The 56,357-nt window shown below is 73.3% G+C and carries 52 protein-coding genes (2 of these 52 running past the window's edge); 15 read left to right on the plus strand and 37 right to left on the minus strand.

The window, feature by feature from the left end; translation table 11 throughout:
• Positions 1 to 269, plus strand: the end of a protein-coding gene (locus ACIRQY_RS08800; RefSeq protein WP_403923138.1) for a CoA-transferase subunit beta. The gene continues 445 nt to the left of window position 1, outside the view; 269 of the gene's 714 nt are visible here — the last part of the coding sequence; its start codon lies beyond the left edge, outside the window; the stop codon is at positions 267 to 269.
• The gene (locus ACIRQY_RS08805; protein WP_403923140.1) at positions 266 to 1,333 is read left to right on the plus strand and encodes an NAD(P)H-dependent flavin oxidoreductase; all 1,068 of its coding nucleotides are present in this window, start codon (positions 266 to 268) and stop codon (positions 1,331 to 1,333) included. The genes ACIRQY_RS08800 and ACIRQY_RS08805 overlap by 4 nt, the downstream gene beginning before the upstream one ends.
• A 167-nt stretch (positions 1,334 to 1,500) precedes the next feature.
• Here the strand turns inward: ACIRQY_RS08805 and ACIRQY_RS08810 are convergent, their stop codons facing one another.
• From ACIRQY_RS08810 to ACIRQY_RS08830, 5 genes are all read right to left on the minus strand, one after another.
• Entirely contained in the window at positions 1,501 to 3,159 is a 1,659-nt protein-coding gene (locus ACIRQY_RS08810) for a DEAD/DEAH box helicase (RefSeq protein ID WP_403923142.1), read from the minus strand.
• A 319-nt stretch (positions 3,160 to 3,478) separates the two neighbouring features.
• Positions 3,479 to 4,636, minus strand: coding sequence for an acetyl-CoA C-acetyltransferase (locus tag ACIRQY_RS08815; RefSeq protein ID WP_403923143.1), 1,158 nt, complete (start codon positions 4,634 to 4,636; stop codon positions 3,479 to 3,481).
• Between the two features lie 50 nt (positions 4,637 to 4,686).
• The gene (locus tag ACIRQY_RS08820; RefSeq protein ID WP_403923858.1) at positions 4,687 to 5,289 is read right to left on the minus strand and encodes a TetR/AcrR family transcriptional regulator; all 603 of its coding nucleotides are present in this window, start codon (positions 5,287 to 5,289) and stop codon (positions 4,687 to 4,689) included.
• A gap of 168 nt (positions 5,290 to 5,457) precedes the next feature.
• Positions 5,458 to 6,252 (minus strand): SDR family oxidoreductase, encoded by a 795-nt coding sequence (locus tag ACIRQY_RS08825; protein ID WP_403923145.1) that lies wholly within the window; start codon positions 6,250 to 6,252, stop codon positions 5,458 to 5,460.
• A complete protein-coding gene (locus ACIRQY_RS08830; RefSeq protein WP_403923147.1) occupies positions 6,249 to 7,385 on the minus strand; it encodes an acyl-CoA dehydrogenase family protein in 1,137 nt (378 codons plus the stop codon). The genes ACIRQY_RS08825 and ACIRQY_RS08830 overlap by 4 nt, the downstream gene beginning before the upstream one ends.
• 57 nt (positions 7,386 to 7,442) lie before the next feature.
• Between ACIRQY_RS08830 and ACIRQY_RS08835 the strand changes: the two genes are divergently transcribed.
• On the plus strand, positions 7,443 to 8,585 hold the full coding sequence (locus ACIRQY_RS08835) for an acyl-CoA dehydrogenase family protein (RefSeq protein ID WP_403923149.1): 1,143 nt from the start codon (positions 7,443 to 7,445) through the stop codon (positions 8,583 to 8,585).
• Positions 8,585 to 9,679, plus strand: a complete 1,095-nt coding sequence (locus ACIRQY_RS08840; protein ID WP_403923151.1) for an acyl-CoA dehydrogenase family protein — start codon at positions 8,585 to 8,587, stop codon at positions 9,677 to 9,679. Before ACIRQY_RS08835 ends, ACIRQY_RS08840 begins: the two co-directional genes overlap by 1 nt.
• A gap of 34 nt (positions 9,680 to 9,713) precedes the next feature.
• Here ACIRQY_RS08840 and ACIRQY_RS08845 read toward each other — a convergent pair whose 3' ends face one another.
• The 6 genes from ACIRQY_RS08845 to ACIRQY_RS08870 all read right to left on the minus strand — a co-directional run bounded on the left by ACIRQY_RS08845 (position 9,714) and on the right by ACIRQY_RS08870 (position 18,559).
• Complete coding sequence (locus ACIRQY_RS08845) at positions 9,714 to 10,229, minus strand: pyridoxamine 5'-phosphate oxidase family protein (protein ID WP_403923153.1); 516 nt, start codon at positions 10,227 to 10,229, stop codon at positions 9,714 to 9,716.
• Positions 10,230 to 10,300: 71 nt separating this feature from the next.
• On the minus strand, positions 10,301 to 10,681 hold the full coding sequence (locus tag ACIRQY_RS08850) for a VOC family protein (RefSeq protein ID WP_403923155.1): 381 nt from the start codon (positions 10,679 to 10,681) through the stop codon (positions 10,301 to 10,303).
• Between the two features lie 105 nt (positions 10,682 to 10,786).
• A complete protein-coding gene (locus ACIRQY_RS08855; protein ID WP_403923157.1) occupies positions 10,787 to 10,990 on the minus strand; it encodes a DUF397 domain-containing protein in 204 nt (67 codons plus the stop codon).
• 292 nt (positions 10,991 to 11,282) lie between these two features.
• On the minus strand, positions 11,283 to 12,743 hold the full coding sequence (locus ACIRQY_RS08860) for a glutamate synthase subunit beta (RefSeq protein WP_351779182.1): 1,461 nt from the start codon (positions 12,741 to 12,743) through the stop codon (positions 11,283 to 11,285).
• Complete coding sequence (gltB, locus tag ACIRQY_RS08865; protein ID WP_403923159.1) at positions 12,736 to 17,301, minus strand: glutamate synthase large subunit; 4,566 nt, start codon at positions 17,299 to 17,301, stop codon at positions 12,736 to 12,738. The genes ACIRQY_RS08860 and gltB overlap by 8 nt, the downstream gene beginning before the upstream one ends.
• 529 nt (positions 17,302 to 17,830) lie before the next feature.
• Positions 17,831 to 18,559, minus strand: coding sequence for a VIT1/CCC1 transporter family protein (locus tag ACIRQY_RS08870; RefSeq protein WP_351779188.1), 729 nt, complete (start codon positions 18,557 to 18,559; stop codon positions 17,831 to 17,833).
• A 425-nt stretch (positions 18,560 to 18,984) separates the two neighbouring features.
• Between ACIRQY_RS08870 and rbsK the strand changes: the two genes are divergently transcribed.
• Positions 18,985 to 19,905 carry a ribokinase gene (gene rbsK, locus ACIRQY_RS08875; protein ID WP_403923162.1) on the plus strand — a complete coding sequence of 307 codons (921 nt, stop codon included), beginning with the start codon at positions 18,985 to 18,987 and terminating at the stop codon, positions 19,903 to 19,905.
• Between the two features lie 103 nt (positions 19,906 to 20,008).
• On the opposite strand, the gene lgt is transcribed toward rbsK, so the two are convergent.
• The 11 genes from lgt to hisI all read right to left on the minus strand — a co-directional run bounded on the left by lgt (position 20,009) and on the right by hisI (position 29,381).
• Positions 20,009 to 21,091 carry a prolipoprotein diacylglyceryl transferase gene (gene lgt, locus ACIRQY_RS08880; protein WP_403923164.1) on the minus strand — a complete coding sequence of 361 codons (1,083 nt, stop codon included), beginning with the start codon at positions 21,089 to 21,091 and terminating at the stop codon, positions 20,009 to 20,011.
• A gap of 85 nt (positions 21,092 to 21,176) precedes the next feature.
• Complete coding sequence (locus ACIRQY_RS08885; protein ID WP_403923166.1) at positions 21,177 to 22,001, minus strand: DsbA family protein; 825 nt, start codon at positions 21,999 to 22,001, stop codon at positions 21,177 to 21,179.
• Between the two features lie 63 nt (positions 22,002 to 22,064).
• Positions 22,065 to 22,898, minus strand: coding sequence for a tryptophan synthase subunit alpha (gene trpA, locus ACIRQY_RS08890; protein ID WP_403923168.1), 834 nt, complete (start codon positions 22,896 to 22,898; stop codon positions 22,065 to 22,067).
• Positions 22,895 to 24,133: a tryptophan synthase subunit beta gene (gene trpB, locus ACIRQY_RS08895; protein ID WP_351779202.1), complete on the minus strand. Its 1,239-nt coding sequence runs from the start codon at positions 24,131 to 24,133 to the stop codon at positions 22,895 to 22,897. Before trpB ends, trpA begins: the two co-directional genes overlap by 4 nt.
• A gap of 184 nt (positions 24,134 to 24,317) precedes the next feature.
• Complete coding sequence (gene trpM, locus ACIRQY_RS08900; protein WP_403923170.1) at positions 24,318 to 24,590, minus strand: tryptophan biosynthesis modulator TrpM; 273 nt, start codon at positions 24,588 to 24,590, stop codon at positions 24,318 to 24,320.
• 7 nt (positions 24,591 to 24,597) lie between these two features.
• Positions 24,598 to 25,407 (minus strand): indole-3-glycerol phosphate synthase TrpC, encoded by an 810-nt coding sequence (gene trpC / locus ACIRQY_RS08905; protein WP_351779208.1) that lies wholly within the window; start codon positions 25,405 to 25,407, stop codon positions 24,598 to 24,600.
• Between the two features lie 154 nt (positions 25,408 to 25,561).
• A complete protein-coding gene (locus ACIRQY_RS08910) occupies positions 25,562 to 26,086 on the minus strand; it encodes a DUF2752 domain-containing protein (protein ID WP_403923861.1) in 525 nt (174 codons plus the stop codon).
• A gap of 377 nt (positions 26,087 to 26,463) precedes the next feature.
• Positions 26,464 to 26,718, minus strand: coding sequence for an HGxxPAAW family protein (locus tag ACIRQY_RS08915; RefSeq protein WP_351779210.1), 255 nt, complete (start codon positions 26,716 to 26,718; stop codon positions 26,464 to 26,466).
• 148 nt (positions 26,719 to 26,866) lie between these two features.
• Complete coding sequence (locus tag ACIRQY_RS08920; protein WP_351779213.1) at positions 26,867 to 27,514, minus strand: TIGR02234 family membrane protein; 648 nt, start codon at positions 27,512 to 27,514, stop codon at positions 26,867 to 26,869.
• A 14-nt stretch (positions 27,515 to 27,528) separates the two neighbouring features.
• Positions 27,529 to 29,019 carry an anthranilate synthase component I gene (locus tag ACIRQY_RS08925; RefSeq protein WP_403923173.1) on the minus strand — a complete coding sequence of 497 codons (1,491 nt, stop codon included), beginning with the start codon at positions 29,017 to 29,019 and terminating at the stop codon, positions 27,529 to 27,531.
• 11 nt (positions 29,020 to 29,030) lie between these two features.
• Positions 29,031 to 29,381 carry a phosphoribosyl-AMP cyclohydrolase gene (gene hisI / locus ACIRQY_RS08930; protein ID WP_351779219.1) on the minus strand — a complete coding sequence of 117 codons (351 nt, stop codon included), beginning with the start codon at positions 29,379 to 29,381 and terminating at the stop codon, positions 29,031 to 29,033.
• Between the two features lie 84 nt (positions 29,382 to 29,465).
• On the opposite strand from hisI, the gene ACIRQY_RS08935 reads away from it, so the two are divergent.
• The gene (locus ACIRQY_RS08935; RefSeq protein ID WP_351779222.1) at positions 29,466 to 30,101 is read left to right on the plus strand and encodes a TIGR03085 family metal-binding protein; all 636 of its coding nucleotides are present in this window, start codon (positions 29,466 to 29,468) and stop codon (positions 30,099 to 30,101) included.
• A gap of 68 nt (positions 30,102 to 30,169) precedes the next feature.
• Here the strand turns inward: ACIRQY_RS08935 and hisF are convergent, their stop codons facing one another.
• The 8 genes from hisF to hisD are packed head-to-tail and all read right to left on the minus strand — an operon-like array spanning position 30,170 to position 35,895.
• Entirely contained in the window at positions 30,170 to 30,925 is a 756-nt protein-coding gene (gene hisF / locus ACIRQY_RS08940) for an imidazole glycerol phosphate synthase subunit HisF (RefSeq protein ID WP_403923176.1), read from the minus strand.
• Positions 30,922 to 31,320 (minus strand): RidA family protein, encoded by a 399-nt coding sequence (locus ACIRQY_RS08945; protein ID WP_403923178.1) that lies wholly within the window; start codon positions 31,318 to 31,320, stop codon positions 30,922 to 30,924. Before ACIRQY_RS08945 ends, hisF begins: the two co-directional genes overlap by 4 nt.
• Positions 31,317 to 32,048 (minus strand): bifunctional 1-(5-phosphoribosyl)-5-((5-phosphoribosylamino)methylideneamino)imidazole-4-carboxamide isomerase/phosphoribosylanthranilate isomerase PriA, encoded by a 732-nt coding sequence (gene priA / locus ACIRQY_RS08950; protein ID WP_351779230.1) that lies wholly within the window; start codon positions 32,046 to 32,048, stop codon positions 31,317 to 31,319. Before priA ends, ACIRQY_RS08945 begins: the two co-directional genes overlap by 4 nt.
• Positions 32,049 to 32,050: 2 nt before the next feature.
• Positions 32,051 to 32,692: an imidazole glycerol phosphate synthase subunit HisH gene (gene hisH / locus ACIRQY_RS08955; protein WP_351779232.1), complete on the minus strand. Its 642-nt coding sequence runs from the start codon at positions 32,690 to 32,692 to the stop codon at positions 32,051 to 32,053.
• Entirely contained in the window at positions 32,689 to 32,853 is a 165-nt protein-coding gene (locus ACIRQY_RS08960) for a hypothetical protein (RefSeq protein WP_351779235.1), read from the minus strand. Before ACIRQY_RS08960 ends, hisH begins: the two co-directional genes overlap by 4 nt.
• Positions 32,854 to 32,855: 2 nt before the next feature.
• Positions 32,856 to 33,449 carry an imidazoleglycerol-phosphate dehydratase HisB gene (hisB, locus tag ACIRQY_RS08965; protein ID WP_403923181.1) on the minus strand — a complete coding sequence of 198 codons (594 nt, stop codon included), beginning with the start codon at positions 33,447 to 33,449 and terminating at the stop codon, positions 32,856 to 32,858.
• Entirely contained in the window at positions 33,446 to 34,552 is a 1,107-nt protein-coding gene (locus ACIRQY_RS08970; protein ID WP_403923183.1) for a histidinol-phosphate transaminase, read from the minus strand. The genes hisB and ACIRQY_RS08970 overlap by 4 nt, the downstream gene beginning before the upstream one ends.
• Positions 34,549 to 35,895, minus strand: coding sequence for a histidinol dehydrogenase (gene hisD, locus ACIRQY_RS08975; RefSeq protein WP_403923185.1), 1,347 nt, complete (start codon positions 35,893 to 35,895; stop codon positions 34,549 to 34,551). The genes ACIRQY_RS08970 and hisD overlap by 4 nt, the downstream gene beginning before the upstream one ends.
• A 202-nt stretch (positions 35,896 to 36,097) precedes the next feature.
• Between hisD and ACIRQY_RS08980 the strand changes: the two genes are divergently transcribed.
• From ACIRQY_RS08980 to ybaK, 4 genes are all read left to right on the plus strand, one after another.
• Positions 36,098 to 37,705 (plus strand): oxidoreductase, encoded by a 1,608-nt coding sequence (locus ACIRQY_RS08980; protein WP_351779246.1) that lies wholly within the window; start codon positions 36,098 to 36,100, stop codon positions 37,703 to 37,705.
• A gap of 424 nt (positions 37,706 to 38,129) precedes the next feature.
• Positions 38,130 to 39,158 carry a hypothetical protein gene (locus ACIRQY_RS08985; protein WP_403923187.1) on the plus strand — a complete coding sequence of 343 codons (1,029 nt, stop codon included), beginning with the start codon at positions 38,130 to 38,132 and terminating at the stop codon, positions 39,156 to 39,158.
• 11 nt (positions 39,159 to 39,169) lie between these two features.
• Entirely contained in the window at positions 39,170 to 39,907 is a 738-nt protein-coding gene (locus tag ACIRQY_RS08990; protein ID WP_351779251.1) for an LON peptidase substrate-binding domain-containing protein, read from the plus strand.
• A gap of 44 nt (positions 39,908 to 39,951) precedes the next feature.
• On the plus strand, positions 39,952 to 40,449 hold the full coding sequence (gene ybaK, locus ACIRQY_RS08995) for a Cys-tRNA(Pro) deacylase (protein ID WP_351779254.1): 498 nt from the start codon (positions 39,952 to 39,954) through the stop codon (positions 40,447 to 40,449).
• A 93-nt stretch (positions 40,450 to 40,542) separates the two neighbouring features.
• Here the strand turns inward: ybaK and ACIRQY_RS09000 are convergent, their stop codons facing one another.
• The 4 genes from ACIRQY_RS09000 to ACIRQY_RS09015 all read right to left on the minus strand — a co-directional run bounded on the left by ACIRQY_RS09000 (position 40,543) and on the right by ACIRQY_RS09015 (position 44,476).
• Positions 40,543 to 41,169: a DUF2567 domain-containing protein gene (locus tag ACIRQY_RS09000; RefSeq protein WP_403923189.1), complete on the minus strand. Its 627-nt coding sequence runs from the start codon at positions 41,167 to 41,169 to the stop codon at positions 40,543 to 40,545.
• Positions 41,170 to 41,203: 34 nt separating this feature from the next.
• On the minus strand, positions 41,204 to 42,022 hold the full coding sequence (locus ACIRQY_RS09005; RefSeq protein WP_403923864.1) for an ABC transporter permease: 819 nt from the start codon (positions 42,020 to 42,022) through the stop codon (positions 41,204 to 41,206).
• Between the two features lie 151 nt (positions 42,023 to 42,173).
• Entirely contained in the window at positions 42,174 to 43,154 is a 981-nt protein-coding gene (locus ACIRQY_RS09010; RefSeq protein WP_403923191.1) for an ABC transporter ATP-binding protein, read from the minus strand.
• Positions 43,155 to 43,165: 11 nt separating this feature from the next.
• Entirely contained in the window at positions 43,166 to 44,476 is a 1,311-nt protein-coding gene (locus ACIRQY_RS09015; protein WP_403923193.1) for an NYN domain-containing protein, read from the minus strand.
• Positions 44,477 to 44,690: 214 nt separating this feature from the next.
• Between ACIRQY_RS09015 and ACIRQY_RS09020 the strand changes: the two genes are divergently transcribed.
• Entirely contained in the window at positions 44,691 to 44,861 is a 171-nt protein-coding gene (locus tag ACIRQY_RS09020) for a hypothetical protein (protein ID WP_351779264.1), read from the plus strand.
• 139 nt (positions 44,862 to 45,000) lie between these two features.
• On the opposite strand, the gene dnaE is transcribed toward ACIRQY_RS09020, so the two are convergent.
• Entirely contained in the window at positions 45,001 to 48,543 is a 3,543-nt protein-coding gene (gene dnaE, locus ACIRQY_RS09025) for a DNA polymerase III subunit alpha (protein ID WP_403923195.1), read from the minus strand.
• A 190-nt stretch (positions 48,544 to 48,733) separates the two neighbouring features.
• Here dnaE and ACIRQY_RS09030 point away from each other — a divergent pair, with 190 nt between their 5' ends.
• The 4 genes from ACIRQY_RS09030 to ACIRQY_RS09045 all read left to right on the plus strand — a co-directional run bounded on the left by ACIRQY_RS09030 (position 48,734) and on the right by ACIRQY_RS09045 (position 53,719).
• Positions 48,734 to 50,056 (plus strand): DUF2252 domain-containing protein, encoded by a 1,323-nt coding sequence (locus tag ACIRQY_RS09030; RefSeq protein ID WP_403923197.1) that lies wholly within the window; start codon positions 48,734 to 48,736, stop codon positions 50,054 to 50,056.
• A gap of 82 nt (positions 50,057 to 50,138) precedes the next feature.
• Positions 50,139 to 50,825, plus strand: a complete 687-nt coding sequence (locus ACIRQY_RS09035; protein ID WP_403923199.1) for a hypothetical protein — start codon at positions 50,139 to 50,141, stop codon at positions 50,823 to 50,825.
• A gap of 59 nt (positions 50,826 to 50,884) precedes the next feature.
• Positions 50,885 to 51,700 carry a thioredoxin domain-containing protein gene (locus tag ACIRQY_RS09040; RefSeq protein ID WP_403923201.1) on the plus strand — a complete coding sequence of 272 codons (816 nt, stop codon included), beginning with the start codon at positions 50,885 to 50,887 and terminating at the stop codon, positions 51,698 to 51,700.
• Positions 51,701 to 52,060: 360 nt separating this feature from the next.
• Positions 52,061 to 53,719, plus strand: a complete 1,659-nt coding sequence (locus ACIRQY_RS09045; protein ID WP_403923203.1) for an alkaline phosphatase D family protein — start codon at positions 52,061 to 52,063, stop codon at positions 53,717 to 53,719.
• A 370-nt stretch (positions 53,720 to 54,089) separates the two neighbouring features.
• Here ACIRQY_RS09045 and ACIRQY_RS09050 read toward each other — a convergent pair whose 3' ends face one another.
• Together ACIRQY_RS09050 and ACIRQY_RS09055 are read right to left on the minus strand one after the other, a co-directional pair.
• The gene (locus ACIRQY_RS09050) at positions 54,090 to 54,671 is read right to left on the minus strand and encodes a dienelactone hydrolase family protein (protein WP_351779281.1); all 582 of its coding nucleotides are present in this window, start codon (positions 54,669 to 54,671) and stop codon (positions 54,090 to 54,092) included.
• Between the two features lie 149 nt (positions 54,672 to 54,820).
• A protein-coding gene (locus ACIRQY_RS09055; protein ID WP_403923205.1) for a Na+/H+ antiporter crosses the window boundary here: on the minus strand, positions 54,821 to 56,357 show its 3' portion. Its footprint extends 50 nt past the window's final position; the window shows 1,537 of its 1,587 coding nt (coding positions 51–1,587); its start codon lies off the right edge, out of view; its stop codon occupies positions 54,821 to 54,823.

The raw sequence follows: 56,357 nt of genomic DNA on the forward strand, positions 1-56,357 counted from the left end.
ACGACCACGCCGTCGGCCCGTACCACCGGCTCCCCCGGGTCGTCACCGACCTCGCGGTCCTCGATTTCGGGACCCCCGACCGCTCCATGCGGCTCGTCTCCGTCCACCCCGGCAGCACCGTGGCCGAGGTCCGGGCGGCCACCGGTTTCGCGCTCGCGGCCGACGACGACGTCCCGTACACCCGCGAACCCACCGACGAGGAGCTGCGGCTGATCCGGGAGGTCATCGACCCGCGCGGGCTGCGGGACCGGGAGGTCGCGCCCCGATGAGGACCGCGCTCACCGAACTCACCGGCGTCCGCCGTCCGATCGTGCAGACCGGCATGGGGTGGGTCGCGGGCCCCCGGCTGGTCTCCGCCACCGCGAACGCGGGCGCCCTCGGCGTCCTCGCCTCCGCCACCATGACCACGGACCAGCTGCGCGCCGCCGTCCGCGAGGTGCGCTCCCGCACCGACCGGCCCTTCGGGGTCAATCTGCGCGCGGACGCGGGCGACGCCCGCGAGCGGGTCCGGATCATCGTGGACGAGGGCGTACGGGTGGCCTCCTTCGCCCTCGCGCCGACCCGGGACCTGATCGCCGAGCTGAAGGACGCGGGGGTCGTCGTGATCCCCTCGGTCGGCGCCCGGCGGCACGCCGAGAAGGTCGCGGGCTGGGGCGCGGACGCGGTCCTCGTCCAGGGCGGGGAGGGCGGCGGTCACACCGGAGAGGTCGCCACCGGGGTGCTGCTGCCGCAGGTGGTCGACGCCGTCGGCATCCCGGTGATCGCGGCGGGCGGCTTCCGCGACGGACGCGGGCTGGTCGCCGCGCTCGCCCACGGGGCGGCGGGCATCGCCATGGGCACCCGGTTCCTGCTGACCTCCGACTCGACCGTGCCGGACGCCGTCAAGGCCCGCTATCTGGCCGCCACCGTCCAGGACGTCACCGTCACCACCGCCGTGGACGGGCTGCCGCACCGGATGCTCCGCACCGAGCTCGTGGCGTCCCTGGAGAACGCCGGACGGGCCCGGTCCCTGGTCCGCGCGGTACGGCGGGCGGCGGGCTTCCGCCGTCTCTCCGGGCTCTCCTGGCCCGCGATGGTCCGCGACGGGCTCGCCCTGCGGCACGGCAAGGACCTGACCTGGAGCCAGGTGCTGCTCGCCGCGAACACCCCGATGCTGCTGCGGGCGTCGATGGTCGAGGGCCGTACGGACCTGGGGGTGATGGCCGCCGGGCAGGTCGCGGGCCTGATCGACGACCTGCCGAGCTGCGCGGAGCTGGTCGACCGGATCATGGCCGAGGCGGACGAGGTGCTGCGGGCGCTGCCGCGCCCGGCCCCCGCCCCGGACCGGGCCTGAACCGTCCCTCTCCGACCCCGGGGCCGGGGAGAGGCCGTCCCGGCGCGTACGGAACGCGTGAGGGCCCGGCGCGCCACATGCGCGCCGGGCCCTCACCGGTGGGTCGTGCCTACGGCCGTCCCTACGAGCGGGTCGTGTCCACGGCCGTCCCCACGAGCGGGTCGTGCCTACGAGTCGGACTGCCTCGGCCGGGAGGGCCGGGAGCCGCCGCCCGCGCCGCGCGAGCGGCCCGTGCCGGTGGCCGGGCGTCCGCCGCGTCCGGTACCGGCCGACGCGGACGCGCCGCGCCCGCCGCCCGTACCGGAGCCCCGGCCGCCGCCCGTACCCCGTCCCGTGCTCCCGGTGGAACCGGAGGTGCGGCCGGTGGCCGCGCCGGAACCGCCGGTGCCACCGGTGGCGGGGCGACGGCGACGGCGGTTGCCGGAGGCGGCACCGCCCGCGCCGCCGGAGCCCGCGGGCCTGCGCGGCGGGGTCGGCTGCGGGGTCTCGATGACGATCGGGACGCCCGAGGGCTCCCGCGCGCCGGTCAGCTCGGCGAGCTGCTCGTCGCTGGACTTGATCTGCGCGGTCCGGGGGCTGATGCCCGCGTTCGACATCAGACGGCCCATGTCGCGCTTCTGCTCGGGCAGCACCAGGGTGAAGACGCTGCCGGACTCACCGGCACGGGCCGTACGGCCGCCCCGGTGCAGATAGTCCTTGTGGTCCATCGGCGGGTCCACGTTGACGACCATGTCGAGGTCGTCGACGTGGATGCCGCGCGCCGCCACGTTCGTCGCGACGAGCGCGGTGACCTGCCCGTTCTTGAACTGGTCCAGGGTCCGGTTGCGCTGCGGCTGCGAACGGCCGCCGTGCAGTCCGGAGGCCCGTACGCCGTTGGCGAGGAGCCGCTTGACCAGCCGGTCCACCGACCGCTTGGTGTCCAGGAAGAGGATCGTCCGGCCGTCGCGGGCCGCGATCCGCAGCGTGACGGCCTTCTTGTCGGTCTCGTCCATCACGTACAGGACGTGGTGCTCCATGGTGGTGACCGCACCGGCCGACGGGTCGACGGAGTGCACGACCGGGTCGTCGAGGAACATCTTGACCAGCCGGTCGATGTTCCGGTCGAGGGTGGCCGAGAACAGCAGTCGCTGCCCGCCCGGCTCGACCTGCTTCAGGAGCTTCGTGACCTGCGGCAGGAAGCCCATGTCGGCCATCTGGTCGGCCTCGTCGAGGACGGTCACGGCGACCTGGTCGAGACGGCAGTCGCCGCGCTCGATCAGGTCGTGGAGACGCCCGGGGGTGGCGATGAGGACCTCGACGCCGCGCCGCAGCGCGGAGGACTGGCGGGTGATCGACATGCCGCCGACGACCGTGGCGATCCGCAGCCGCAGCGGGTTGGCGTACGGGGTGAGCGCGTCGGTCACCTGCTGGGCCAGCTCGCGGGTGGGCACCAGGACCAGGGCGAGCGGCGCGGTCGGCTCGGCGCGGCGGCCCGCCGTCCGGCCGAGGAGCGCGAGCCCGAAGGCGAGGGTCTTGCCGGAGCCGGTACGGCCCCGGCCCAGCACGTCACGGCCCGCCAGCGAGTTCGGCAGGGTCGCGGCCTGGATCGGGAACGGCTCCGTGACTCCCTGCTCGCCCAGGGTCCTCAGCAGCGCCTCGGGCATGTCGAGGTCGGCGAAGGCGGCCACCGGCGGGAGCGCGGGCGTCACCGTCTCCGGCGGCGTGAACTCGCTGGGCGGCGGGGGCGCCGTGGGACGGCGCCCGCCGCGGGAGGCCTTCGGCTGGGACGTGGAATTCGCCCGGTCGGGGCGGGGGCTGCGCTTGCGGGGGCGCTCGGAGCGGGTCATGCGTGCCTTTCTGGCCGGTGCTCGCGGCACAGCCGGGGCCCGCACCCTGCAGGTGCGGGCCCCGGCTGTGTCACCCGGAACACGCGACACGAGCCCCGGACGTCTCTACCGGAACAATAGTGCGCCTCGGGACCTTCCCGCCCCGCCCGCCCGATGCCTGGACGGATCACACCTGACCAGGACGGTGCGACGTGGGCGAGGTCACACGCCGGGGCCGATCACACACCGTCGGCGTACCGTCACGGGTGGCCGGTACCAGGTGGCCGCGGCCTGTCACGGGATCCGTGCCACGGGCCCTTCGCGGGCGGTCCGGCCGTCCTCAGAGCCGTTCGACGATCGTCACGTTCGCCTGGCCGCCGCCCTCGCACATGGTCTGGAGGCCGTACCGGCCGCCCGTGCGCTCCAGCTCGTGGAGGAGGGAGGTCATCAGCCGTGCGCCGGTCGCGCCGAGGGGGTGGCCGAGGGCGATGGCGCCGCCGTTGACGTTGACCCGGTCGGGGTCGGCGCCGGTCTCCTTCAGCCAGGCGAGGACGACCGGCGCGAAGGCCTCGTTGATCTCGACCAGGTCGATGTCGTCGATGGTCAGCCCGGTCTTCTTGAGGGCGTGGGCGGTCGCCGGTATCGGCGCGGAGAGCATCCGGATGGGGTCCTCGCCCCGGGCGGAGAGGTGGTGGATCCGGGCCCGGGGGGTGAGCCCGTGCTCCCGTACGGCCCGCTCGCTCGCCAGGAGCAGGGCGGCGGCGCCGTCGGAGACCTGGGAGGAGCAGGCGGCGGTGATGGTGCCGCCCTCGACGACGGGCCTCAGTCCGGCCATCTTCTCGGCGCTGGTGTCCCGGCGGGGCCCCTCGTCGACGGTGACCTCCCCGTACGCCACGGTCTCCCGTACGAAGCGGCCCGCGTCGATCGCGCGGAGCGCCCGCCGGTGCGAGCGGAGGGCGAACTCCTCCTGGTCGCGGCGGGTGATCCGCCACTTCTCGGCGATCAGCTCGGCGCCGTGGAACTGGTTGACGGGCGCGTCGCCGTACCGGGCGCGCCAGCCCTCGCTGCCGTGGAAGGGGCCGCCGGTGAGGCCGAGGGGTTCGGCGGCCTGCCGGGAGGCGAAGGCGATGGGGATCATCGACATGTTCTGGACGCCGCCCGCGACGACCAGGTCCTGGGTGCCGGAGAGGACGGCCTGGGCGGCGAAGTGCACCGCCTGCTGGGAGGAGCCGCACTGCCGGTCGACGGTGACGCCGGGGACCTCCTCGGGGAGCCCGGCGGCCAGCCAGGCCGTGCGGGCGATGTCGCCCGCCTGCGGTCCGACGGTGTCGAGGCAGCCGAGGACGACGTCGTCGACGGCCGCCGGGTCGATGCCCGCACGGGCGACGAGCGCCTTCAGCGCGTGGGCGCCGAGGTCGGCCGGGTGCACGGCGGCGAGGCCGCCCCCCCGGCGGCCGACGGGGGTGCGGACCGCTTCGACGATGTAGGCCTCGGGCATGGCGACTCCTCCGGTGGGACGGCTGGGTCCGCCCGATCGTCCTGGTCGGATCAGGCGGGGTGTCCGGTGCGTACGGCGATCCCGTCCAGGACCATCGACAGGTACTGGCGGGCGATCTCCTCGGGGCTGTGCAGTCCGCCCGGCCGGTACCAGGAGGCCGCGACCCAGACGGTGTCGCGGACGAACCGGTAGGTGAGGCGGACGTCGAGGTCGGCGCGGAAGGCCCCGGAGGCGACGCCGCGCTCCAGGGTGCCGAGCCAGGCCCTCTCGAACCTGCGCTGCGAGTCGGTGAGGTAGTGGAAGCGGGGCTGGTCGGTGAGGTGCCGGGACTCCTTCTGGTAGATGGCGACGGCGGCGCGGTGCCGGTCGATCTCCCGGAAGGACTCGGTGACGAGGGCCTCGATGGTCTCGCGGGGGCCGAGTCCGGCGTCGAGGACGGTGTCGTACCCCTGCCAGAGTTCGGTGAGGAAGGTGGAGAGGATCTCGTCGAGCATCGACTCCTTGGAGTCGAAGTGGTAGTAGAGGCTGCCGGCGAGCATTCCGGCGGCGTCCGCGATCTTGCGGACGGTGGTGGCGTTGTATCCCTGGGCGGCGAAGACCTCGGCGGCGGTGTCGAGCAGTTCGCGGCGCCGCTCGGGCGCGGCGGCGTTCATCTGCTTCTTCCTGCCTGCGGTCGGCCCGCCCTCGTCACCCCGGTCACCCCGGTCACCCCGGTCACTGCGGTCGCTCGGAGCGCTTCGGTTGTTCCCGTCGCCCCGGTCGCCCCGGTCGCTCGTCGGCTGGTTCTTCTTGTCGGTGGTCGGCACGCTCCCATTCTGGTCCTACGGGTGCTGGCTGCTGACGGAGACCGTCTCGCCGGTCATGTAGGAGGAGTAGCCGGAGGCGAGGAAGACGATGACGTTGGCGACCTCCCAGGGTTCGGCGTGGCGCCCGAAGGCCTCCCGCTCGGTGAGTTCGTCGAGGAGTTCGGCGGTGGTGACCTTGGCCAGGTGGGGGTGGAGGGCGAGGGACGGGGAGACCGCGTTGACGCGGACGCCGTAGGCGGCGGCCTCGACGGCGGCGCAGCGGGTGAGGGCCATGACCCCGGCCTTGGCGGCGGCGTAGTGGGCCTGTCCCGCCTGGGCGCGCCAGCCGACGACGGAGGCGTTGTTGACGACGACGCCTCCGGTGCCGGAGTCGCGGTAGCGGCGCAGCGCGGCGCGGGTGCAGCGGAAGGTGCCGCCGAGGGTGACGTCGAGGACGCGGTCCCACTGCTCGTCGGTCATGTCGGCGAGCTCGGCGGTGCCGCCGAGTCCGGCGTTGTTGACGAGGACGTCGAGGCGTCCGTGGAGGCGTACGGCGGTGTCGAGGAGGGCCTGGACCTGGGTCTCGTCGGTGACGTCGCACGGCTGGGCGGCGACGGCCCCGGGGCCGAACTCGGCGGCGAGGGCGGTCTCGGTCTCCTTGAGGCGCCGGGTGTGGGCGTCGCTGAGGAGGACGCGGGCGCCCTCTTCGAGGAGGCGCCGGGCGGTGGCGCCGCCGATCCCGGCTCCGGCGGCGGCGGTGACGACGGCGGTGCGGCCGGTGAGGAGGCCGTGGCCGGGTTCGTAGGGGGGCGGGGGCTGTCGGGAGGTCACGGCCGCGGCTCCTTCGGGAGGCCGAGCACCCGCTCGGCGATGATGTTCCGCTGGATCTCGCTGGACCCGGCGTAGACGGTGTCGGCGCGGGAGAAGAGGAACAGGCGCTGCCGGTCGTCGAGTTCGTAGGGGGCGGCGGTGGCGAGGGCGGCGGCGGGGCCGCCGATCTCCAGGGCGAGTTCACCGAGGTCGCGGTGCCAGTGGGACCAGCCGAGCTTGGCGGCGGAGGGATCGGTGCCGCGCAGGGCTCCGGCGCGCAGGGCTTCGAGCCCGGCCCAGGCGCGGACGAGGCGGTCGCGGACGGCGGGGTCGGCGGCGGCGCCGTTGCGGCGGGCGAGGGCGACGAGGGCGTCGAGTTCGCGGCGGAAGCCGACCTGCTGGCCGAGGGTGGAGACGCCCCGCTCGTAGCCGAGGGTGGCCATGGCGATCCGCCAGCCGTCGCCGGGGGCGCCGACGACATGGGCGGCTCCTGTGGTGGCGCCGTCGAAGAAGACCTCGTTGAACTCGCTGGTGCCGGTGAGCTGGACGATGGGCCGGATGTCGACGCCCGGCTGGTCCAGCGGGACGAGGAGGTAGGAGAGTCCGGCGTGCCGCCGGGAGCCGGGGGTGGTGCGGGCGAGTACGAAGCACCACTGGGCCTCGTGGGCGAGGGAGGTCCAGATCTTCTGGCCGTGCACCACCCACCGGCCGTCCTCCAGGGTGGCGCGGGTGCGGACGGCGGCGAGGTCGGAGCCCGCGCCGGGTTCACTGTAGCCCTGGCACCAGAGTTCCCGGGCGGCACGGACCTCGGGCAGGAAGCGGGCCTTCTGCTCCTCGGTGCCGTGGTCGATGAGGGTGGGGCCGAGGAGCTGTTCGCCGATGTGGTTGACGCGGGCGGGGGCGTCGGCGAGGGCGTACTCCTCGTGGAAGGCGATCTGCTGCTCGATGCTCGCGCCGCGGCCGCCGTACTCCTCGGGCCAGCCGACGCAGGTCCAGCCGTGGTCGGCCATGTGCCGTTCCCAGGCGAGCCGTTCGGCGAAGACCTCGTGCTCGCGGCCGGGTCCGCCGCGGCCCCTGAGGGCGCCGAAGGAGCCGCTGAGGTGGGTCTTCAGCCAGCCCCGTATCTCCGTCCGGAACTTCTCGACGCTGCTCATGGCCGTACGTTAACCTACCAAACACTTGTTAGGGAACGGGTGAGGGCGGGGTGACCGATGGACCTCTCGTGCACACGGGCCGAGGAGGAGTTCCGGGCGGAGGCGCGGGAGTGGCTGCGGGCGCGGGTGCCCGCCGTCCCGCTGCCCTCCCTGGAGACGGCCGAGGGCTTCGCCGCCCATCGCGCCTGGGAGGCCGAACTGGCCGCCGCCCGCTGGTCGGTGGTCTCCTGGCCCGAGGAGTACGGGGGCCGGGGTGTCGGCCTCGACCGGTGGCTGGCCTTCGAGGAGGAGTACTGGGCGGCGGGGGCGCCCGGCCGGGTCTCGCAGAACGGCGTGCAGCTCCTGGCCCCGACCCTCTTCGACCACGGCACCGAGGAGCAGCGGGCCCGGGTGCTGCCGTCGATGGCGACCGGCGCGACGGTGTGGGCGCAGGCGTGGTCGGAGCCCGGGGCCGGGTCCGACCTGGCGGCGCTCACCTCCCGGGCGGTGCGCGCGGACGGCGGCTGGCTGCTGTCCGGGCTGAAGACCTGGTCGTCCCGGGCCGCCTTCGCCGACCGGGCCTTCGGCATCTTCCGCAGCGACCCGGCGGCGGCGCCGCACCGGGGGCTCACCTACCTCATGTTCGATCTGCGGGCGCCGGGCGTGACCGTGCGGCCCATCGGCAGGCTCGACGGGAAACCGGCCTTCGCCGAGCTGTTCCTCGACGAGGTCTTCGTCCCCGACGAGGACGTGATCGGGGAGCCGGGGCAGGGCTGGCGGATCGCGATGTCCACCACCGGCAACGAGCGCGGTCTGATGCTCCGCTCCCCCGGCCGCTTCCTCGCCGCCGCCGACCGGCTCGTCGGGCTGTGGCGGGCGGAGGGCGATCCGGCGGACTCGGCGGTGCGGGACCGGGTGGCGGACGCGGTGATCGGGGCGCGGGCGTACCGGCTGTTCACGGCGGGCGCGGCGGCCCGGCTCGCGGCGGGCGCCCCGGCGGGGGCGGAGTCCAGCCTCAACAAGGTCTTCTGGTCGGAGTACGACCTGGCGCTGCACGAGACGGCGCTCGATCTCCTTGGCGCGGAGGGCGAGCTGGCGGACGGGCCGTGGGCGGAGGGGTACGTCTTCGCGCTCGCGGGCCCGCTGTACGCGGGGACGAACGAGATCCAGCGCGACATCATCGCCGAGCGGCTGCTCGGCCTCCCGAAGGGGCGCCGCTGATGGCTTTTCTGCCGACCGGTGAGCAGCGGGCGTTCGTCCACTCGCTGGACGCGATGCTCGGCGCCTCGGACACTCCGGCGGCGGTCCGCGCCTGGGCGGGCGGCGATCCGGGGCCGGGTCTCGCCGTGTGGGGGCGGCTCGCGGAGGCGGGGGTGTGGGCGCTGGCGGTGCCGGAGGCGTACGAGGGGGTGGGGCCGCTCCCGGTGGAACTCGCGGGCGCCTTCGTGGAGCTGGGGCGGCACGCGGTGCCGGGGCCGGTGGCGGAGACGGTCGCGGCGGCGGTGCTGCTCGGGGAGCTGGCCCGGCGGGGCGCGCCGGACCCGGCGAAGCGGCTGCTGCCCGCGCTGGCCTCGGGCGGGCGGACGGCGACGCTGGCGCTGGCGGACGCCGGGACGGGCCGGGTGCCGCGCGCGCTCGACGCGGACCGGGCGGACCTCGTGCTGGTCGTGCGGGGCGAGGAGCTGTGGCGGGCGCCGGGGCACGGGCCGGTCCGGGTCTCCGCCGATCCGGCCCGCAGGCTCGCGCGGCCCGCGCCGGGCGGGGAACTCCTCGCGGCGGGCCCGGCGGTGACGGCGGCGGCGCACCGCGCCCGGCGGTGGGCGGCGCTGGCGACGGCCGCGCAGTCGCTGGGCGTGGGGCTGTCGCTGCTGGACAGGACGGTGGAGTACGCCCTCGGGCGCACCCAGTTCGGGACCTCGATCGGCACGTTCCAGGCGGTCAAGCACCGCCTGGCCGACACCCTCCTGGCCCTGGAGTTCGCCCGGCCGCTGCTGTTCGGGGCCGCCGTGGGTCTGGCGGCGGCGGAACGGGAGGACGGGTGGTGGGGGGCGGAGGAGGGCGCGGCCGGGCCGGTGACCGCCGCCGGGGCCGGGCTCACCGTGGACGGGGAGCTGGCCGCGGCGAAGGTCGCCGCGGGCGAGGCGGGGTACGCGGCGGCCCGTACCGCCCTCCAGATCCACGGCGCGATCGGCTACACCGAGGAGCTGGACCTGTCCCTGTGGCTGCGCAAGGCCCGGCCGCTGCGGGACGCCTGGGGCGACCCGGCGTCCTGCCGGGCCGCCGTCCTGGACGCGTACCGGGGCACGGGCTCATGACTCCCGGCGCGGGGGTGTGACTCCCGGCGCGGGCTCACGGCTCCCGGCGCGGGGGCGACTCGTCGTTGCCGCGCCGCAGGGTCCGGGCCCGGCGTCCGGGGGTCCAGATCCGCAGGACGAGTTCCTCGCCCTCCACCGAGGTCCGTACGACCTCGGAGGGTTCCACCCGGAAGAGGTGGAACGGCTGGGGCGCGCCCGCCTCGGCCGCGTACCGTGCCAGGGCCCCGGGGTCGGTGATCTCGACGGCGCGTCCGGAGATCCGGACGTCCCCGCCGCCCATGCCGGTGCCGTCGCCGGGGTTGGCGAGCAGCGAGAGGCGCGGGTCGCGGCGCAGGTCGAGGGCCTTGCGGGAGTTCGGCATCATGCCGAGCCACAGTTCGCCGTCGCGGAAGTCGGCCTCGATGCCGCTGAGCCGGGGCGAGCCGTCGGCGCGGAGGGTGGCGAGGGCGTGGTGGGTGTACTGCCCGAAGCGCTCGCGGACGGTCGTGGCGAAGTCGGGTTCGGCGGCCTCGAAGGACGGCCAGGTGGTGGTGTGTCCGGTGTCTCCCATGCGTCCAGGAGACACCGGATACCCGACATCTCCTGTCGGGATTGCTCCGGACGCGCGCGGACGTCGGCGGCTCAGGAGGTCGCGACGCGCTCCGCCCGGCTGCGCTCGACGCAGAACTCGTTCCCCTCGGGGTCCCCGAGGGTCACCCAGCCGGTGCCGTCCGGGTTGCGGCGGTCGTCGAGGAGGACGGCGCCGAGGCCGATCAGCCGGTCGACCTCCTCGTCACGGGTGCGGTCCTGCGGCTGCAGGTCGAGGTGGACCCGGTTCTTGACGGCCTTGGGCTCGGGGACCTGGATGAAGAGCAGGTTGGCGCCGGGCGTCTCGACGAGCGCCTCCGGGTCCCCGGGCAGGTCGTCGTCGGAGAGCTTGGAGTCCAGGGCCTTCGCCCAGAAGGAGGCCAGCGCGTGGGCGTCGGCGCAGTCGATGGTGACGTGGCGTACAAGAGAACTCATGGCGCCCATGCTCCCCGACGGGCGGTGCGGGAGCCACCGGGTTTCCCGCCGGAGGAAGCCCGCCGCCCTGCCCCTGACCGGGGACAGGGCTGGGCCGTTCGCCTTTCAGGCGCCGAACTGTCCGCCCTTGACGCCCTCGATGAACACGGAGAACGCGCCGGCGGGTACGCCCAGCACGGGACCGCTCGGGACCTTCGAGTCACGGACGGGAACCAGGCCGAGGGTCGTCACCATGGTGGGGGCGACCTCCACGCAGTTGCCGCCGGTGTCACTGTAGGAGGACTTCAGCCACTGCGGATCTTCGGTCACGGGTAGCCCTTTCGTACCTTGCGGATCAGGTCGACCGTCGCGCTCCGGGAGAGAGACTCTGCCTGCACCTGATGGTAGGCCGTCAGCAGACCACCCCCGGCCGCCCTGCCGCACGCCGACGCCCCCTGAACTCCCGCCCCCGCCACGTCGATCCGCTCCGCGGCGGGGGCGGGCACCGCTCCCCGGGCCCGGACGCGCCACGGCGCCCGCCCAGTCGTCCGGTCGGGGACATTCGGGGGGGGCGCCGTGCTCAGTTCCGTACCTCGTTGTACGGGACGTTCTCGGGGGCCGGTCAGACCGTGAGGGACCGGTCCGTGGGGCGGATCGGGGCCGGCAGGGAGCTGGCTCCGGTCAGGAAGCGGTCCACGCCCCGGGCGGCGGAGCGGCCCTCGGCGATGGCCCAGACGATCAGGGACTGGCCGCGACCGGCGTCACCGGCGACGAAGACGCCGTCGACGTTGGTGGCGAAGTCCGCGTCCCGGGCGATGTTGCCGCGCTCGTCGAGGTCCAGGCCGAACTGGGCGACCAGGCCGTTCTCCACGTCCGTGCCGGTGAAGCCCATCGCGAGGGTGACCAGCTGGGCGGGGATGCGGCGCTCGGTGCCCGGCTTCTGGGTCAGCCTGCCGTCGACGAACTCGACCTCGACGAGGTGGAGGAACTGCACGTCGCCGTTCTCGTCGCCCTCGAAGTGGGTGGTGGAGACGGAGTAGACCCGCTCGCCGCCCTCCTCGTGCGCGGAGGTGACCTTGTACAGCATGGGGAAGGTCGGCCAGGGCTGTCCCGGGCTCCGCTCCTCGCCCGGCCGGGGCATGATCTCCAGCTGGGTGACGGAGGCCGCGCCCTGGCGGTGGGCGGTTCCGACGCAGTCGGCGCCGGTGTCGCCGCCGCCGATGACGACGACGTGCTTGCCCTCGGCGGTGATCGGCGGGGCCACGAAGTCGCCCTCGACGACCTTGTTGGCCAGCGGCAGGTACTCCATCGCCTGGTGGATGCCGGAGAGTTCGCGGCCCGGCACGGGCAGGTCGCGGGCGGTGGTGGCGCCCGCGGCGATGACGACCGCGTCGTAGCGGTTGCGCAGCGCGGTGGCGGGCATGTCGCGGCCGATCTCGACCCCGGTGCGGAACTTGGTGCCCTCCGCGCGCATCTGCTCGATGCGCCGGTTGATGTGCCGCTTCTCCATCTTGAACTCGGGGATGCCGTACCGCAGGAGGCCGCCGATCCGGTCGGCGCGCTCGTAGACGGCGACGGTGTGCCCGGCCCGGGTCAGCTGCTGGGCGGCGGCCAGACCGGCCGGGCCCGAGCCGATCACGGCGACGGTCTTGCCGGAGAGCCGGTCGGGGGCCTGCGGCTTGACGTCGCCGCCGTCCCAGGCCTTGTCGATGATGGAGACTTCGACGTTCTTGATGGTGACGGCCGGCTGGTTGATGCCGAGCACGCACGCGGCCTCGCACGGGGCGGGGCAGAGGCGGCCGGTGAACTCCGGGAAGTTGTTGGTGGCGTGCAGCCGTTCCGACGCCGCCGTCCAGTCCTCGCGGTAGGCGTAGTCGTTCCACTCGGGGATGAGGTTTCCGAGGGGACAGCCGTTGTGGCAGAACGGGATGCCGCAGTCCATGCAGCGGCCGGCCTGCTTGCTGATGATCGGCAGCAGGGAACCGGGAACGTAGACCTCGTTCCAGTCCCTGAGGCGCTCGCCCACCGGACGGGTCTGGGCGACTTCGCGGCCGGTGGTCAGGAAGCCCTTGGGGTCAGCCATGGGTCGCCGCCTCCATCATCTTCTCGGTGGTCTCGGCCTCGGAGAGACCGGCGAGCTCAGCGGCGTCCTTGGCGGCGAGCACTGCCTTGTACGTGGTGGGGATGATCTTGCTGAACCGGTCCGCGTTGGTGTCCCAGCCGGCCAGCAGCTTCTCGGCGACCGTGGAGCCGGTCTCCTCGTGGTGGCGGCGCACGACGTCGTGCAGCCAGTCCTTGTCGGCGTCCGACGGGGCCTCGATCGCGCCCAGGTTGCCGGAGTTGACGTTGTCCCGGTCGAGGTCGACGACGTAGGCGACGCCGCCGGACATGCCCGCCGCGAAGTTGCGGCCGGTCTCGCCGAGGACGACGGCCGTGCCGCCGGTCATGTACTCGCAGCCGTGGTCGCCCACGCCCTCCGAGACGACCAGGGCGCCGGAGTTGCGGACGCAGAAGCGCTCGCCGGTGCGGCCGCGGAGGAAGAGTTCGCCGCCGGTCGCGCCGTAGCCGATGGTGTTGCCCGCGATGGTGGAGTACTCGGCGAGGTGCTCGGCGCCCCGGTCGGGGCGGACCACGACCCGGCCGCCGGAGAGGCCCTTGCCGACGTAGTCGTTGGCGTCGCCCTCCAGGCGGAGGGTGACACCGCTCGGCAGGAAGGCGCCGAACGACTGGCCCGCGGAGCCGGTGAAGGTGATGTCGATGGTGTCGGCCGGGAGACCGGCGCCGCCGAACCGCTTCGTCACGTGGTGGCCGAGCATGGTGCCGACCGTGCGGTTGATGTTGCGGATGGCGACCTGGGCGCGGACCGGCTGGGCCTCGGCGGCGGAGGCCGCGTTCAGGGCCTCGGAGGCCAGCTCGATCAGCTGGTTGTCGAGGGCCTTCGCCAGACCGTGGTCCTGCTCGATCAGGGCGTGGCGGACCGCGCCCTCGGGCAGCTCGGGCACGTGGAACAGCGGCTCCAGGTCGAGGCCCTGCGCCTTCCAGTGGGTGACCGCCCGGCTGGTGTCGAGGAACTCGGCGTGGCCGACGGCCTCCTCCAGGCTGCGGAAGCCCATTTCGGCGAGGATCTCGCGGACCTCCTCGGCGATGAACTCGAAGAAGTTGACGACGAATTCGGGCTTGCCGGAGAAGCGGTCGCGCAGGACCGGGTTCTGGGTGGCGATGCCGACCGGGCAGGTGTCCAGGTGGCAGACGCGCATCATGACGCAGCCGGAGACGACGAGCGGCGCGGTCGCGAAACCGAACTCCTCGGCGCCGAGCAGCGCGGCGATGACGACGTCACGGCCGGTCTTGAGCTGGCCGTCGGTCTGGACGACGATCCGGTCGCGCAGCCCGTTGAGCAGCAGGGTCTGCTGGGTCTCGGCGAGGCCCAGCTCCCAGGGGCCGCCCGCGTGCTTGAGGCTCGTCAGGGGCGAGGCGCCCGTACCGCCGTCGTGGCCGGAGATGAGGACGACGTCCGCGTGGGCCTTGGAGACACCGGCGGCGACCGTGCCGACGCCGACCTCGGAGACCAGCTTCACATGGATGCGGGCGACCGGGTTGGCGTTCTTGAGGTCGTGGATGAGCTGGGCGAGGTCCTCGATGGAGTAGATGTCGTGGTGCGGCGGCGGCGAGATGAGGCCGACGCCGGGCGTCGAGTGACGCGTCTTCGCGACCCACGGGTAGACCTTGTGGCCGGGCAGCTGGCCGCCCTCGCCGGGCTTGGCGCCCTGCGCCATCTTGATCTGGATGTCGTCGGCGTTGACCAGGTACTCGCTGGTGACGCCGAAGCGGCCGGAGGCGACCTGCTTGATGGCGGAGCGGCGGGCCGGGTCGTAGAGGCGGTCCGGGTCCTCGCCGCCCTCACCGGTGTTGGACTTGGCGCCCAGCTGGTTCATGGCGACGGCGAGGGTCTCGTGGGCCTCGCGGGAGATGGAACCGTACGACATGGCGCCGGTGGAGAACCGCTTGACGATCTCGGAGACCGGCTCGACTTCGTCGACGGGGATCGAGGGGCGGCCGGAGTCGAGGCCGAAGAGGCCGCGCAGCGTCATCAGCCGCTCGGACTGCTCGTTCACCCGCTCCGTGTACTTCTTGAAGATGTCGTAGCGCCTGGCGCGCGTGGCGTGCTGGAGGCGGAAGACGGTGTCCGGGTCGAACAGGTGCGGCTCGCCCTCGCGGCGCCACTGGTACTCGCCGCCGATGTCCAGGGCGCGGTGCGCCGAGGGGACGCCGGAGACGGGGTACGCCTTGGCGTGGCGGGCGGCCACCTCCTTGGCGACGACGTCGAGCCCGGCGCCGCCGATCTTGGTGGCGGTGCCCTGGAAGTAGGTGGCGACGAAGGTCTCGTCGAGGCCGATGGCCTCGAAGACCTGGGCGCCCCGGTAGGAGGCGACGGTGGAGATGCCCATCTTGGACATGACCTTGAGGACGCCCTTGCCGAGGGCGTAGATCAGGTTCCGGATGGCCTGCTCGGGCTCCAGACCCTCGATGAACGTCCCGGCGCGGACCAGGTCCTCGACGGACTCCATGGCGAGGTACGGGTTGACGGCGGCGGCGCCGTAGCCGATGAGCAGGGCGACGTGGTGGACCTCGCGGACGTCTCCCGCCTCGACGAGGAGACCCACCTTGGTCCGCTGCTTGGTGCGGATGAGGTGGTGGTGGACGGCCGCGGTGAGCAGCAGCGAGGGGATCGGGGCGTGCTCGGCGTCGGAGTGCCGGTCGGAGAGCACGACGATGCGGGCGCCGCCCTCGATCGCGGTGTCGGCCTCGGCGCAGATGGCGTCGATGCGGGCGGCGAGGGCCTCGCCGCCGCCGGAGACCCGGTAGAGGCCGGAGAGCGTCGCGGCCTTCATGCCGGGCATGTCGCCGTCGGCGTTGATGTGGATGAGCTTGGCCAGCTCGTCGTTGTCGATCACCGGGAAGGTCAGGGTGACGCTGCGACACGATCCGGCGGTGGGCTCCAGGAGGTTGCCCTGGGGGCCGAGGGAGGAGCGCAGCGAGGTCACGAGCTCTTCGCGGATCGCGTCCAGCGGCGGGTTGGTGACCTGCGCGAAGAGCTGGGTGAAGTAGTCGAAGAGCAGCCGGGGGCGGGCCGAGAGGGCCGCGATCGGCGAGTCCGTGCCCATGGAGCCGAGGGGCTCACCCGCGGTGCGGGCCATCGGCGCGAGGATGACGCGCAGCTCTTCCTCGGTGTAGCCGAAGGTCTGCTGGCGGCGGGTGACCGAGGCGTGGGTGTGCACGATGTGCTCGCGCTCGGGGAGGTCGGAGAGCTCGATCTCGCCGGTCTCCAGCCACTCCTCGTAGGGCTGCTCGGCGGCGAGGGCGGCCTTGATCTCGTCGTCCTCGACGATGCGGTGCTCGGCGGTGTCGACGAGGAACATCTTGCCGGGCTGGAGGCGGCCCTTGCGGACGACCCGGGAGGGGTCGATGTCGAGGACGCCGACCTCGGAGGAGAGGACGACGAGGCCCTCGTCGGTGACCCAGTAGCGGCCGGGGCGCAGTCCGTTGCGGTCGAGGACCGCGCCGACCTGGACGCCGTCGGTGAAGGTCACGCAGGCCGGGCCGTCCCAGGGCTCCATCATCGTGGAGTGGTACTGGTAGAAGGCGCGGCGGGCCGGTTCCATCGTCTCGTGGTTCTCCCACGCCTCCGGGACCATCATGAGGACCGCGTGGGGCAGGGAACGGCCGCCGAGGTGGAGCAGCTCCAGCACCTCGTCGAAGGAGGCCGAGTCGGAGGCGTCGGGGGTGCAGACCGGGAAGATCCGGTCCAGCGAGCCCTCGCCGAAGACGTCGGAGGAGAGCTGCGCCTCGCGGGCGGTCATCCAGTTGCGGTTGCCCTTGACCGTGTTGATCTCGCCGTTGTGGGCGACGAAGCGGTACGGGTGGGCGAGCGGCCAGCTCGGGAAGGTGTTGGTGGAGAACCGGGAGTGGACCAGGGCCACGGCGGTGGCGCAGCGGCGGTCCGACAGGTCGGGGAAGAAGGGCTCCAGCTGACCGGTGGTGAGCATTCCCTTGTAGACGAGGGTGCGGGCGGAGAGCGACGGGAAGTAGGTCGCCGCCTCGCGCTCGGCGCGCTTGCGCAGGACGAAGGCCTTGCGGTCCAGCGCGATGCCGGTGGCGGCGCCGTCGGCGTCGGCCACGAAGAGCTGGCGGAAGACCGGCATGGTGGAGCGGGCGGAGGCGCCGAGGAGCTCGGGGGTGACGGGGACGGCGCGCCAGCCGAGGACGGTGAGGCCCTCTTCGGCGGCGATCGTCTCGATCCTCGCGGCGGTCTCGTCGGTGCCGTCCTCGGGGAGGAAGGCGATGCCCACGGCGTACGCGCCCGCCTCGGGGAGCTCGCACCCGGCGACCTCGCGGAGGAAGGCGTCGGGGACCTGGAGCAGGATGCCGGCGCCGTCGCCGGAGTCGGGCTCGGAGCCGGTGGCGCCGCGGTGCTCAAGATTGCGCAGTACGGTGAGCGCCTGCTCGACCAGCGCGTGGCTGGCCACACCTGTGAGGGTGGCCACGAACCCGACACCGCAGGCGTCGTGTTCGTTGCGGGGGTCGTACATCCCCTGAGGAGCGGGGCGACCGTCCATGGGCGACCAGGCGTCGGAACGCATCGGCTCTCCCGTCGTCGTCGTGGCATATGCAGCTGCCGAGGGACGACGTTGGCCCTCCGCGAAATTTGGTGCAGGTTACATGATGGATGGCTTCTCGATAAGTGGATAGCGCATTCCAGCATGCGGACATCACCGACACGGAGCGGTGGTGTCCGGTTCATCTGTGGGGTGCGGCGACAGGGACTGTCCCGCGGGGACGGATCGGATGGTCCGGAGGGTCTGCGGGGCTCCGGCGAACCGTCACTCTGATCGGGCTTCGTTGCCCGGCGACGCTCATGCCTCATTCCCGTTGGTCACAGGTTCGAAACCGCCGGGTAACCGGCTACATATGTGGCGTCCTGCATAGTGTCTCATCGAGACGGCCGATCGGCCCAGGGAGATACGTCACAACCCGTACGGGGCTTTCGTCCCTGAATGGGCACCGCACAAAGGCGGCGGGCCCCCGGGTCGGGGGACCCGCCGCCGGGCGTACGGAGTCAGGGGTTACGGGATCAGGGGGCGGCGCGAGACGGCCTCCCGGCCCGTAGGGCTACAGCGCCGCCCCGAAGAGCATCCCGAGTCCGTACGTGACCGCCGCCGCCGCGCCGCCGAGCAGCAGCTGGCGCAGTCCGCTGAAGAGCCAGCCCCGGGCCGTCACCCGGGCCACGAGCGCGCCGCAGGCGAAGAGCCCGAGGAGGGCGAGGAGCACGGCGGGCCAGAGCGAGGTCGCGCCCAGCAGGTACGGCAGCAGCGGCAGCAGCGCGCCGAGCGCGAAGGAGCCGAAGGACGAGACGGCGGCGACCGTCGGCGACGGCAGGTCGTCCGGGTCGATGCCCAGTTCCTCACGGGCGTGGATCTCCAGCGCCTGCTCGGGGTCCTTCGACAGCTGCATCGCGACCTCGCGGGCCAGCGCGGGCTCGACGCCCCGGGAGACGTAGAGCGCGGCCAGCTCCTCCATCTCGTCGACCGGGTGCTTGCGCAACTGGCGGCGCTCGACGTCCAGTTCCGCCTGGACGAGTTCCCGCTGCGAGGCGACGGAGGTGTACTCGCCCGCCGCCATCGAGAAGGCACCGGCCGCGAGACCGGCGAGACCCGTGATGACGACGGTCTGCGAGGAGACCGCGCCGCCCGCGACTCCGGTCATCAGGGCGAGGTTGGAGACGAGACCGTCCATCGCGCCGAAGACGGCGGGACGGAGCCAGCCGCCGTTCACGTCGCGGTGCGTGTGGTTGTCGCGGTGGGCCTCGTGCAGTGGCGCGTGCGCCTCGATGATGGACATGGTTCTCCCCTTCGTTCCGGCGGGCCGGGTCGCACCCGCCGCCCCCAACGCCTTCGAAAATACGCGCGATGTAAGGGGCGCGCCAGCAAGGCAAGCCGTACTTACTAAGGCGTGCCTTGCCGGGTGCCGCGGTGCGCGGACCGGATTCGGCGGGGCGTCAGGCGGGTGACAGAGACGCTTCTTCGGCGAGTTCCCGGCCCGAGGTGGCACAGATCCAGGTACCACCCGTTCCGTGCCGTCCCCGACGGCGCCACCGCCGCTTCGGCCGCCGGGCTGCCCGCCGGGCACCCCGACCGGCTGCCGGACACTGGACCTCTCCGCTCAAGAACCGGCCGTCGACCTCCGTACCGTCCATCGACACCGTCCTTCGACGGCACCGGTTTCGACACCCTGGCCGAACCGACCCTCCTGGAGGCCGTACGCCCATGACCGGCATCGTCGTACTCGGCAGCACCAACATGGACCTCGTCGCCTACGTCCCGAGGGCGCCCGCCCTCGGCGAGACCGTCACCGGCCGCTCCTTCCGCACCGTCCCCGGCGGCAAGGGCGCCAACCAGGCCGTCGCCGCCGCCCGAGCCGGGGGCGGGGTGTCGATGATCGGCGCGGTCGGCGCGGACGACTTCGGGGCACGGCTCCGGTCCGCGCTCGACCACGCCTCGGTCGACACCGACCTGCTGCGCACCATCGAGGGCGCCTCCGGCACCGCCCACATCGTCGTCGACGACCGGGGCGGCAACGCGATCGTCGTCGTCCCCGGCGCCAACGGCACCGTGACCGCCCTCACCCACGGCGACGAGGCCCTCATCGGCACCGCCGACACCCTGCTCCTCCAGCTCGAACTCCCCCTCTCCGTCGTCATGGAGGGCGCCGCGACCGCCCGCCGCCTCGGCGTCCGCACCGTCCTCACCCCCGCTCCCGCCCGGCCGCTGCCCGCCGGACTCCTCGCCGCGACCGATCTGCTGGTGCCCAACGAGCACGAGGCCGCCGCGCTCACCGGGCGGGCCGACCCCCGCGAGGCCGCGCTGGCCCTGCTCCGGGACGTCCCCGAGGTGGTCGTCACCCTCGGGGCGTCCGGCAGCCTCCACGCGGCGCGCGGCGCCGAACCGGTCCTCGTCCCCGCCCCCCGGGTACGGGCCGTGGACACCACCGGCGCGGGCGACACCCTCGTCGGGGCGCTCGCCGTCGCCCTCGGTGAGGGCCGTCCCCTCCCCGAGGCGCTGGCCTGGGCGCAGACCGCCGCCGCGCTCTCCGTCCAGCGCGAGGGCGCCTCGACGTCGATGCCGTTCCGCACGGAGATCGACGCGGCCTTCGGGGCCCCCGGCGACACGGAGCCCGACCGCCCCTGAGCAGCGCGTCCGGCATCCGGTCGATGGCCGACGGCTCCCGGGCAAGCGGAAGGGCCGCCGGAACCATGGGTTCCGGCGGCCCTTCCTTCGTGAGTGGGGAGGGTCAGCCCTTGGCGGCCGATCCCGCTCCGTTGCCCGCGCCGTGCCCGACGTCCTCAGCGGACGGCCCGGACTTCCCGGCGTCCCCTTCGGCACCGTCCCGGACGGCGTCCCCGGATTCCGTGTCCCCGGTCTTCTCCCCGGAACCGTCCTCCGCGTCGGAGGCCTTCGCTTCGGAGGCCTGCCCGTCGGCCTTCCCGTCGGCCTTCGCGTCGGCGTCCTTCGCGGAACCGTCCTCGACGCCCCCCTCGGAACCGGCGGCGTCCTTCGCCGCGGCCCTCGGCTCCACGATCTCCTCGCGGCCCGGACGGACCCGGGCGGAGATCACCATGTAGAGCACGGCGAGCAGGAAGACGATGATCGCCGTCCACACGTTCAGACGCAGGCCCAGGATGTGGTGGGCCTCGTCGACCCGCATGTACTCGATCCAGGCGCGGCCCGCGCAGTAGGCGGCGACGTAGAGCGCGAAGGCGCGTCCGTGGCCGAGCCTGAAGCGGCGGTCGGCCCAGACGACCAGGACGGCCACGCCGACGCACCACAGCGACTCGTACAGGAAGGTCGGGTGGTACAGCCCGGCCTCGCGGTTGGCGCTCGCGGTGATCTTCAGGGCCCAGGGCAGATCGGTCGGCTTCCCGTAGAGCTCCTGGTTGAACCAGTTGCCCCAGCGCCCGATGGCCTGGGCGAGGACGATGCCGGGGGCGATGGCGTCGGCGTACGCCGGGAGCGGGATGCCCCGGCGGCGGCAGCCGATCCAGGCACCCACCGCGCCGAACGCGATGGCGCCCCAGATGCCGAGGCCGCCCTCCCAGATCTTGAAGGCGTCGACCCAGTCCTGACCCTCGCTGAAGTACAGCTGGTAGTCGGTGATGACGTGGTAGAGGCGTCCGCCGACGAGGCCGAAGGGCACCGCCCAGACGGCGATGTCGGCCACGGTGCCGGCGGTGCCGCCCCGGGCGATCCAGCGCTTGTTGCCGTACCAGACGGCGACGAAGACACCGAGGATGATGCAGAAGGCGTAGCCGCGCAGCGGGATCGGTCCGAGGTGGATCACGCCGGTCGACGGGCTGGGGATGTAGGCAAGTTCCATGGCAGGTCCGACGCTACCCTGCCGGACGGGCGCGGCGGCAGCCCGTCCGGCAACTTCTGGATAACCAATCCGCCGGGGAAGCGGCTCAGCCGGCCGAGGGCGAGGCCGTTCCGGGCTTCTTGCCCTTGTTGGCCTCGGCGACCCACTTCTTCAGGTTCGCCGGGGAGATCTGCTCGTTCCCCTTGGTCGGGAAGATGGACTCCCCGTTGAGGAGGACGGACGGAGTGCCCCGGAAGCCGCCGTTCTGGAAGGCCTTGTTCGACTCGGCCACCCAGCTGTCGTGGGTGCCGTCGTTCACACAGGAACGGAAGGCGGGGGTGTCGAGGCCGGGGACCTTCGCCGCCAGTTCGATCAGCCTGTCGTTCTTGCCGAAGGCGTCGTCCGTCTCCTGCGGCTGGTTGATGTAGAGCGTGTCGTGGTACGCGGTGAACTTCCCGGCGTCCTGGGAGCACGCGGCCGCGTTCGCCGCGCGCAGCGAGCCGCTGCCGCCCATGTTCCCGTCGATGAGGGTGGCCAGGTGGTACTCGACCTTGAGGGCTCCGGCGGCCTCCAGCTGATGGATGCTGTCCCGCATCACGTTCTCGAACTGGGCGCACGCCGGGCAGCGGAAGTCCTCCCAGATCGCGAGGGTCGAGGGCGCGTCCGGCTTCCCGGTGGGGATGGCGGGCTTGCCGTCCTGGTCGGTCGCCCCGGTGGGCGCGACCACCGGGCCCGCCTTGTCGGAGCCGCCGCCCTTGTCGGCGTTGGCGGCGATGACCCCGACGACCGCGGCCAGGCCGAGGACGCCGACCACGGCGGCGGTCACGATCAGGACCCGCCGCTTCTTCTCCTGGCTCTTCTCGTGCTCGCGCTGCTCCTTGAGGCGCTCCCGCGCGCTCCGGTTACCGTCACCACGGTTCTTCTCGCTCACGGCTGGGGAACGAACCGGGGAGGCACGTCCGCGCCTCCCCGGTCACTTATCCACCCGAACGGGTTACGGAAGGCGCCGCACGCCCTCGGCGAGTTCGGCCGCCAGTTCCCTTACGGCGGCGAGTCCCGCCGCCTCGTCGCCGTCGGCGTCGAGGATGCGCTTCACGAAGGCGGAGCCGACGATGACGCCGTCGGCGAAGGCCGCGACCTCCTTGGCCTGGGTGGCGTTGGAGACGCCGAGGCCGACGCAGACGGGGAGCTCCCGGCCGGACGCGGTGGCGGCCCGGGTGCGGCGGACGAGGTCGGCTGCCTGCTCGCCGACCGACTCCCGGGTGCCGGTGACCCCCATGAGGGAGGCGGCGTAGACGAAGCCGGAACCGGCCCCGGTGATGGTGGCGAGGCGCTCGTCCCTGCTGCTGGGCGCGACGACGAAGACGGTGGCGAGACCGTGCTTGTCGGCGTGGTCGCGCCAGAGTCCGGACTCCTGGACGGGCAGGTCGGGCAGGATGCAGCCCGCGCCGCCCGCCGCCGCGAGCTCCTCGGTGAAGCGCTCGACGCCGTACCGGTCGATCGGGTTCCAGTACGTCATGACGAGGACCGGCTTCCCGGTGGCCTCGTGGGCCTCGCGGACCGTCCGCATGACGTCGGCGATCTTGACTCCGCCGCGCAGGGCGATGTCGTCGGCGGTCTGGATGACCGGGCCGTCGAGGACCGGGTCGCTGTGCGGGAGACCGACCTCGACGATGTCGGCGCCGCCCTCGAAGGCGGCCTTGATCGCGGCGATGCCGCCGTCGACGGTGGGGAAACCGGCGGGCAGGTAGGCGATGAGCGCCGCCCGGTCCTCGGCCTTCGCCTTGGCGAGGGTGTCGCTGAGCAGCTGGATGTTGCCGTTCGTCACCGGGAGCCCTCCCCGTCGTAGAGGCCGAAGTAGCGGGCGGCCGTGTCCATGTCCTTGTCGCCGCGTCCCGAGAGGTTGACCAGGATCAGGCCGTCCTCGCCGAGCTCCCTGCCGACCTCCAGGGCTCCGGCGAGGGCGTGCGCCGACTCGATCGCCGGGATGATGCCCTCGGTGCGGGAGAGCAGGCGCAGGGCCTGCATGGCCGCGTCGTCGGTGACGGCGCGGTACTCGGCGCGTCCGGTGTCCTTGAGGTACGCGTGCTCCGGGCCGATGCCGGGGTAGTCGAGGCCCGCCGAGATCGAGTACGGCTCGGTGATCTGGCCCTCCTCGTCCTGGAGGACGTAGGACCGCGAGCCGTGCAGGATGCCGGGCTCGCCCGCCGTGAGGGTGGCCGCGTGCTCGCCGGTCTCGACGCCGTGCCCGGCGGGCTCGCAGCCGATCAGGCGCACGCCCGCGTCGGGCACGAAGGCGTGGAAGAGGCCGATGGCGTTGGAGCCGCCGCCGACGCAGGCGACCGCCGCGTCGGGGAGGCGTCCGGCGCGCTCCAGGATCTGGCGGCGGGCCTCGACGCCGATGACCCGGTGGAAGTCGCGGACCATGGCGGGGAAGGGGTGCGGTCCGGCGACCGTGCCGAAGAGGTAGTGGGTGCGGTCGACGTTGGCGACCCAGTCCCGGAACGCCTCGTTGATGGCGTCCTTGAGGGTGCGGCTGCCGGAGGTGACGGCGACGACCTCGGCGCCGAGCATCCGCATCCGGGCCACGTTGAGGGCCTGGCGCTGGGTGTCGACCTCGCCCATGTAGATGGTGCAGTCGAGGCCGAAGAGGGCGCAGGCGGTGGCGGTGGCGACGCCGTGCTGGCCGGCGCCGGTCTCGGCGATGACCCGGGTCTTGCCCATCCGCTTGGTCAGCAGGGCCTGGCCGAGGACGTTGTTGATCTTGTGCGAGCCGGTGTGGTTGAGGTCCTCGCGCTTGAGGAAGACCCGGGCGCCGCCCGCGTGTCCGGCGAAGCGGGACACCTCGGTGAGCGCGCTGGGACGCCCGGTGTAGTTGACCATGAGGTCGTTGAGCTCATGGGCGAAGGCGGGGTCGGACCTGGCCTTGTCGTACTCGACGGCGACCTCGTCGACGGCGGCGACGAGCGCCTCCGGGATGAACTTGCCGCCGTAGGCGCCGAAGTAGCCCTCGGCGGTGGGGACCTGGCCGTCCGGGTCCGGGATGAAGAACTCGCTGGACATGCGGTTGCTCCTCGCGGGGCGGATGCCCCGTGTGACGTGGTGGGTGGTCACGTGTGCGCGCGACGGCCGGTGCCCCCTGCCGTGCCGGAGCGTCCGGACCCGCGCGGGCGCCGTGGACGCGGTGCGTCGGCGGGGCGGGCGGGTACGGCGGCGGAGGCATCCACGGGGATGCCCTACGGGGTCGTCAGATGGCGCGCGCGGGGCGCGGGCGCCATCGCATTCCGTTGACCTGGCCGGGCTCGTCGCCGATGACGTAACGCACCCGGCGGCCGTGGACACGGCGGGCGGGGGCGCGGCAGCCACGCGGGCGGCAGCCCCGGGCCAGCGGGGCGTGCGGTGCGGGGACGGAGGCGGCGGCGCCGCAGGACCGGCGGCCGCGACCGGGGGTCACCGACACCACGCCGACGTTCCCCCGGGCGGGGCCCGGAGGGGTCGGCGTGGCGCGGCGGCGGGTCATGGCGGGGTCAGCTCCGGCCGTGCCGCAGGGCGGGGTGGGCACCGGCGGCGACGAGGTCGGCGACGGCGCCCTTCGGGTCGCGGCCGGTGACGAGGGACTCGCCGACCAGGACCGCGTCGGCGCCCGCGTTGGCGTACGCGATGAGGTCGTGCGGGCCGCGGACGCCGGACTCGGCGATCTTGACGATGTGCGCGGGGATCTCCGGGGCGACGCGCTCGAACGTGGAGCGGTCGACCTTGAGGGTCTTCAGGTTGCGCGCGTTGACGCCGATGATCCGGGCGCCCGCGTCGACGGCCCGCTCGACCTCGTCCTCGTCGTGGACCTCGACCAGCGGGGTGAGTCCGATGGACTCGGCCCGCTCGATGAGGGAGACGAGGGCCTCCTGTTCCAGGGCGGCCACGATGAGGAGCGCGAGGTCCGCTCCGTAGGCGCGGGCCTCCCAGAGCTGGTACGCGGTGACGATGAAGTCCTTGCGCAGGACCGGGATGTCGACCTTGGCGCGGACGGCCTCCAGGTCCGCGAGCGAGCCGCCGAAGCGGCGCTGCTCGGTGAGGACGGAGATGACGGCGGCGCCACCCGCCTCGTAGTCCGCGGCGAGTCCCGCCGGGTCGGCGATCGCGGCGAGTGCCCCCTTGGACGGGCTGGAGCGCTTGACCTCGCAGATCACCTTGACGCCTTCGCCGCGCAGTGCGGCGACGCCGTCCTTGGCCTGCGGTGCCTTGGCGGCACGCTCCTTGAGCTCGTCGAGGGTGACCCGCGCCTGTCGCTCTGCGAGGTCGGCGCGCACGCCTTCGATGATCTCGTCGAGCACACTCACGCGAGGGGCCCCCTTCCGGGACGGTGATGGTGATGAGGAACCAGGTTCAGCCACATCGATCCTATCCGCAGGACGGCCCCGGACCCGCATCGGCCGGAGTGGTGTCCCATCTGCTGGGACTCCCTTCGGGGTCCCCCGGGTGCCGGTACGGGCCTCAGGGGGCCAGCGCGGAGCCGAAGGGAAGGTTCCGGACCAGGGTGAAGAGGGCGAGGACGGCGCCGGTCGCCCACCACCACACCGGGGCGACGGCGAGGCGCGGGGGGAGTCCCCGGACGGCGCGAATCAGCCAGACGGCCAGGAGCACGCCGAAGACTCCGTAGCCGACGACCGCGAGGGCGTTGGCGCCGAGGGCGGCGGGGAGGTCGCCGTGGACGAAGGCGTGGGCGCTGCGGAGCCCGCCGCAGCCGGGGCAGTAGATCCCGGTGAAGCGGAGCAGCGGGCAGACGGGGTAGTGCCCCGGTTCGTTGGGGTCGACCGTCCCGACATACGCGAAGGCGGCGGCGACCCCGGCGAGGGTGCCGAGGGGCCCGAGCAGCCGCCGGGGCAGCGGGCGGGGCGCGGGCGGACCGGACCACGCGTGCGCGTGCGGCGGTACGGGCCACGCGGGCGGGTGCGGGGGCGGTACGGGCCCGGCGGGCGGGGGGCCGCCGGAGGGGGGCGCGGTGGAGCCGGACGGCACGGGCCACGCGGGCGGGTGTACGGGCCCGGCGGGTGGGGGGCCCGGTGCCGGTCCCGCTTCGAGCTCCGGTGCCGGTGGGGCCGGACGGTCGGTCCCGGGCCGCGCGGGCGCGTGCGGGAGGGAGGGCGGGGCCGCGCCGCGCGGAGCGGTGCCCCCGGGCCGCGCGGGCGCGTGCGGGGTTCCGTCCGCCGCGTCGTCGGCGCGGTGGTCCCCGCCCGGCAGCGCGGGGGTCTCGCCGGGTTCACCCGGTCGGGCGAGGGGTTCCTCGGTCGCGGCTCCGGCCGTCGGCTGCGTGTCCACCCGGTGATTCTCGCCCCGGACGCGCGCGAGCGCAGCCCGGCGGGGCCGGGCTGCGCTCAGGGGGTCTCCGGGTCGCGTCAGGACGACGAACGGGCCTGGAGGGTGGCGGCCTCGCGGGCGGCGATCACCTCGGCCGACTGCTTCGGCATCCCCAGACCGGCGGCCTTCATCACGCCGCCGACGACGCCGCCGAGCACGATGACGCCCACACCGGCCCAGAAGCCGGGGATGTTGACGGCCACCATGAAGACACCGGCGATGCAGAAACCGATGAAGGCGATGATGACACCGGTCCAGGCGGCCGGGGTGTGTCCGTGGGCGCTGCCCGCCATGAGTTGCTCCTCGTTGCAGTTGCTCGATGGTGAGGGTCTCGCGTGCGCGGACACTCAGCGCTCATTGTCCCGCACGCGGGCGCGCGAGGATGAATCGGGGGTACCGGGACGATCACGCGTCGCGGTGGACTCCCCCGTCGGGCGGTCGTCAGACCGTCCCGGTGGGGTCCTCGCCCCGGTCCAGGGCCTTCCACAGGTCCTCGGGCCGGTCCGGGTCGGTGGTGGGGGCCTTGCGGGCGCGCGGGGCGCCGGAGCGCTCGTAACGGCCGCCCATCGCGGGCCAGGTCCGGCCGAAGCGGAGGGCGAGGAGGCCCGCGAGGAGGATGAGGAGGGCGCCCGCCGCGGTCACGTACGGCCAGACGGTGTAGGCGGGTCCGGCGACGGCGGCGGCGGTGTCGCCGCTGATGCGGGCGGCCTCGGCGTTCAGGGCGGCGCTGTCGGAGGCTCCGAGGAAGGCGGCCAGCGCGGCGCCCGCGCCGCTCAGCGCGAGGAGCGCGGAGACGAGGGTGCGACCGGTGCGGCGGACGGCGAAGACCGCGAAGAGCGCGGCCAGGCCGACGATCGCGAGGGCGGTGGGGACACCGGTGACGGCGCCGCCGTCGGCTTCGACGGGGACGGTGCCGCCGCCGACGGACGCGGTGCCCTCCGCCCAGATCTGTCCCGCCGAGAGCAGGACGACGGTGGCGCCGGCGGCGCCGAGCAGGAGGGCCGCGGCCAGGCTGCGGCGGCCGCCGCCGGGAACGGCCGCTCGGGCGGCCCGGGGCTGGGGTACGGATACGGCACTCACGTACCCCACTATCCCCTACCCGCTCAGCGGCCGTTCATCCGGTTGGCGGTGTGGACCGCGCGGAGGACGGCCGCCGCCTTGTTGCGGCACTCGTTGTCCTCGGCGACGGGGTCGGAGTCGGCGACGACACCCGCTCCGGCCTGCACGTACGCGGTCCCGTCACGGAGCAGGGCGGTGCGGATGGCGATGGCGGTGTCCGCGTCCCCGGCGAAATCGAGATAACCGACACATCCGCCGTACAGCCCGCGCCGGGAGGGTTCGAGCTCCTCGATGATCTGCATCGCGCGCGGCTTGGGCGCGCCGGAGAGCGTCCCGGCGGGGAAGCAGGCGGTGAGGACGTCGAAGGCGGTGTTGCCCTCGGCGACCTCGCCGGTCACGGTGGAGACGATGTGCATGACGTGGGAGTAGCGCTCGACCGACATGAAGTCGACGACCTCGACGGAGCCGGGGGCGCAGACCCGGCCGAGGTCGTTGCGGCCGAGGTCGACGAGCATGAGGTGCTCGGCGCGCTCCTTGGGGTCGGCGAGGAGTTCCTCGGCGAGGTCGTGGTCCTCCTGCGGGGTGGCGCCCCGGTGCCGGGTGCCCGCGATGGGGTGGAGCATCGCGCGGCCGTCCTCGACCTTGACGAGGGCCTCGGGGCTGGAGCCGACGACGTCGAAGCCGTTCTCGAACCGGAAGAGGTACATGTACGGGGAGGGGTTGGTGGCCCGCAGGACCCGGTAGACGTCGAGCGCGGAGGCGGTGCACGGGGTCTCGAACCGCTGGGAGGGCACGACCTGGAAGGCCTCGCCCGCCCGGATGCGCTCCTTGATGTCCTCGACGGCGTCCTGGTAGGCGGGGCCGCCCCAGAGCGCGGAGAACTCGGGGAGCGCGGAGTCGGGCAGGGCGGTGGGGGCGGTGGCGACCGGGCGGGCGAGGTCGGCCTCCATCGCGTCGAGGCGGGCGACGGCGTGCCCGTACGCCTCGTCGACGCCGGTCTCCAGGTCGTTGTGGTTGATCGCGTTGGCGATCAGCAGGACCGAGCCGTCCCAGTGGTCGAGGACGGCGAGGTCGCTGGTGAGGAGCATGGTCAGCTCGGGCAGGGCCAGGTCGTCCCGGCCGTGCTCGCCGATCTTCTCCAGGCGGCGGACGATGTCGTAGCCGAGGTAGCCGACCATGCCGCCGGTGAACGGCGGCAGGCCCCCGCCGAGGTCGCGGGGGGTGTGCAGGGTCTCGACGGTGGCGCGCAGGGCCTGGAGCGGGTCGCCGGAGACGGGGACGCCGACGGGCGGGGTGCCCAGCCAGTGGGCCTCGCCGTCCCGGACCGTCAAGGTGGTGTCGCTGCGGACGCCGATGAAGGAGTACCGGGACCAGCTGCGGCCGTTCTCCGCGGATTCGAGGAGGAAGGTGCCGGGCCGTTCGGCGGCGAGCTTGCGGTAGAGCCCGACCGGGGTGTCGCCGTCCGCGAGCAGCCTGCGGCTGACGGGGATGACGCGGCGGTCGGCCGCCAGCTTGCGGAAGGTGTCGAGATCCATGGCGCCAGACCCTACTCGGATACGGGGAGCACGTCGGTGTCGAAGCAGGTCCGGGTGCCGGTGTGGCACGCGGCTCCGACCTGGTCGACCTTGACGAGGACGGTGTCGGCGTCGCAGTCGAGGGCGACGGACCTGACGTGCTGGACGTGCCCGGAGGTGTCGCCCTTGACCCAGTACTCCTGGCGGCTGCGGGACCAGTAGGTGCAGCGGCCGGTGGTGAGGGTGCGGTGGAGGGCCTCGTCGTCCATCCAGCCGAGCATCAGCACCTCGCCGGTGTCGTACTGCTGGGCGACGGCGGGGAAGAGTCCGTCGGGGCCGCGCTTGATCCTGGCGGCGAGGGCCGGGTCCAGATTGCTGGTCATGAGGCCATTGTGCCGCGCCCGGGACCGGTGCCCGGCGGGGCGTCCACTGGGCGGACCGGGGCCGTCCGCCGTACGCTGGCCGACATGTCGACCCATGCCAAACGTGAACGGCTTCTGCTCGCCGACCTGTTGGAGGCCGCGGGCCCGGACGCCCCGACGCTCTGCGAGGGCTGGCTGACCCGGGACCTCGCGGCCCATGTGGTGGTGCGGGAACGGCGCCCGGACGCGGCGGCCGGTTCCCTCGTACCGGCGCTGCGCGAGCGCGGGGACCGGGTGCGGGCCGAGTTCGCGGAGAAGCCGTACGAGGAGCTGATCCAGCTCATCAGGACGGGGCCGCCGCGGTTCTCGCCGTTCGCCGTGAAGCAGGTGGACGAGGGGGCGAACACCGTGGAGTTCTACGTGCACGCCGAGGACGTGCGGCGGGCGCAGCCGGACTGGTCGGCGCGGGCGCTCGACCCGGTGTTCGCGGACGCCCTGTGGTCCCGTCTGGAACGCACCGCGCGGCTGCTGGGCCGGAAGGCCCCGGTGGGTCTGGTGCTGCGCCGTCCGAACGGGCAGACGGCGGTCGCCCACCGGGGTACGCCGGTGGTGACGGTGTCCGGGGAGCCGGGCGAGCTGACGATGTACCTCTTCGGGCGGCAGTCCTCGGCCAAGGTGGATCTCGAAGGGGAGCCGGAGGCGATCGAGCGGCTGCGGGAGGCGAAGCAGCTGGGGATCTGACCCCGGCGGCGGGAAAGGGCCCCCGAGGGGGCCCTTTCCGTGTCCGTGCGGTGGGGGGGCGGTGCCGGTCAGCGGACCGGGTGGCCCGCCTCCCGCAGCGCTTCCTTGACCTGGGAGATCCGCAGGTCGCCGAAGTGGAAGACGGAGGCGGCGAGCACGGCGTCGGCGCCCGCGGCCACGGCGGGCGCGAAGTCGGCCAGCCTGCCCGCGCCACCGGAGGCGATCACCGGGACGGTGACGTGCTTCCGGACGGCCGTGATCATCTCGGTGTCGTAGCCGTCCTTGGTGCCGTCGGCGTCCATCGAGTTGAGCAGGATCTCGCCCGCGCCCAGGTCGGCGGCCCGGTGGGCCCATTCGACGGCGTCGATGCCGGTGCCCTTCCGGCCGCCGTGGGTCGTCACCTCGAAGGTGCCCGAGGGGGTGCGGCGGGCGTCGACCGACAGGACGAGGACCTGCCTGCCGAAGCGCTCCGCGATCTCCTGGATCAGTTCGGGGCGGACGATGGCGGCGGTGTTGACGCCGACCTTGTCGGCCCCGGCCCGCAGGAGCTTGTCGACGTCGTCGGCGGAGCGGACGCCGCCGCCGACGGTGAGCGGGATGAAGACCTGTTCGGCGGTGCGGCGCACCACGTCGTAGGTGGTCTCCCGGTTGCCCGAGGAGGCGGTGATGTCGAGGAAGGTCAGCTCGTCGGCGCCCTCGGCGTCGTACAGCTTGGCCATCTCGACGGGGTCGCCCGCGTCCCGCAGGTTCTGGAAGTTGACGCCCTTGACGACCCGGCCGTTGTCGACGTCCAGGCAGGGGATCACCCGTACGGCGAGGCTCATCCGGCGGCCTCCCGGTGGGCCTCGATCTCGACCTCGACGACCAGACGGGGGTCGACGAAGCCGGAGACGATGATCATCGAGGCGGCAGGGCGGACGGCGTCGAACAGTTCCTTGTGGGCGCGGCCGGCCTCGTCCACGTCCCGGGCGTGGGTGAGGTACATACGGGTACGCACGACGTGCTCCGGGCCCAGGCCGAGCTGCTCCAGGGCGGCGAAGGCCACCTTGAAGGAGTTGACGGTCTGGTCGTACGGGCCGCCGTCGGCGATCTGGCCGTCGACCACCGAGGTGCAGCCGGAGACCAGGACCAGGCCGTTCGGCAGTTCGACGGCCCGGGAGTAGCCGAACTGCTCCTCCCAGGGCGCCCCGGTGACGACCTTGCGGATCCCGGGGGTCACGGCTTCACCGCCGCGAGCGCCTCTTCCAGGGTGAACGCCTTCGCGTAGAGCGCCTTGCCGACGATCGCGCCCTCGACGCCGAGCGGGACGAGGCCGGACAGGGCCCGCAGGTCGTCCAGGGAGGAGACGCCGCCGGAGGCGACGACGGGCTTGTCGGTAGCCGCGCAGACGTTCTTCAGGAGTTCCAGGTTGGGGCCCTGGAGGGTGCCGTCCTTGGCGATGTCGGTGACGACGTAGCGGGAGCAGCCCTCGGAGTCGAGGCGGGCGAGGGTCTCGTACAGGTCGCCGCCGTCGCGGGTCCAGCCCCGGCCGCGCAGGGTGGTGCCGCGGACGTCGAGGCCGACGGCGATGCGGTCGCCGTACTCGGCGATGACCTTGGCGACCCACTCGGGGGTCTCCAGGGCGGCGGTGCCGAGGTTGACGCGGGTGCAGCCGGTGGCGAGGGCGGCGGCGAGGGAGGCGTCGTCGCGGATGCCGCCGGACAGCTCGACCTTGATGTCCATGGCCCGGGCGACCTCGGAGATCAGTTCGCGGTTGTCGCCGGTGCCGAAGGCGGCGTCGAGGTCGACCAGGTGGAGCCATTCGGCGCCGGAGCCCTGCCAGGCGAGCGCCGCTTCGAGCGGGGAGCCGTAGGAGGTCTCGGTTCCGGACTCGCCGTGGACGAGGCGGACGGCCTGGCCGTCGCGGACGTCGACGGCGGGGAGGAGTTCGAGCACGCTTCCAGACACAGTCACAGGGTTCCGATCCAGTTGGTGAGGAGCTGGGCTCCGGCGTCGCCGGACTTCTCGGGGTGGAACTGGGTCGCCCACAGGGCGCCGTTCTCGACGGCGGCGACGAACGGCTCGCCGTGGGTGGCCCAGGTGACCTTGGGGGCGCGGATGAGGGGGTTGCCGACTTCCAGGCTCCACTCTCGGACCGCGTAGGAGTGCACGAAGTAGTACCGGGTGTCGGCGTCGAGCCCGGCGAACAGTTCGGTGCCCTCGGGCGCGTCGACGGTGTTCCAGCCCATGTGGGGGACGACGGGGGCGTTCAGCGGTTCGACCGTGCCGGGCCACTCGTCGAGGCCCTCGGTCTCGACGCCGTGCTCGATGCCCTGGGCGAAGAGGATCTGCATGCCGACGCAGATGCCCATGACGGGGCGGCCGCCCGCGAGCCTGCGGCCGACGATCCAGTCGCCGCGGGCCTGCCTGAGGCCGCTCATGCAGGCGGAGAAGGCCCCGACGCCGGGGACGAGGAGTCCGTCGGCGTTCATCGCGGTGTCGTAGTCGCGGGTGATCTCGACGTCGGCGCCGACCCGGGCGAGGGCGCGCTCGGCCGAGCGGACGTTGCCGAAGCCGTAGTCGAAGACGACGACCTTCTTCGTTCCGGTCATGACCACACGTCCAGCCGGAGCACTCCGGCGGAGAGGCACATGGCGGCGCCGATGGCGACGAGCACGACGACGCCCTTGGGCATCTGCTGCTTGACGAAGGAGTAGATGCCGCCGAGCAGGAAGAGTCCGACGACGATGAGGATGGTGGAGAGGCCGTTCACGGCTAGAGCGCGCCCTTCGTGGAGGGGAGGATTCCGGCGGCGCGCGGGTCGCGCTCGGAGGCGTAGCGGAGCGCGCGGGCGAACGCCTTGAACTGGCACTCCACGATGTGGTGGGCGTTGCGCCCGTACGGGACGTGGACGTGCAGCGCGATCTGGGCCTGCGCGACGAAGGACTCCATGATGTGCCGGGTCATCGTCGTGTCGTACGAGCCGATCATCGGCGCCATGTTCTCGGGCTCGGTGTGCACGAGGTAGGGGCGGCCGGAGAGGTCCACCGTGACCTGGGCCAGCGACTCGTCCAGCGGGACGGTGCAGTTGCCGAAGCGGTAGATGCCGACCTTGTCGCCGAGGGCCTGCTTGAAGGCGGCGCCGAGGGCGAGGGCGGTGTCCTCGATGGTGTGGTGGGAGTCGATGTGGAGATCGCCGTCGGTCTTGACGGTGAGGTCGAACAGACCGTGCCGGCCGAGCTGGTCGAGCATGTGGTCGAAGAACCCGACCCCGGTCGACACGTCGACCTTCCCGGTGCCGTCCAGGTCGATCTCGACGACGACGGAGGTCTCCTTGGTGGTGCGCTCAACGCGTCCTACGCGGCTCATGCGCTCTGCTCCTTCTTCAGTTCACGGACCGCGTCGAGGAACGCGTCGTTCTCGTCGGGGGTGCCCGCGGTGACCCGCAGCCAGCCCGGTACTCCGTTGTCGCGGACCAGGACGCCCCGGTCGAGGATCGCCCGCCAGGCCGCGTGGGTGTCGGGGAAGCGCCCGAACTGCACGAAGTTGGCGTCCGACTCGGTGACCTCGTAGCCGATCCCGCGCAGCTCGGTGACGAGCCGGTCCCGCTCGGCCTTGAGCTGCTCGACGTATCCGAGGAGGGTGTCGGTGTGCTCCAGGGCGGCGAGCGCCGTCGCCTGGGTGACGGCGGAGAGGTGGTACGGCAGCCGGACGAGCTGGACGGCGTCGACGACCGCCGGGTGCGCGGCGAGGTAGCCGAGGCGCAGTCCGGCGGCGCCGAAGGCCTTGGACATGGTCCGGGAGACGACCAGGTTCGGGCGGCCCTCGACGAGCGGCAGCAGCGAGTCCCCGTGGCTGAACTCCACGTACGCCTCGTCGACGACCACCATCGACGGCCGGGCCGCCTGGGCGGCCTCGTAGAGCGCGAGGACGGTGTCGGCGGAGACGGCGGTGCCGGTGGGGTTGTTGGGCGAGGTCACGAAGACCACGTGCGGGCGGTGCTCGGCGATGGCCCGCTCGGCGGCGGGCAGGTCGACGGTGAAGTCCTCGGCGCGGGGGCCGGAGATCCAGCCGGTGCCGGTGCCCCGGGAGATCAGGGCGTGCATCGAGTACGAGGGCTCGAAGCCGATCGCGGTGCGGCCGGGGCCGCCGAAGGTCTGGAGGAGCTGCTGGAGGACCTCGTTGGAGCCGTTGGCCGCCCAGACGTTCTCGGTGGCGACCGGGTGGCCGGTGGTGCGGGTGAGGTAGCGGGCCAGCTCGGTGCGCAGTTCGACCGCGTCCCGGTCGGGGTAGCGGTTGAGGTGCCGGGCCGCCTCGGTGACCCGCTCCGCGATCCGGGCCACCAGGGCCTCGGGCAGCGGGTAGGGGTTCTCGTTGGTGTTCAGCTGGACGGGGACGTCGAGCTGCGGCGCGCCGTACGGGGACTTGCCGCGCAGCTCGTCCCGTACGGGGAGGTCGTCGATGCCGGTCACTTGCTCTGGGGAACCTTCCATCCGAACCTCGCCTTGATCGCCGCGCCGTGCGCGGGCAGGTCCTCGGCCTCGGCGAGGGTGACGACGTGGTGGGCGACGTCGGCGAGGGCGTCCCGGCCGTAGTCCACGATGTGCACCCCGCGCAGGAAGGACTGCACGGAGAGGCCCGAGGAGTGGCAGGCGCAGCCGCCGGTGGGCAGCACGTGGTTGGAGCCCGCGCAGTAGTCGCCGAGGGAGACCGGGGACCAGGGGCCGACGAAGATCGCGCCCGCGTTGCGGACCCGGTCGGCGACGGCGGCGGCGTCGCGGGTCTGGATCTCCAGGTGCTCGGCCCCGTAGGCGTCGACGACCTTGAGGCCGTCGTCGAGGTCGCGGACCAGGACGATCGCGGACTGGCGGCCCGCGAGCGCGGGGGCGATCCGGCCGTCGACGTGCTTGGAGGCGGCGACCTGGGTCTTCAGCTCGGCCTCGGTGGCGGCGGCCAGCTCCTCCGAGTCGGTGACGAGGACGGAGGCGGCCATCGGGTCGTGCTCGGCCTGGCTGATCAGGTCGGCGGCGACGTGCACCGGGTCGGCGGTGGAGTCCGCGAGGACCGCGATCTCCGTCGGTCCGGCCTCGGCGTCGATGCCGATGCGGCCCTTGAGGAGGCGCTTGGCGGCGGCCACGTAGATGTTGCCGGGGCCGGTGACCAGGTTGACGGGGGCGCAGCCGGGCTCGCCGGCGGTCGTGCCCTCGGTGCCGTACGCGAACATGGCGATGGCCTGGGCGCCGCCGGCGGCGTACACCTCGTCCACGCCGAGGAGGGCGCAGGCGGCCAGGATCGTCGGGTGGGGCAGGCCGCCGAAGTCGCGCTGCGGGGGCGAGGCGACGGCGATGCCCTCGACTCCGGCTTCCTGGGCCGGGACGACGTTCATCACGACGGAGGACGGGTAGACGGACCGGCCGCCCGGTACGTACAGGCCGACGCGCTCGACCGGGATCCACTTCTCGGTGACCGTGCCGCCGGGGACGACCTGGGTGGTGTGGGTGGTGCGGCGCTGGGCGCGGTGGACGAGCCGGGCGCGCCGGACGGACTCCTCCAGGGCGGCGCGGACGGCCGGGTCCAGCTCGTCGAGGGCGCGGCGGATCGCCGGGGCGGGGACGCGCAGGCCGGGCACGCGGACGCCGTCGAACTTCTCCCCGTAGTCGATCACCGCGGCCGCGCCATGATGCCGGACGTCCTCGCAGATCGGCCGCACCTTCTCCAGGGCGGCTTCCACGTCGAACTCGGCACGGGGCAGCAGGTCACGCAGGGCGGAACCCTCGGGGAGGGTCTCGCCGCGCAGATCGATTCGAGAGATCACGGGTCAATTCTCGCAGACGGCCCACAGCGCCGGACGCCCGTATCAGTGGCTGATACACGCCACACTGGCGTCTAGTCGCCACTCCTGACCGTTAGCGTTCAGCCCGTCACTCAGCGGGAAGAACGGCTGTACGAATCCACGAGTCCCGGAATCCGGGGCCGGGGAATCGTGGGAACGGATCGTGGAGAGCGAGGGGGCGGCATTGACCGAGCCGCATGAGGACGGGATGCCGGACGGTCTCACGGCACCGGAGCGGGCCGTGTGGCGGGCGTTCCGGATCGGCAGGACGTGCGATCTGACCGAGGGCGTCCCGGAGCTGGACGACCCCTTCGGGGGGCGGGAGTGGGGGGAGGAGAGGACCGTCCGGGCGGAGGTGGTGGCGCTGCTGCTGCTCGCCGGGCCGCAGGCCCGCTCGGGGCGGGTCGCCGCGCTGAAGCTGCGCGGGGTGCGGATCACCGGCGTGCTGAACCTGGCGGGCGGGACGATAGGGCCGTACGTGGAGCTGCACGGCTGCCGCTTCGACGGCGAGGTCGTGCTGCCCGAGGCCCGGTTCGGGACGCTGCGGCTGGTCGGCTGCGCGCTGCCCCGGCTGGAGGCCGCCCGGCTGCACACCGAGGGCGATCTGCACCTGCCGCGCTGCCGGGTGCGGCACGGCATCCGGCTGACCGACGCGCAGATCGGCACCGATCTGCTCATGAACCAGATCCAGGTGTGGCCGGACCGGCGCGGACGGGCCATCACGGCGGACGGCATGGTCGTCGCCCAGGACCTCCAGGCCGAGCTGATCGAGGCGCACGGGGAGCTGAGCCTGCGCGGCGCGAAGATCGGCGTCTCGCTCAGTCTGCGGGGCAGTGTGCTGCGCGGCGCCCAGGGCCGTCGCGCGCTCAACGCGCCGCAGCTGACCGTGGAACGCTCCCTCTACCTGAACGCCGCCTGGGTGTACGGGGAGACGGCGGGCGTACCCGACCACTCCACGGCCACCCCGCCCTACGGGGTGACGCCCGCCCAGGGCGCCCGGCGCAAGCCGGTGGAGTGCCACGGCGGGGTGCGGCTCGACGACGGACGGTTCGGGGACGCGGTGGACCTGCACCACGCCCGCTTCCTGCTCGACGGCGCACGCCGGGAGGAGGTCTCGCTGCGCCGGATCGTCACCCCGGAGCTCCGGTTCAACGGGGAGCGGCCGGAGGAGGGCCGCGTGGTGCTCAACGGCGCGAAGGTCGTCACCCTCATCGACCTGTCCACCAGCTGGCCGGGGCCCGGCGGCCTCGCCATGGGCGGCTTCGCCTACGAGAACCTGGTGCCGTACGGGCACTTCCCGCTGGCCCGGCGCCTGGAGTGGGTGGCCGCCGCGACCCCGGAGTACGCGCCGGAGCCGTACGAGCGGCTGGCCACCGTGCTGCGCAACAGCGGGGAGGACGCCGACGCCCGGGAGGTGCTGCTCGCCAAGCAGCGGCGCAGACGGGAGACGCTGCCGCTCGCGGGGAAGCTCTGGGGGTACCTCCAGGACTGGACCGTGGCCTACGGCTACCGGCCCGGCCGGGCGGCGCTGTGGATGGCGGTCCTGTGGGCGGCGGGCACGGCGGCCTTCTCCCACTACCGGCCGACACCGCTGAAGGCGGACGAGGCCCCGGAGTGGAACGCCACGCTGTTCGCCCTCGACCTGCTGATCCCCGTGATCAACCTGGGCCAGGACGGCGCCTGGCGCCTGCACGGCCTGTGGCAGTGGGCGGCGGCGGTCCTGATCATGCTCGGCTGGATCCTGGCGACGACGGTCGCGGCGGGCGCGACGAGGATGCTGAGCCGGGGCTGAGGGGGCCGGGGCCGAGAGCCCGGGGGCCCGGGGCCCCGGAGGGGCCGGGGAGGTTCCGGGCCCGGCGGTCAGGCCCGGCTGGTGCGGGTCCGGCTGGTGCGGGTCCGGCGGGTCCACGTCCGGCCGGCGCGGGCCCGGCGCACCCGGCTCGGCGGAGTCCGGCGGTGGCCTGCGCGGCGGGGCCACGCCCGTGGCCCGCGCGGCCTGCCCGGCCGGTGAGGCCCGGGGCGGCCCCTGGCTCCGGGGTGGCCGCTCGGGCGGGGGCTCCGGTCGGGCGGGGGCGCCCGGCGGCCCCGTGACGGGACGGACTGTGGCCGGGAGGTGGCGGGTCGGGGACGGGGGGTGACCACCGTGTGAGAGAGCTGTGGGGCAGGGGTGAGACAGGCTGCCGAGGAGGCGGTGCGGGGAGAGAATATGTCGCACCATGTCCTTGCTCCGCGCCCTGCTCGGCGCCGTCCGACCGGCCCGTCCCGGCCCCGGGCCCACCGCCCGGTCCGTGCCGGACGACGACGTGCTGCTCGACGCCCCGGACGAGCGGCTCGCCCCGGCCCTGGTCGCCGCCGCCCTCGCCGACCCGGAGCCCGCGGCGAAGCTGCTCGCCACCACCCGGGACGCGGGCGAGTGGGAGGACCGCGACCGGTACGTCGTCCGGCTCGCGACCTTCGCGTACAGCAGGGGCGACTGGCTGACCCACTGGCTCACGGCCGCGCCCGGCGACCCCGACGCCCTGCTCGTCACCGCGCAGCTCGCCGTGCGGCGGGCCTGGGGATCGCCCGCGCGGGCCGAGCGGCTCCGCGAGCTGGGCCCGCTGGTCCGGGACGTCGCCGAGGCGGCGCCCCACGACCCGGTGCCCTGGCGCCTCGCCCTGGACCACGCGCGCGGGGCGCACGCCGGGCACGCCCTCTTCGAGTCGCTCTGGGAGCAGGCCGTGCGCCGCTCCCCGCACCACTACGGCAGTCATGTCGCGGCCCTGAAGTACCTCTCCGCGCAGTGGTACGGCTCACACCGCGCCGCCTTCGACTTCGCCGAGCAGGCGGCCGACGACGCCGCCCCGGACTCGCTCGTCCGGGCGCTGCCGGTCCGCGCCGCCCACGACCGGCTGCGGGTGCCGCCCTTACGGGACCCGTCGGTGTCCGAGGCCCGGATCGACCGGGCGGCGGACCGGGCCCTCGTGCTGTCCGGCGGCTTCCCGGTGGGCGACCCGTGGCCGGCCGAGGTCCGCAACCTCCTCGCGTACGTCCTGGTCGAGCGGGCGCGGTGGGAGGAGGCACGGGAAGAGTTCGGACGGATCGGCGCCCACGCGACCTCGTTCCCGTGGGGCGCGGGGCGGGAGGATCCGCTGCGGGCCTTCCTGACCGCGCGGGACCGGGCGGGGGGCGAACCGGCCCGTCGCGACCGGCCTCGGGGCACCGGACGCGGAAGGACAGGGCGGGGCGGGCCCGGCGGCCATTAGTCTTGGGCGCTGTGACCACCGCTCGCCTGCCCCTCTTCCCGCTCAACGCGGTGCTGTTCCCCGGCCTCGTGCTGCCGCTGAACGTCTTCGAGCAGCGTTATCGCGCCATGATGCGCGAACTGCTGACCGTGGACGACGCGGAGCCGCGCCGTTTCGTCGTCGTCGCCATCCGCGACGGCCGTGAGGTGGCGCCGACCGGGTCCGGGATGCCGGACCGGTCCGCGCCGCCGGAGAAGGGCCCGGCGGCGGGCTTCGGCCCCGACCCCGTCCAGGCCTTCCACCGGGTCGGCTGCGTCGCCGACGCGGCGACGATCCGGGAGCGCGCGGACGGCAGCTTCGAGGTGGTCGTCACCGGCACGACCCGGGTGAGGCTGCTCTCCGTCGACGCGAGCGGGCCGTTCCTGGTCGCGGAGGTCGAGGACGTGCCGGAGGAGCCGGGTGAGGAGGCCGAGGCCCTCTCCGAGGGGGTGCTGCGGGCCTTCCGCGCCTACCAGAAGCGGCTGGCGGGGGCCCGGGAGCGCTCGCTGACCACCAGTGAGCTGCCGGACGACCCCTCGGTGGTGTCGTACCTGGTGGCGGCGGCGGCCATCCTCGACGTCCCGTCCAAGCAGCGGCTGCTCCAGGCGCCGGACACCGCGACCCGGCTGCGCGAGGAACTGTCGCTGCTGCGCGCGGAGACGGCGGTGCTGCGGCACCTGCCGTCGCTGCCCGCGGTGGACCTCACGCAGGCGCCGACGTACCCGAACTGACCGCCCGGGGCCCGGGCGCCCCGCGTCCCGCCGAGGAGGAGCACATGGCGAAGAAGCAGAAGAAGAACACCGGCGGCACCCCGGCGACGGTCGCCCTGACCACCGCGGGCACCCCGTTCACGCTGCACGCCTACGAGCACGACCCGGCCTCCGCCTCGTACGGCGAGGAGGCGGCGCAGGCCCTCGGCGTCTCCCCCGACCGGGTCTTCAAGACGCTGGTCGCGGACGTCGACGGCGAGCTGACCGTCGCGGTCGTCCCGGTGGCGGGCCAGCTCGACCTGAAGGCGCTGGCCTCGGCGGTCGGCGGCAAGCGGGCCGTGATGGCGGACCCGGCGGCCGCCGAGCGCACCACCGGATACGTCCGGGGCGGCATCTCCCCGCTCGGCCAGCGCAAGCGGCTGCGCACGGTCCTGGACTCGTCGGCCTCGGGCCACCCGACCGTCTGTGTCTCGGCGGGCCGCCGGGGTCTCGAAGTGGAGCTCTCCCCCGCCGACCTGGCCGCGCTCACCTCGGCGGTGGTGGCCCCGATCGGCCGCGCCTGACGGCCGTAGGGCCCGTCTGACAATTCCGCCTGCCTCACGACGCCATGCAGGCGACGACGGGAATGGTCAGAGGACGCGGACCGGGCGGCCCGGTCAGCCGCCGTACGGCTTCGGCTCGCCCCACGGTCCGGGCTCCGGGTCGCGCGGGCCGAAGGCGGCCGTGAGGCCCAGGTGGACGATCATCGCGGCGAGCGGCCAGGCCAGCATCGCGGCGGCCCCCAGGTTCAGTTCGAGGGGCGCCTCGAAGGAGACGCTGGGGCCGACGGCCTTGGCGTGCGCGACCACGTCGCTCGTCGGACCGAAGTACGTCCCCAGGCCCCAGGCGAGCAGCGAGCCGAGGCCGCCGCCGAGCGCGAGCCCCAGCACCAGCGGCACACCGCCCTTGCGGCGCAGCAGGAAGACGACGAGCGCGGCGATCGCGCCGAAGGCCAGGGCGAGCAGGACGAACGTTCCGTCCGAGCCGATCGCCGCCTCCCCCTCGGAGTCGCGGAGGTAGATGCCCTTGCCGTCCGAGATGAGCAGGACGCGGGGGGCCAGATTCAGCCACAGCACCCCGAGGACCGCGCCCGCGATCGTCGAGACGAGGGTCACCAGAACGCCCTGGAGCACCTCGGTACCCGTGATCGGGTCCCCGGCCGGGCCGGGGATCGACGGGGGCGGCGGGGGCCAGTCCGGGTCGTGCGACGAGGGCTGGTGAGGCGGAGTAAGGGGTGCGGTCACCCCGCCATCGTGCCAGGTGTCCCTGTGGCCCGCCTCAGCGGACGGCGGCCCGCCGGTAGGCCCAGGTGGCGACCGCGAGGGAGACCACGCCGACCGCCGCGCACACCCCGAGGTAGAGGACGACGGCGGCCCAGTCGGGGCGCGCCTCGAAGGTGCGGGCGAGGGCCTCGACGCCGTACGTGGACGGCAGCAGGTCCCGGGCCCAGCCGATCGGCTGAGGCATCCGCTCGGCCGGGAGCACGCCGAGGAGCAGCGCGGCGGACATGCCGAGCTGGCCGAGCAGGGTGGCGAGTTCCTGGCGGGGTGCGAGGAGGCCGAGGGCGGCGCCGAGCCCGGCGAGGGCCGCCCCGGCGAGCGGGACGACGGCGATGAGGATCCAGAGGTTGCCGAGCGGGAGCCCGAAGAGCACGGAGCCGATGACGGCGGTGACGACGGTGCCGGGCACCGTGAAGGAGGCGTACGCGCCGGCCGCGCCGAGCACGACGGCGGCGGGCGGCACGGGCAGGGTGGCGTAGTGGTCGAGGCCGCCGTTCGCCCGGAGCTGCCCGAAGTACTGGGCGAGCAGGTTCAGCGCGACGAAGGCGACGACGAGGACGGTGGAACCGGCCACGACGGCGCGGGCCTCGGACCCGCCGTCGACCACTCCGCGCATCAGGATCATGATCCCGACGGACTGGAAGGTGGCCACGAAGAGCAGCGGGATGCGGGCGACCCGGGCGCGGGAGAGCTGCGCGCGGTAGACGGCGGCCAGGGACGGCAGCAGCCGGGCGCGGGGGGCGAGGGGCGCGGGGGCGTCCTCGTCCTCGCGGGTCCGGACGGTGGGCGCGCCGGTCGGCAGGACCTCGGCGGGCACGGTGCTCACTGCGGACAGCTCCTGGGGTTCACGGACACGGGCAGGGCGGAGGGACCGGACCCCGGCCCGGACGGGGACGCCCGGCACTCCCGCACGGGCACGGGCCCCCGTACCGGCGCGGGGCCTGGTGTGGGGAGCGGGGTGCTTCTCGTCATGCCTTCACCAGCCCGTCCGCCGCGCCGCCGAGGGCCAGGTAGACGTCCTCCAGGCTGGGGGTGGCCAGGGTGAAGTCGTCGAGCGCGGCGAAGGCGGCGCCGCCGGTGACGGTGGCGACGGCCCCCCGGGCCTCGTCGGGGGCGAGACGGAGGACCCAGCGGCGGCCCGTCTCCTGGGCGAGCTCGCGCAGGGCGGCGATCTCGGGGAGGTGGACGGGGGCCGACTCGCGCCAGACCAGTTCGACCCGGATCTCGCCCGCGACGCGCTCCTTGAGTCCGGCGGGCGTGTCGCAGGCGATGACCCGGCCGTGGTCGAGGACGGCGACGCGGTCGAGGACGGTCTCGGCCTCGATGACGTTGTGGGTGACGAGCAGTACGGTGCTGCCGTGTTCGGCGCGCCGCCGGTCGACGGCCGCCCAGACCGCGCGGCGGGCGACGGGGTCCATGCCGGTGGTGGGCTCGTCGAGGACGAGGACGGGGCGGTGGCCGACGAGGGCGGCGGCGAGGCAGGCGAGCCGCCGCTGTCCGCCGGAGAGCTTCTTCAGGGGCCGGGAGGCGAGCGGGCCGAGGCCCAGCTCGTCGAGGACGGCGTCGCGCTCGGCGCGGGCGGCGGCGGCGGTGAGGCCGCGCAGCCGTCCGGTGGTCTCGGCGGCGAGGGAGACGGTCAGCTCGTCGAGGGCGGTGGACTCCTGGCCGAGGTACGCGAGGAGGCGGGAGGCCCGCTCGGGGTGGCGCACCAGGTCGTGGCCGAGCATCCGGACGGTCCCGGAGTCGGGCCGCAGCAGGCCGGTCAGCTGGCGCACCAAGGAGGACTTGCCCGCCCCGTTGGGGCCGAGCAGCCCGAAGACCTCGCCGCCGCGCACGTCGAGGTCGATCCCGTCGGTGGCCCGCACCTCGGGAGTCGCGGGCGTACCCCGTCCGCCGCGCGTGGCGGGGTACGTCTTGACCAGGTCCCGCACCACGCACACCGTACTCACGGGGGAAGAGCCTACGGGGTCGCCGGGCCCGGTCCGGGCGCGGGGGCGGGTTCGGCGGCGGCCCGGACGTCGATCTCGCGCCAGAACCCGGCCCTGATCGCGTACCGGTCGTGCTCGTCGATCTGGTCGTCCTTGTGGGCGAGCAGGCCGAACCGGGCCGCGTAGCGGAGGAGTTCGCCGTCGATGCGGTGCGGGATGCGGGGGTAGAGGGTGGAGAGCTTCTGGACGTGGCCCTGCTCGGGGAGGCGTTCCATCCAGCGGCGGGCGAACACCTGTCCGACCTCGAAGGGGTCGCCGCCGACGGTGGTGATGTCCTCCTCGCGGTCCGCCCAGCGCTGCTCGGCGCTGGTGAGGGTGGCGAGCGTCGGCAGGGAGGCGGTCTCGGGGGGTTCTCCGACCGTGGACACCGGGCGCTCGACCCAGCCCCGGTCGGAGGACCAGCGGAGCGCGCTGGCGCCCTGCGCCGCGAGGGCGGGGGCGGGAGCGCTCCCGGGGGCGCGCAGTCCCGCCAGGTCCTTGGGGGTGGGGACGCCCTTGGCCGCGGGGACGGGGACGCCGGTGCCGTTCGGGTGGGCGCCGTCGCGGTGGGGCGCGGGGCCGGTGCCGTCGTGGGCCGGGGCGGCGGCGCGGGCGGCGGCGCCCCCGGCGGCGGCCTCCGCGGCCCGTTCGGCGGAGGCGGCGAGGGCCGCCTCGGGGAGCGGCGCGGAGAGGATGGCGGCGATCTCGGGGCGGGGCGCGGGCGGCGGGGCGCAGAGGCCGCTGAGGTCCCTGGCCCGGACGGCCCGGGTGATCCAGGTACGGTCGAGGACCCGCCGCTCGTCGGCCTCGGCGACGAGGTCCTCGGACTGGTTGTAGTCGCCGTCGGCGGCCTGGACGGCCCAGAGGTGGACGGCGACGCCGTGCTCCTTGGCCGACATGAGTCCGGGCAGCAGGTCGCCGTCGCCGGTGACCAGCACGATGTCGGAACAGGCCCGGTTCCTGGCCAGCTCGGTCAGTTCGGTGTGCATGGCCGCGTCGACGCCCTTCTGGGCCCAGCGTCCGTCGCTCCTGGTCAGGGCGCCGAGCCGGACGGTGACCCGGGGCATCACCCGGAGCCTGCGGTGCTCCGGCTGGGGGACGCGGTCGGGAGCGCCGTCGAACCAGTAGATCCGCAGCAGGGGCAGCGCCGTCTCGGCCTCGGCGCGCTGGCGCAGCTGCTGGATGAGTCCGGCGTGGTCGACGGTGATCCGGGAGCGGGACGGTTCCCCAGCGAGAAGGCTGGCGGCGGCACCCAGCAGGTAGCCGGCGTCCACCAGGACGACGCAGCGGTCCACGTGTTCCACCCTCTTTCGGGAACCTCGGGATCGGATGTGCTTCGGATTTCCTTCGAGTCTGCCCGAAGGCCGGGGGCTCGACGGCCGGAACTGGATCATCGGCGTGGCGGATGTCACTTTCGGGCGACCGTTACGCTCAGTAATGATCCAACATGCGGCGGTTCACACCGTATGTGAGTCTGACAGCGGCCCTGGCCCCTAGGTCCCCTTTGGAGGTAATCCCATGGCCAAGAACCGCAACCAGAACCGTGCCCAGAAGCAGTCCCCGGCCGAGCGCGGTGCCCAGCAGGCACAGCAGTCGTCCCTTGAGACACAGGCGGAACAGCGTTCCAGCCAGGTCACGCCAGGTGACGTGGCCCGCAAGGGACGTCAGAAGCGCTTCGGCCACAACTGACGCACCCGGTCACACCCATGGCAAAGGGGCGCGCCCGTGACGACGGGCGCGCCCCTTGCGCGTGGGTGCGGGGCCCCTCGGCGGGGCCCCGGGCGGCCGGGCGGGCGCGGGCGTTCCGGCCCGTACCGCCCCGGACGGGCTATCCGGCCAGGCAGGACGGGCCGAGGAGCACCTTCAGGTCGCCGAAGAGCGCCGGGTCGGCCTGCACCCGGTGCCGGTCGAGCCGGAGCACGGTGGTGGTGCGGGGGCCCTGGAGCTTGATCCGGACCTCGGTGTTGCCCCGGTGGTGGCCGAGGATCTCGCCGAGCCGGGTGATCATCGGCGGGGTGACCTTCACGGTGGGGATGGTGAGGATCACGGGTGCGTTGGTCCCGGCGTTCGACAGGTCGGGGACCATCAGTTCCATGGCGACGAGCCGGGGCACGTCCTCGCGCTTGTCGAGGCGTCCCTTGACGAAGACGACCGTGTCCTCGACGAGCTGGGTGGAGACCAGCTGGTAGGTGGCCGGGAAGAACATGCACTCGATCGATCCGGCCAGGTCCTCGACGGTGGCGATGGCCCAGGCGTTGCCCTGCTTGGTCATCTTGCGCTGGAGGCCGGAGATGATGCCGCCGATGGTGACGACCGCGCCGTCGGCGTGCTCGCCGCCGGTGAGCTGGGAGATCGCCGCGTCCGTCTTGTCGGACAGGACGTGCTCGATGCCGAAGAGCGGGTGGTCGGAGACGTACAGGCCGAGCATCTCGCGCTCCTGGGCGAGCAGGTACGGCTTCTCCCATTCGAGGTCGGAGAACTCGACGTCGAGGCCGAAGCCGGGCTCGTCGCCGCCGCCGTCGTCGTTCATGCCGCCGAACAGGTCGAACTGTCCTTCGGCCTCCTTGCGCTTGACCGCGACCACGTTGTCGATCATGGGTTCGTGGTGGGCGACCAGGCCCTTGCGGGTGTGGCCCATCTCGTCGAAGGCGCCGGCCTTGATCAGCGACTCGACGGTCCGCTTGTTGCAGACGACGGCCTCGACCTTGTCGAGGAAGTCGGGGAAGGTGGAGTACTTCCCCTTGGCCTTGCGCGACCTGATGATCGACTCGACGACGTTGGTGCCGACGTTGCGGACGGCGGAGAGGCCGAAGAGGATCACGTCGTCGCCCTGGGCGGCGAAGTTCGACTCGGACTCGTTGACGTTCGGCGGGAGCACCTTGATGCCCATGCGGCGGCACTCGTTGAGGTAGACCGCCGACTTGTCCTTGTCGTCCTTGACGGAGGTGAGCAGTCCGGCCATGTACTCGGCCGGGTGGTTGGCCTTGAGGTAGGCGGTCCAGTAGGAGACCAGGCCGTACGCGGCGGAGTGGGCCTTGTTGAAGGCGTAGCCGGCGAAGGGGACCAGGACGTCCCAGAGGGCCTTGATGGCCGCGTCGCTGAAGTCCTTCTTCTTGGCTCCGGCCTCGAAGATGACGAAGTTCTTCGCCAGTTCCTCGGGCTTCTTCTTGCCCATCACGCGGCGGAGGATGTCGGCCTCGCCGAGCGAGTACCCGGCGATGATCTGGGCGGCCTTCTGCACCTGCTCCTGGTAGACGATCAGGCCGTAGGTGACCGCGAGCACCTCTTCGAGCGGCTTCTCCAGCTCGGGGTGGATCGGGGTGATCTCCTGCTGGCCGTTCTTGCGGAGCGCGTAGTTCGTGTGCGAGTTCATGCCCATCGGGCCCGGCCGGTACAGGGCGGACACGGCGGAGATGTCTTCGAAGTTGTCGGGCTTCATCAGCCGCAGCAGCGAGCGCATGGGGCCGCCGTCGAACTGGAAGACGCCGAGGGTGTCGCCGCGCTGGAGCAGTTCGAAGGTCTTGGGGTCGTCGAGCGGCAGGGCCAGGAGATCGAGGTCGATGCCCTTGTTGGCCTTCACCATCTTGACGGCGTCGTCCATGATCGTGAGGTTGCGCAGGCCCAGGAAGTCCATCTTGAGCAGGCCGAGCGACTCGCACTGCGGGTAGTCCCACTGCGTGATGGTGACGCCGTCGGTGTGCCGCACCCAGATCGGGGCGTGGTCGACGATCGGCTCGCTGGACATGATCACACCGGCCGCGTGCACGCCCATCTGGCGGACCAGGCCCTCGACGCCCCGGGCGGTGTCGATGACCTTCTTGACGTCCGGCTCGTTCTCGTACATCGCACGGATCTCACCGGCCTCGCTGTAGCGGGGGTGGGAGGGGTCCGTGATGCCGTTGAGGTCGATGCCCTTGCCGAGGACGTCGGCGGGCATGGCCTTGGTGAGCCGGTCGCCCATGGCGTACGGGTAGCCGAGGACGCGCGCGGAGTCCTTGATGGCGTTCTTGGCCTTGATCTTGCCGTAGGTGCCGATCATGGCGACCTTGTCGGAGCCGTACTTCTCCGTCACGTACCGGATGACCTCGACGCGCCGGCGCTCGTCGAAGTCGATGTCGACATCGGGCATCGAGATGCGCTCGGGGTTGAGGAAGCGCTCGAAGATCAGTCCGTGCGGGATCGGGTCGAGGTCGGTGATGCCCATGGCGTACGCGACGATCGAGCCGGCCGCGGAGCCGCGGCCGGGGCCCACCGCGATGCCCTGGCTCTTCGCCCACATGATGAAGTCGGCGACGACGAGGAAGTAGCCGGGGAAGCCCATCGAGATGATGGTGTCCATCTCGTACTCGACCTGCTTCATACGGTCGTCGGGGATGCCCCCGGGGAAGCGGCGGGCCATGCCCCGCATGGTCTCCTCGCGGAACCAGGTGACCTCGGTGAACCCCTCCGGGATGTCGAACTTCGGCATCAGGTTCTTCTCGACGAACATGCCGTCGGTGGAGACCTGCTCGGCGACCAGCAGGGTGTTGCGGCAGCCCTCCTGCCAGGCGTCCGAGGAGTCCACGGCGTACATCTCGTCGGTGGACTTCAGGTAGTAGCCGGTGCCGTCGAACCGGAAGCGGTCCGGGTCGGAGAGGTTCTTGCCGGTCTGGATGCACAGCAGGGCGTCGTGGGCGGTGGCCTCGTGCGCGTACGTGTAGTGCGAGTCGTTGGTGACCAGCGGCGGGATGCCGAGCTTCTTGCCGATCTCCAGGAGCCCGTCCCTGACCCGGCGCTCGATCTCGATGCCGTGGTCCATCAGCTCCAGGAAGTACCGCTCCTTGCCGAAGATGTCCTGGTACTCGGAGGCCGCCTTCAGCGCCTCGTCGAACTGGCCGAGGCGCAGCCGGGTCTGCAGCTCGCCCGAAGGGCAGCCGGTGGAGGCGATGAGCCCCTCCGACCACTGGGAGATGGTCTCCTTGTCCATCCGGGGCCACTTCTGCAGCCAGCCCTCGGCGTAGGCGTCCGAGGAGAGCCGGAAGAGGTTGTGGAGTCCGGTGGCGTTCGCCGCCCAGATCGTCTTGTGGGTGTAGCCGCCGGAACCGGAGACGTCGTCGCGCTTCTGGTGCGGCTGGCCCCACTGGATCTTCCGCTTGTTGCGGCGGGACTCGGGGGCGACGTACGCCTCGATGCCGATGATCGGCGTCACACCGGCCTTCTTGGCCGTGTGGAAGAAGTCGTACGCGCCGTGCAGGTTGCCGTGGTCGGACATGGCGATGTGCGTCATGCCCATCTCGTTGCACGCGTCGAACATGTCCTTCAGCCGCGCGGCACCGTCCAGCAGCGAGTACTGGGTGTGGACGTGGAGGTGCGTGAAGGGCGGCTTGGTCACGGCGGGAGGCCTCCGGGAAACGACGGACTACAGGCTGCGGACAGTCTGGGGGGACAGCGTGGAAGTCTACGTCCCGCGAGTGACAGCCGACGGGCACTCGCGACTAGGGTCGCGCGTTGGGAGACAGGGAACGCCTGTCCCAATTGTCGTGAACATTCTCTGAGCACGCCCGGTACCAGGAGGCATCTCGATGTCGGTCCCCCAGCCCACCGCAGCGGAGCGCGGTGAGCACGTCCTCGCCGTCTTCGACACCGCCTTCGGCGAACTGCTCGCCGCCGACCCCGCGGCCTTCCGCGTGAAGTTCCGGAAGATGGCCGGTTCCGCCTTCGCGTTCTACCGGGGCACCGCCTGCCTCTTCTACGCGGACCTCGCGGACGAGGCCGAGGGCGGCCCCTACCTGGACGAGCGCACCGGCCGGGTCTGGATCCACGGCGATCTGCACGCCGAGAACTTCGGCACGTACATGGACGCCAACGGGCGCCTGGTCTTCAACGTCAACGACTTCGACGAGGCGTACGTGGGCCCCTTCACCTGGGACCTCAAGCGGCTCGCCGCCTCCCTCGCCCTCATCGGCTACGCGAAGGCGCTCAGCGACGAGCAGATCACCCACCTGGTCCGGATCTTCGCCGCCTCCTACCGGGAGCGGATCCACGCGCTCGCCGTCGGCGCGAGCGAGGAGCTGCCGCCGTTCACCCTGGACACCGCCGACGGCGCGCTGCTCGCCGCCCTCCGCGACGCCCGCGCCCTGACCCGCTTCGGGCTGCTCGACTCGATGACCGAGATCAGGGACTTCGAGCGCCGCTTCGCCTCCGGCGGCGGCGCGATCGAGCTGGACGCCGCCGCCCGCTACAAGGTCCTCGCCGCCTTCGACGGCTATCTGGAGACCCTGCCGGAGTCCAGCCTCGCCCGCCCCGACTCGTACCGGGTGAAGGACGTCGTCGGGCGCCGGGGCATCGGCATCGGCTCGGCCGGCCTCCCCTCGTACAACATCCTCCTGGAGGGTCCCAGCGACGCCCTGGAGAACGACGTCGTGATCTACCTCAAGCAGGCGCAGACCCCGGCGGTCTCCCGGCACGTGACGGACCCGGCGGTACGGGGCTACTTCCGGCACGAGGGCCACCGGACCGTGATCTCGCAGCGGGCGCTCCAGGCGCACGCCGACCCGTGGCTGGGCTGGACCGAACTGGACGGCGCCGGTCAGCTGGTCGCGGAGGTCTCGCCGTACGCGGTCGACCTGGACTGGTCGGACATCGACGACCCGCGGGACATCGCGGCCACCGTCGCCGACCTGGGCCGGGCGACGGCGACCATGCACGCGGCGGCGGACGAGTCCAGCGGCCACTCCCTCGTGCCGTTCTCCACCGAGCGGGCCATCGACGCGGCCATCGCCGCCGACGAGGAGGGCTTCGGCGCCCTCCTGGTGGACTTCGCGCACGCCTACGGGGCACGGGCACGGGCCGACCACCAGATCTTCGTGGACCTCTTCCGCAACGGCCGGATACCGGGGCTCTGAGCGGCGGGGACCTGACCCGTGGGGTTTCCCACAGCTTCCCCTTAGGCACGTCCTACCGCCCGGCGTGGGAGACTCGCCGACGATGGACATGGCAGGGACGCAGCTGAGGGCGCTGCGGGCGGCGCTCTTCACGGCAGTGGTCGTGACGCTGTCCGTGGCGTCCCACGTGCTGCTCTCCCGCGTACCGCTGCCGCTCGGCACGGTCGTCCCGGTCGCGGTCGGCGTCTTCGCCGTGGCCTACCTGCTGGCGGGCCGCGAGCGGGGATTCGGCCCGATCGCGGGGCTGCTGGTCCCGCTGGAGCTGGCCGCCGACACGCTCTTCACCAGCGGTCAGGCGATCTGTTACGGCCCCGCCGGCGGACCGGTCGCCGGTTCGCTGCGCTCGGTCGGCCTGGAGGTCTTCTGCGGTGGCGCGCTCGGCGCGCCGCTGCCCGGTGTGGTGGGTCCGGAGGGCGGCGGCGCGGCAGCCGTGCTCGCCTCCCCCGACCCGGCGCTGCCCTGGCTGCTGCTCGGCGTCCACGTGGGCGTCGGCCTCGCGGCGGCGCTCTGGCTGCGCGGCGGGGAGCGGGCGCTCGTCCGGCTGCTGAACGCGGTGGCGGCCTTCGCCTTCCGGCCGCTGCTGCTGGTGACCGCGCTGCTGCGCGCCGGAGGTCCGGCGCCCCGGCGTACGGGACGGCCGTCGGCGCGCCCCCGGTTCTCCCGCGCCAGGTTCCTCACCCACTCGGTGGGGCGGCGGGGACCGCCGTGCCCGCGCTTCGCACTCGTCTGAGTGCGGCGCACGCGCACGCAGTCCCCACCCTTTTTCCCACCGTCACGGAGATCACCGCCATGAGCGCACGCAACAACCAGTCCAACAAGGCCGCCGCCCGCGAGCGGCTGCGCGTCGAGCGCGAGCAGCAGGCGAAGAAGGACCGGGTCCGCCGCCAGGTGGTCGTCGGCGTCTCGGCGGTGGCCGTGCTGGCCGTCGCCGGGGGCATCGGCTACGCGGTCGTCCAGTCCAACAAGCCGTCCGCCTGGCAGGCCGCTTCCGACGCGAAGTCGGTCACCGCGCCGAAGAACACCTCGGGCACCAACGGCACCACGGTCGTCATCGGCAAGGACTCCGCGGACAAGACCCTGGAGCTGTACGAGGACTCGCGCTGCCCGATCTGCGCGACCTTCGAGCAGTCCGTGGGCGCGGTCGTCGAGAAGGACGTCGCCGAGGGCAAGTACAAGCTGAAGTACGTCGGCGCCACCTTCCTGGACAACGCTGCCGGTGGCGAGGGCTCGAAGAACGCCCTGTCGGCGCTGGGCGCGGCCCTGGACGTGAGCCCCGAGGCCTTCCTGAAGTACAAGGGGGCGCTGTACTCGGCGGAGTTCCACCCGGAGGAGAACGACGACAAGTTCGGCAAGGACTCCTACCTGCTGAAGATCGCGGACTCGGTCCCGGCGCTGAAGGGGAACGCGGCGTTCAAGAAGAACGTCGAGGAGGGCACCTTCGACGCCTGGGCGATGAAGATGTCGAAGGCCTTCGACGACAGCGGGGTCACGGGCACGCCGACCCTGAAGATGAACGGCAAAACGCTCACGGTGGAGGGCAGCCAGAACCCGCCGCTGACGGCGGAGCAGTTCCAGACGGCGATCACCGCCGCGCTGAAGGGCTGACGCCCCGGCAGCCGCCCCACCCGGCCCCTCACCGGCCCCGGTCCGCCCGTTTCACGCGGCGCGGACCGGGGCCGTGGTGCTGGGGGGCCGTGTACATCGGCTGGGAGCCGGTGGGTCCGGTACGGGTCGCTCGTACGGCCGGATCGGGGCAGCGGCAGCGGCAGGGCCAGCGGGTACGGAGCACAGGAACGGCCCGAGAGCCGCGCCGCCGACGAGGGGCACCGCGTCCCCGCGTCCCCGCGTCCCCGCGTCCCCGCGTCCCCGCGTCCCCGCGTCCCCGCGTCCCCGCAGGACAACGACCCGACAGACTTCCGGGTGCCGGCTGTCACCCACCCCTACCCGTCAGTAATCTGACTGACCGTGACCAGTCGTTCCATACCCATCGCCCCCACGCGGCGCACGGTCGTCAAGGCCGCCGCCGTCACCGCCGTCATCGCACCGGCCCTCCTCGGCACGGCCGCCACGGCCGCCACGGCCCACGCCGCACCCGCGGCACCCGTCTTCCTCCACGGCGTCGCCTCCGGCGACCCGCTGCCCGACGGCGTCCTGCTCTGGACGCGCGTCACCCCCGTCCCCGAGGCCGTCCCCGGCTCCGGTCTCGGCCCTGACGTCCCCGTCGGCTGGGAACTCGCCGAGGACCGGGCCTTCACCCGTCCCGTCGCCTCCGGCACGACCACGGCGACCGCCGCGGCCGACCACACGGTGAAGGCGGACGTGCGGGGGCTGCGCCCGGCGACCTCCTACTGGTTCCGCTTCACCGCGGGCTCCGCCGTCTCCCCCGCCGCCCGCACCCGCACCGCCCCGGCGGCCGACTCCGCCGCGCCCGGCGTGCGCTTCGGCGTGGTGTCGTGCGCGAACTGGGAGTCCGGCCACTTCTCCGCGTACCGCCATCTCGCCGGGCGCGCCGACCTGGACGCGGTCCTGCACCTCGGCGACTACGTGTACGAGTACGGCAGCGGCGTCTACCCGGACGCGAAGTACACCGTCCGGCGGCACGAGCCGCGCCACGAGATCGTCTCGCTGGCCGACTACCGCCTCCGGCACGGCACGTACAAGACGGACCCCGACCTCCAGGCGCTGCACGCGGCGCACCCGTTCGTCGCCATCTGGGACGACCACGAGTTCGCCAACGACGCCTGGCCGGGCGGCGCCGAGAACCACACGCCGGGCACCGAGGGCGACTGGGCGGCCCGGCTCGCCGCCGCCAAGCAGGCGTACTTCGAGTGGATGCCGGTCCGCGCCTCCACCGAGGGCACGGTCTTCCGGCGGCTGCGCTTCGGCAAGCTGGCCGATCTGCACCTGCTGGACCTGCGGTCCTTCCGCTCCGCCCCGGCGAAGACCGGCAGCGGCACCGTGGACGACCCGGAGCGGACCGTCACGGGACGCGCCCAGCTGGACTGGCTCAAGTCCGGCCTCGCCGCGTCGGACGCGTCCTGGCAGCTGGTCGGCACCTCGGTGATGATCTCGCCGGTCGCCTTCGGGGCGCTGCCCGCCCATCTCCTGGCGCCGCTCGCCGAGCTGCTCGGGCTGCCGAAGGAGGGTCTCGCGGTCAACGTGGACCAGTGGGACGGCTACACCGACGACCGCCGGGAGCTGCTGGCGCACCTGACGTCCCGGTCCATCCGGAACACGGTCTTCCTGACCGGTGACATCCACATGGCGTGGGCCAACGACGTGCCGGTGAAGGCGGCGACGTACCCGCTGTCGGAGTCCGCCGCGACGGAGTTCGTGGTCACCTCGGTGACCTCGGACAATCTGGACGACATGCTGCGCGTGGCACCGGGGACGCTCTCGGCGGTGGCCTCGGGCGCGATCAGGACCGCCAACCGGCATGTGCACTGGGTGGACATGGACCACCACGGCTACGGGGTGCTGGACGTGACCGCCGAGCGTTCGCAGATGGACTACTACACGGTCTCGGACAAGGCGGACCCGGCCGCGACGACGTCCTGGACGCGCTCCTACCGGACGCTGAGCGGGACGCAGCGCGTCGAGCGGGTGTACCAGCCGGTGCACTGAGACACCTCCGGTCGCGGGCGGGGAACGGGCCCGGAGCAGAAGACGGAAGCGGTACGGCTCCGAACCTCCGGGCAACCACCTCGAAAAGGCCCCACCGGAAGCCGCCCCGCCCCCCCTCCCTCCACACCCCCGCCCCCGGGCGGCGAGCAGCACCACACCGAGGGCGGCCACGCGGACCACCGGCACCACGGAACGGCCGCCGGACGGCGTGACGCGCCTGACGGACCGTCCCGCACCCGGGGCCGGACCCGTCCCGCACACAGGGGTGGGGGCGGGGGGGGGCGCCCCCCGGGCCCCCCCCCCGCCCCCCCCGGGGGGGGGGCCCGGGGCCCCCCCCCCCGGGCCCCACCCCCGTGTCTCCGCGCCGGAACTAGGCCGCGTCCTTCAGTTCCTCCAGGAACGACAGCGCCACCGACCAGGTCCGCTCGGCCGCCTCCTCGTCCCAGTCGGGCAGCTCCGGGTCCGTGTAGAGGTGCCCGGCGCCCCGGTAGCGGTGGACCTCCACGTCCGCCCCCGCCCGGCCCATCTGGAGATACCAGGAGGACAGCCAGTCGTCCGTCTCGAACGGGTCGGGCTCCGCCACGTGCAGCTGTACGGGCAGCTCGTCCACCGACGCGTTCGGCGCGAGGTCCGAGGTGCCGTGGAGCAGGAGCAGCCCGCGCGCCCGCTCGTCACCGAGGGCCAGGGTCTGCGCGACCGAGGCGCCGAGGGAGAAGCCCGCGTAGACCAGACCGCGCTCCGAGTACGGGGCGGCGGCCAGGATCGCCCGCTTCAGCAGCTCGTCCTTGCCGATCTCGTCCCGCTTGGCCATGCCCTCCTCCACCGACTCGGTGGTCCAGCCGTCGAAGAGGTCCGGCACCCGCACCTGGTGCCCGGCGGCCCGCAGCCGCTCGGCCGCGGCCTCGACGGCCGGGCGCAGCCCGTAGACCGAGTGGAAAAGCATGATGTCCATACGGGCCATCCTGCCACCCACCAGCGAGGACGGGGACGACACCCGCCCCGCGCCGCACCCGGCGTCCCACCCGCACAGGCCACCCGGCCACCCGGCCACCCGCATATGGCAACCGCCCCGGGCCACGGCCCGTACCGCGCCCCCGCCCCTCACCTCATGCTGCGCACGTCCAGCTGGCGCAGCACCCGGTCCACCACCTCCGGGTCGGCGCCCGGTTCGTTGCGGGCCGCGAGCACCTCGTGCCGGGCGGCCGACATCAGCTCCCGCTGGATCCGCTGCACCGCCTTGAACCGTTCCGTCCGCTCCAGGAACGCGGCCCTGCGCTCCTCGTCGACGACGTCCGGGCTGATCCTGGCCCCGATGTCGTACGCCCCGCGCGCGAGCCGCTCCTGCACCTCCTCCGGCAGGTCCTCGACCTCCTCGATCTCCTTGAGCCTGCGCTTGGCCGCCTTCGCCGCCCGGATCGCCAGCTCGCGCTCCAGGGCCCGTTCGGCGTCCGCGTCGGCCCGCACGTCGAGCCGCCGGACCAGCCAGGGCAGGGTCAGGCCCTGGAGGACCAGGGTGCTGATGATCACGCAGAAGGCGATGAAGACGATCTCGTCGCGGCCGGGGAACGGCGCCCCGTCGTCGGTGCGCAGCGGAATGGCGAGCGCCAGGGCCACCGAGGCCACCCCGCGCATCCCGGCCCACCACATGACGATGGTCTCCCGCCAGCTCGTCGGGATCTCCTCGTCCACGTCCCGGCGCGTGTGCAGCCGTTTCGCCAGCCAGGTGGCGGGCAGCAGCCACAGCAGCCGGACGACGACGACCACGCCGACGACGACGGCGCCCCAGCCGAGCATCCGCCAGCCCCGGCCCTCGGCCACCCCGAAGACATGGATCATCTCCAGACCGATGAGCCCGAAGGCGATTCCGGTGACCAGGGTGTCGACGACCTGCCAGAAGGTCTGTCCGGCGAGCCGGCCCATGACGTCGTCCGCGTCCGCCGCGTGCTCGGCCAGGAAGAGGGCGGTGACCAGGACGGAGAGGACCCCGGAGCCGTGCAGTTCCTCGGCGAGCACATAGCTCACGAAGGGCACGAGGAGGGTGAGGCCGGTCTGGAGGGTGACGTCGCCGAGGAGCCCGATGAGCTTGTTGGAGAGCCAGCCGAGCAGCAGTCCGACGACCAGGGCGACCACGGCGGACAGCACCAGCTCCCCGACCGCCTCCGGCCAGGAGAACGTTCCGCTGACGGCCGCCGCGATGGCCACGTGGTAGAGCACGATCGCGGTCACGTCGTTGAAGAGGCCCTCGCCCTCCAGGATCGACACCAGCCGTCTCGGGAGCCCCAGCGAGCCCGCCACGGCGGTCGCCGCGACCGGGTCCGGCGGGGCGACGAGCGCGCCGAGGGCGATGGCGGCGGCCAGCGGCAGACCCGGCACGAGGACGTGCGCGACCGCGCCGACGGCTGCCGTGGTGACGAAGACGAGGGCGACCGCGAGGAGGAAGATGGGCCGCTTGTTCGCCGCGAACTGGCGCCACGAGGTGCGCTGCACGGAGGCGTAGAGCAGTGGGGGCAGCACCAGCGGGAGGATGAACTCCGGTGGGATCTCGACGTTCGGCACGAAGGGCAGGAAGGCCAGCACGATCCCGACGAGGGTCATCAGGACGGGCGCGGGCAGTCCGAGCCGGTCACCGAGGGGCACC

The organism is Streptomyces sp. NPDC101490 (assembly GCF_044767145.1).
Classification (GTDB): domain Bacteria; phylum Actinomycetota; class Actinomycetes; order Streptomycetales; family Streptomycetaceae; genus Streptomyces.

Excerpts from the sequence above, each read along its gene's own strand:
- ACIRQY_RS09020 (WP_351779264.1), top strand. The coding sequence starts at position 44,691 with ATGGCCAAGAACCGCAACCAGAACCGTGCCCAGAAGCAGTCCCCGGCC.
- hisF (WP_403923176.1), bottom strand. The coding sequence starts at position 30,925 with ATGAGCCTCGCCGTACGGGTGATCCCCTGCCTGGACGTCGACAACGGC.
- ACIRQY_RS08845 (WP_403923153.1), bottom strand. The coding sequence starts at position 10,229 with ATGGGAGACACCGGACACACCACCACCTGGCCGTCCTTCGAGGCCGCC.
- trpM (WP_403923170.1), bottom strand. The coding sequence starts at position 24,590 with ATGACCCGCCGCCGCGCCACGCCGACCCCTCCGGGCCCCGCCCGGGGG.
- ybaK (WP_351779254.1), top strand. The coding sequence starts at position 39,952 with ATGGCGAAGAAGCAGAAGAAGAACACCGGCGGCACCCCGGCGACGGTC.
- rbsK (WP_403923162.1), top strand. The coding sequence starts at position 18,985 with ATGACCGGCATCGTCGTACTCGGCAGCACCAACATGGACCTCGTCGCC.
- ACIRQY_RS08805 (WP_403923140.1), top strand. The coding sequence starts at position 266 with ATGAGGACCGCGCTCACCGAACTCACCGGCGTCCGCCGTCCGATCGTG.
- ACIRQY_RS09040 (WP_403923201.1), top strand. The coding sequence starts at position 50,885 with ATGAGCGCACGCAACAACCAGTCCAACAAGGCCGCCGCCCGCGAGCGG.
- ACIRQY_RS09050 (WP_351779281.1), bottom strand. The coding sequence starts at position 54,671 with ATGGACATCATGCTTTTCCACTCGGTCTACGGGCTGCGCCCGGCCGTC.
- ACIRQY_RS08860 (WP_351779182.1), bottom strand. The coding sequence starts at position 12,743 with ATGGCTGACCCCAAGGGCTTCCTGACCACCGGCCGCGAAGTCGCCCAG.
- lgt (WP_403923164.1), bottom strand. The coding sequence starts at position 21,091 with ATGGAACTTGCCTACATCCCCAGCCCGTCGACCGGCGTGATCCACCTC.
- ACIRQY_RS08835 (WP_403923149.1), top strand. The coding sequence starts at position 7,443 with ATGGACCTCTCGTGCACACGGGCCGAGGAGGAGTTCCGGGCGGAGGCG.
- ACIRQY_RS08820 (WP_403923858.1), bottom strand. The coding sequence starts at position 5,289 with ATGAACGCCGCCGCGCCCGAGCGGCGCCGCGAACTGCTCGACACCGCC.
- gltB (WP_403923159.1), bottom strand. The coding sequence starts at position 17,301 with ATGCGTTCCGACGCCTGGTCGCCCATGGACGGTCGCCCCGCTCCTCAG.
- ACIRQY_RS08915 (WP_351779210.1), bottom strand. The coding sequence starts at position 26,718 with ATGGCGGGCAGCGCCCACGGACACACCCCGGCCGCCTGGACCGGTGTC.
- ACIRQY_RS08830 (WP_403923147.1), bottom strand. The coding sequence starts at position 7,385 with ATGAGCAGCGTCGAGAAGTTCCGGACGGAGATACGGGGCTGGCTGAAG.
- ACIRQY_RS09030 (WP_403923197.1), top strand. The coding sequence starts at position 48,734 with ATGTCGGTCCCCCAGCCCACCGCAGCGGAGCGCGGTGAGCACGTCCTC.
- ACIRQY_RS08840 (WP_403923151.1), top strand. The coding sequence starts at position 8,585 with ATGGCTTTTCTGCCGACCGGTGAGCAGCGGGCGTTCGTCCACTCGCTG.
- ACIRQY_RS09035 (WP_403923199.1), top strand. The coding sequence starts at position 50,139 with ATGGACATGGCAGGGACGCAGCTGAGGGCGCTGCGGGCGGCGCTCTTC.
- ACIRQY_RS08815 (WP_403923143.1), bottom strand. The coding sequence starts at position 4,636 with ATGCCCGAGGCCTACATCGTCGAAGCGGTCCGCACCCCCGTCGGCCGC.
- ACIRQY_RS08870 (WP_351779188.1), bottom strand. The coding sequence starts at position 18,559 with ATGTCCATCATCGAGGCGCACGCGCCACTGCACGAGGCCCACCGCGAC.
- ACIRQY_RS08935 (WP_351779222.1), top strand. The coding sequence starts at position 29,466 with ATGTCGACCCATGCCAAACGTGAACGGCTTCTGCTCGCCGACCTGTTG.
- trpB (WP_351779202.1), bottom strand. The coding sequence starts at position 24,133 with ATGTCCAGCGAGTTCTTCATCCCGGACCCGGACGGCCAGGTCCCCACC.
- ACIRQY_RS08850 (WP_403923155.1), bottom strand. The coding sequence starts at position 10,681 with ATGAGTTCTCTTGTACGCCACGTCACCATCGACTGCGCCGACGCCCAC.
- hisB (WP_403923181.1), bottom strand. The coding sequence starts at position 33,449 with ATGAGCCGCGTAGGACGCGTTGAGCGCACCACCAAGGAGACCTCCGTC.
- ACIRQY_RS08925 (WP_403923173.1), bottom strand. The coding sequence starts at position 29,019 with ATGGATCTCGACACCTTCCGCAAGCTGGCGGCCGACCGCCGCGTCATC.
- ACIRQY_RS08985 (WP_403923187.1), top strand. The coding sequence starts at position 38,130 with ATGTCCTTGCTCCGCGCCCTGCTCGGCGCCGTCCGACCGGCCCGTCCC.
- hisI (WP_351779219.1), bottom strand. The coding sequence starts at position 29,381 with ATGACCAGCAATCTGGACCCGGCCCTCGCCGCCAGGATCAAGCGCGGC.
- hisH (WP_351779232.1), bottom strand. The coding sequence starts at position 32,692 with ATGACCGGAACGAAGAAGGTCGTCGTCTTCGACTACGGCTTCGGCAAC.
- ACIRQY_RS08810 (WP_403923142.1), bottom strand. The coding sequence starts at position 3,159 with ATGACCCGCTCCGAGCGCCCCCGCAAGCGCAGCCCCCGCCCCGACCGG.